The following is a 57,224-nucleotide window of genomic DNA, read 5'->3' on the forward strand; positions in this document are numbered from 1 at the left end:
AACTGCTCGGCTATCACGAGCGGTGCATGATTAGGAAGCATGATCCCGCCGGAACCAACCCGGATGGAAGATGTTCCCCCGGCTACATGCCCGATTACAACAGAAGTGGCAGAGCTGGCGATCCCTGTCATATTATGATGCTCTGCAAGCCAATAGCGCGTATAGCCCCATTTTTCGGCATGCTGTGCGAGGTTGAGTGTATTCTTTAATGAAACAGCTGCTGTACTGCCTTCGTTGATAGGTGAAAGATCAAGTACAGAATATTTAATATCGCTTAACCTTTTATTCTCGGACATATTGTCACTTCTTTCTTCTGGAATGGCGGCTGTGCAGTTCATCAGCTCATGTCTATTTTATCAGCAGTAATTAGTCTCTCAAAATATTATGATTTAAACCGGAAAAAACCTCCCGTCCAAGCTTTTATTGCATTGTGGCATTTGAGGGGAAAAGGCTGCCTTAAAAAGTGAAATGAAAAGGGGATTTCTTGCCGCAGGCAGCTGCAAAGGTTATTCTTAATGAAAATATAATTGTAAAGGATGATGAAAGTGAAACGGGTGCTGCCGCCAGGGCAATTTGAAACAGAAAAATGGCCGGTTCTCCACCAGGGCGATGTTTACGAATTTGATGAAGCTTCTTGGGATTTCAGGCTCTTTGGAGAGGTAGAAGAGGAGGTTTCCCTGTCATATGCTGAAATGATGATGCTGCCAAAAACGGTGTCCAGCATTGATATGCATTGTGTGACTACCTGGTCCAAGTTTGGGACAGAGTTTGAAGGGATCGCTTTAAGGGACCTGCTGAAGCTTGTCAATATCAGGGAGGATGTTAAATATATAAAGATATACGGGTATTATAATGGGGACCGTTTTGGCTACTCTGCAAACCTGCCACTGGCGGACCTTCTCGGCGATGACGCCCTGTTTGTATACAGGTGGAAGGATGAAAACCATGAATGGCAGGAAATATCCCCTAAACATGGCTACCCCCTCCGATTCATTCCACCAGCCTCTTTTTATTTATGGAAAGGCTCAAAATGGGTATCCGGCATCCGTTTTATGAATGAGGATGAAGAAGGATTCTGGGAGGAGCTTGGCTACTCCATGACAGCCGATCCGTTTAAGGAGGAGCGGTACCGGTGAAAGATCTTAAATACTCATCTTTTGTAGGGGAAAATTGGAAAATAAACCTTGGTATACCTGGGGCGGCCGGTATCAGAAACTGGAGTTGATTTTCCTATGTTGCAGGTTATAAAGCCTATCTGATTAATAGACGGAAGAATTCCGCTTAATTAGTCATTTTAATAAAAAACATCACAAATAGATGGAGAAATTCCACTTATTGACTTGGAAAATGTAAAAATGTGATTATTTACTTGTCATAACCGGAAAATCTCCCCTTATTTTCCCAAAAAAGAGCACTATTCTTTATATAGCCGGAAAATCTCCTCTTATTTATTGCATGGTTCCTCAAATCACAATGTAGCAGAAAGAGAGCCTGCATTTAGCGCTCGGCGAAGCATTTCATGAATGAAGGGTGGGGGGCACTGAAGGACTTCCTCCCGACCCGGCGTTAGTAACCCGATGTTCTTTTGTCAATGTATCCTTCATACCGTGAACACTGTTAAGAGTTCATCAGGCAGCTGCTTGTATTGAGAATTTTCGTCTATCAAATAGGGGATGCCTCTTCTGTATGGCAGTGTTATTTCGACTATTTCATTTACCACAAAATGAGGTGTTATCTGTATTTATTAATACATCAATAAACGAATGACAGCATGCGCTATGCCAGAAATACCAGCTGCGAAGTTATTTATTGATAAGCTGAAATTTAGTTGAATAGTTAAAAAATATAGAAAAATCCATAAAAATAATTGTCAAAGCAGTCTCTGTTATATTACAATTCCCATAAGGGCGTGTGCATTATAATGAATATTTATGTTCCCGCATAAATGCCTCATATAATATCCCCGCGCCGCAGGAGGGCAATATGTATCAGGACAGCACAGTGTATATTATTGGAGACAGCAAGACTTCCTCCAATAATCCGATCATGCAGAAATACAATGGTTTTTTTATTGCACTCGTCATTGACAGGGACACACATAAGATTGAAGATGCAGAATGCTCTTCAACAATCGGGCTGACATCCCTGTTTGTTAAATCATTGTTTGCAGGGAAATCCATGCTTGAGGAAGAAGGCATCCTGTCTGAAATAGAAAAGCGGTATTTCGGTTCTTCCCAGAAAGCGCTGATGGTTGCTTTTAAGAATGCCAGCATAAAGTACAAACAAATTAGTGGAATAAATTTAAATGTATAGCTGCTTTTTCTGCTGAACCCAGATAAAATCCAGCTGTTAGAGACTCTCTCTGGCAGCTGGATTTTTTTGATAGCCTTATTTCCAGGAATGACGCTATTGAAATATAGTAATTTATCCACTATAATAGTAAGAAAATTCAAAATATTAGAAAGTGTGGAGAGTCTATGAAAATATATCTATCGGTCGATATGGAAGGCATAACCGGGCTGTCTGATTATACCCATGTTGATTCTTCCAGGCACAATTATGAGAGAAGCCGGATCATTATGACAGACGAAGCTAATTTTATTGTTTCAGAAGCTTTTGACCGGGGCGCTTCTGAGGTGCTGGTGAATGACAGCCATTCAAAAATGAATAATCTTCTTGTTGAGAGGATGCACCCGGAAACCCAGCTGATCACAGGGGACGTGAAGCCTTACAGCATGGTCCAGGGATTGAATTCTGAATTCTCAGGCGCTATATTCGCGGGCTATCATGCAAGGGCATCCATGGAAGGTGTTATGTCTCATACAATGATATTCGGTGTCCGGAATATGTACATAAATGATACAGCAGTCGGGGAACTGGGATTTAACGCATATGTGGCAGGCCATTTTGGCGTCCCGGTGATTATGGTTGCAGGCGATGACCGGGCGGCCAGGGAGGCTGAAGAGCTTATTCCGAATGTCACGACAGCTGTTGTAAAACAGACCATTTCCCGTTCGGCTGTAAAAACCCTTACCCCGGCTAAGGCCGGGATGCTTTTGAAAGAAAAAACCGCCGATGCTATTGAGAACAGGGAAAAGGTTAAGCCGCTTGTCCCGCCGGATGCCCCTCTCCTGAGGATTGAATTTGCAAACTACGGCCAGGCAGAATGGGCAGGACTTATGCCTGGTACGGAAATAGAAAAAGGAACGACAACCGTCCGGTTCCAGGCAAAAAACATCCTGGAAGCTTACCAGGCTATGCTGGTCATGACCGAGCTGGCCATGAGAACGGCTTTTTGTTAGGAAGTGGCCGGGATGAATAGTTATATACTCAAAAGACTTTTATCGATGCTTGTTACACTATGGCTGATCATCACGCTTACCTTTTTCCTGATGCACAGCATCCCTGGTTCCCCATTCAACGAAGAAAGGGCGACGAGCGAAGCTGTCCAGAAGAACCTGGAGGCCTATTATCATCTGGATGAACCGCTTCCTGTCCAATATGCGACTTACCTGAAGTCACTTGTAACGCTTGATTTCGGGCCTTCTATCAAAAAGTCATCACAGACAGTCAATGACATGCTGAGCCGGGGCTTCCCGGTGTCATTTGAACTTGGGATGTGGACATTGCTCCTGGCAGTTTTTTCGGGGATTGTGCTTGGCATCATCGCAGCACTCAGGCATAACGGGTTCATTGACTATTTGGCGATGACCATTGCTGTGCTCGGCATATCAGTTCCCAACTTTGTTCTGGCAACGCTTTTGATCCAGCAGGTTGCTGTCAATTGGGACCTGCTTCCCGCAGCTACATGGACCAGCTGGAGGCATATGATCCTGCCGACACTGGCTCTTGCAACCGGCCCGATGGCAATCATTGCAAGGCTGACAAGGGCAAGCATGCTCGAGGTGCTGACCCAGGATTATATCAGGACGGCGAAGGCAAAGGGGCTGACCCCGGTAAAAATCGTATTCAAACATGCACTGAGAAACGCATTGCTCCCTGTTGTCACTGTGCTTGGCACCATGGCGGCGAGCATATTGACGGGCACCTTTGTCATCGAGAAGATTTTTGCCATACCGGGGATGGGCAAGTATTTTATTGAAAGCATCGGAAACCGGGACTATCCCGTCATTATGGGGACGACCGTTTTTTACAGCGCTGTACTTATCTTCATGCTGTTTTTGGTAGATTTTGCCTATGGTGTGCTGGATCCCCGCATTAAGCTGAGTAAAAGGGAGGGACGATAATGGAATTGCGAAAACAGCAGGAGCGCAGCGTTTCTCCGGAAATTCCTGATGAGTGGTTTACACCCCGATCAAAAGAGGAGGGGGAAGCAGAGGCGGTAGTCAGGCCAAGCCTTTCCTACTGGCAGGATTCGTGGAGGCGGCTGTCGCGCAACAAGCTGGCAATGGCCGGACTCGTATTTCTCATCTTTCTGCTCTTTATGGCTATTTTTGGGCCGGTCATTTCACCGCATTCGGTTGAAAGCTCCAAGCTGACCGATCAGAATCTCCCGCCATCCTCCAGCCACTGGTTCGGCACGGATGAATTGGGGCGGGATGTGTTCACAAGAACCTGGTATGGTGCCAGGGTCTCACTGTTCGTAGCGGTGATTGCGGCGCTCCTGGACTTTATGATCGGTGTCATCTACGGAGGCATTGCCGGCTATAAAGGAGGCAGGGCCGATAACCTGATGATGAGGATCATTGAAGTCCTGTACGGCCTGCCATATCTGCTGGTTGTCATCCTGCTCGCAGTCGTTATGGGCCCAGGCCTGACGACCATCATTGTAGCCTTGTCAGTTACAGGCTGGATAGGAATGGCCCGGATTGTCAGGGGCCAGGTTATGCAAATCAAAAATTATGAATTTATACTGGCATCCAAGACCTTTGGAACAAAGACATCGAGGATCATCAGGAAGAATCTCCTGCCGAATACGATGGGCCCGATCATCGTTCAGCTGACGCTGACTGTGCCTTCGGCCATATTTGCAGAAGCATTCTTGAGCTTTCTTGGCCTGGGAATCCAGGCGCCGTTTGCCAGCTGGGGAGTAATGGCCAATGACGGGCTGTCTACTATCCTTTCCGGCCATTGGTGGAGGCTGTTCTTTCCTGCCTTTTTCATCTCAATGACGATGTTTGCTTTTAATGTTCTTGGGGACGGCCTGCAGGATGCACTGGATCCAAAGCTGAGGAGGTAAGCCATGATGGAAAAAGTGTTGGAAATTAAAAATTTGCATGTATCCTTTTCCACCTATGGCGGAGAAGTAAAAGCAGTCCGCGGTGTGGAATTTGATTTATACAAAGGGGAGACCCTGGCTATAGTCGGCGAATCGGGAAGCGGCAAAAGCGTCACTTCCCAGAGCATTATGAAGCTGATCCCTTCCCCGCCTGGAAGAATCGCAGAGGGGTCAATCCTGTTCAATGGCCAGGATCTGACCCGGCTGAAAGAGGCAGAGATGCGGAAGATACGGGGATCGGACATATCCATGATCTTTCAGGATCCCATGACGGCGCTTAATCCGACGATTACTGTAGGGGAACAGATCATTGAAGGAATCCGCCAGCATCAGTCTGTATCCAAAGACCAGGCTAAAAAAAAGGCCCTGGAAATGCTTAAGCTGGTGGGGATTCCCAGTCCTGAATCAAGGCTCAGGCAATACCCGCACCAATTCAGCGGCGGCATGAGGCAGAGAATCGTCATTGCGATGGCTCTTGTCTGCGAGCCGGAAATTTTAATTGCGGATGAGCCGACGACCGCCCTGGATGTAACCATTCAGGCACAGATACTTGATTTGTTTAAGGAAATCCAGCAAAAGACAGGTGTCTCCATTATATTGATCACACATGACCTTGGTGTGGTAGCACAGGTAGCTGACCGTGTCGCAGTCATGTATGCCGGGAAAATCGTTGAGGCAGGCACAAGGAGGGAGATCTTCTATAGTCCTCAGCATCCTTATACAAAGGGGCTGCTGAACTCGGTGCCCCGGCTTGATTCTGAGGAAGGGGAGCTTGTGCCGATACCGGGTTCGCCCCCTGATTTGTTTGCTCCGCCGCAGGGCTGTCCTTTTGCAGCGAGATGTGATTATGCAATGGAAGTTTGTGAAAAAGTCTATCCGTTTGAAAGTCGTTTGAGCAGTGAGCATTATGTGGACTGCTGGCTGCAGGATGAGCGTGCTAAAAAACTGCTGACACGTGTAAGATAGCGCCGCCCGCATTCCGGCGGGGCCGGAAGGAAGGCGGAATTATCCAGATGCAGGTTCTCAAGGATCTGCATTGATAGATGAAAATAGAATGAGGGGGAGAAAAATGAAAAAGTTTTTCATGTTGTTTTTGGCAATGTCGCTTGTATTCGTCATGGCAGCCTGTACAGCCAATTCGGATACAGGAAGCGAACCTTCAGATGAGGGCAAGGATAGCGGGGATAGCGAAAGTGAAAAGGTGCTTTACTTAAATAACGGTGTAGAACCAACATCCTTTGACCCTCCAATCGGCTTTGATGCCGTTTCCTGGAACTCACTGAATAATATCATGGAAGGTCTGACAAGGCTCGGCAAGGAGCATGAAGCTGAACCTGCCGCGGCAGAGAAATGGGATGTTTCAGAAGATGGCAAAACATACACATTCCATATTCGCGATAATGCAAAATGGTCTAACGGGGATGATGTGACAGCAGGTGATTTTGTTTATGCCTGGAAACGCCTGCTTGATCCGGATACAGGTTCTCCGGCGGCCTTCCTTGGCTATTTCATTGAGGGCGGGGAAGCCTTTAACACAGGAGAAGGCTCGGCAGAAGAAGTGAAAGTAAAAGCCGTTGATGATAAAACATTCGAAGTGACTCTGACAAGCCCGCAGGCTTACTTTTTAAACATCATTGCCAATCCCGCATTTTTCCCGGTAAATGAAAAGACAGCGACGGAAAATCCGGAATGGTTTGCAGAAGCTGACACGTTTGTCGGGAATGGCCCGTTCAAGCTGACTGAATGGGAGCATGACACAAATATGGTCATGGAGAAAAATGAAGAGTATTGGGATGCAGAAAATGTAAAACTTGATAAAGTGCACTGGGCGATGGTGAATGACACGAACACCGAGTACCAGATGTATCAAAAAGGGGAGCTGGATACTTCAGATGTACCGGCAGACCTGAGCGAGCAGCTCTTTGAAGAAGGCAAGGTCCAGGTCGAAGACCAGGCCGGCCAATATTTCTACCGCTTTAATGTGAATAAAGAGCCATTCCAGAATGTGAACATCAGGAAAGCTTTCGCCATGGCGGTGGACCAGGAGCAGATCGTTGAATTTGTGACCAAGAACCAGGAGCAGCCGGCCTATGGATTTGTTCCTCCGGGATTTAAGGATCCTTCCGGAAATGATTTCCGCGAGGTGAACGGTGACCTTGTTAAAACGGATGCCGAGCAGGCAAAAGAGCTGCTGAAGAAGGGAATGGAAGAGGAAGGGTACAGCGAGCTGCCCGAGGTGACTTTGACATACAGCACAAATGATGTGCATAAAAAGATTGCCGAAGCCCTTCAGCAGATGCTTAAAGAAAACCTTGGAGTCGATGTGAAGCTTGCAAATATGGAAGCGAATGTATTTGCGACTGAACAGAAGGCGCTGAATCTGCAGCTGTCCAGAAGCTCTTTCCTTGCTGATTATGCCGATCCGATCAACTTCCTGGAGAACTTCCAGACCGGCCACTCAATGAACCGGACTGGCTGGAGCAATGCCGAGTTCGATAAGCTGATCCAAGGTGCGAAAAATGAAGCCGATGAAGCGAAACGCTATGACATGATGTACGAAGCAGAAAAAATCCTTTATAACGAGTCGCCTATTTTCTCACTGCATTTCTATAACCAGGTTTACCTGCAAAATGAAGCTGTGTCAGGTATCGTCCGCCACCCAGTCGGATATCTGGAATTAAAATGGGCTGACAAAGAATAGCATTGAAAAGGGGTGTTCTGCTGAACATCCCTTTTTACTGGCAAACTGCAGCGCATACGGAAAGGGGCATATGATATGAAAATAAAGCCGGGACTTTTGAAAAAAGGGGATGCTGTCGGTGTAGTATCACCGGCCAGCCCGCCTGACGTCCAAAGCCTTGATAGGGGCATTGATTTTCTTAAGGAGCTGGGATTGGAAGTCCGTGAAGGAAAATCTGTCAGGAATATAAATGGCTACCTGGCTGGCTCAGACAAAGAGAGGCTCGCGGATTTGCATGATATGTTTGAAGACAAGGAGATCAAAGCGGTCATTTGTGCAGGCGGTGGATACGGAACTGCCAGGATTGCAGCTGACCTGGACTATGGCCTTATTAAGGCCAACCCTAAAATATTCTGGGGCTACAGTGATATCACCTTCCTTCATACGAGCATAAGGCAGAAAACCGGGCTTATCACCTTTCACGGTCCGATGCTTGCTTCCGATATCGGAAAGGCGGACGCCCACCCATTGTCCAAACAATATTTCAGCCAGCTTTTCCAGCCCGCGGATTCTTTATACACTGAAGAGCTTTCGCCTCTGTCAGCAGTGGTGGAAGGAAGGGCAGAAGGTCCCCTGACTGGAGGCAATCTCTGCTTGATCGCGAGTACGCTGGGAACTTCTTTTGAGATTGATGTGAAAGGGAAGCTTCTGCTCATCGAGGATATTAATGAAGAACCGCGCTCAGTTGACCGGATGCTGAATCAGCTGCTGATGGCAGGTAAATTATCTGAAGCAGCCGGCGTAGTCGTGGGGGACTTTAACAAATGTGAACCGCAGCGCGACCTAAGCCTATCCCTTGATGAAGTTCTTGATCACTATTTGATTAAAGCGGGCAGGCCAGCCATGAAAGGATTTAAAATAGGCCATTGCTCCCCGCACTTCTCTGTTCCGCTCGGAGCGGATGCAGTGCTCGATACAACGGAAAAACAATTGTATGTCGAAAGCGGCGTACGCTAAAGAGGTGCACAGATGAAAATTGAGCGAATTGAAACCTTCAGGGTTGCCATCCCGTTAATCAAGCCGTTTAAGACTGCCTTAAGGACTGTGACTACAGCGGAATCTGTAGTCATAAAAATCGTATGCGACAACGGCATTGAAGGCTGGGGGGAAGCTCCTCCGACAGTCGTCATCACCGGGGACAGCCTGATGAGCATTGAATCGGCCATCCAACATGTGTTCAAGCCTTATCTTGTCGGCAAAAGCCTTCTGAACTATGAAACTATTTTCCAGGCAATAAAGACATTGATGGTTGGAAATTCAAGTGCTAAAGCTGCGGTGGATATGGCTTTATATGACTGCCTTTCCAAGCACTGCAGGCTTCCGCTGTATCAATTCCTTGGCGGTGCAAAAAATGAAATCGAGACTGACTATACAGTGAGCGTGAACAATCCTGAAGAAATGGGCGATGATGCTGCTTCTTATATAGATCAGGGATTTAATGTGCTGAAGGTTAAGGTAGGCAAAGATGATATCATGACAGACATCAGCCGAATAAAGGAAATCAGAAGGCGTGTCGGCAATAAGGTAAAAATCAGGCTTGATGCGAATCAGGGATGGCAGGCAAAGGATGCGGTGAGGGCCATCAGGAAAATGGAGGACAGCCTCCTGGACATTGAGCTGGTCGAACAGCCGGTTCCCGCTGATGACATCGAAGGGCTCAAACAAGTGACAGATTCCGTTGAAACACTCATTATGGCTGACGAAAGTGTGTTCACTCCGAAGCAGGCGCTCCAGGTGCTCTCTACGAGGAGTGCGGATCTGATCAATATAAAATTAATGAAGGCCGGGGGGATTTTCCAGGCTCAGGCCATCAACCAGCTGGCTGAAACCTGCGGTGTTGAATGCATGGTAGGAAGCATGATTGAAACAAAGATAGGCATCAGTGCTGCGGCTCATTTTGCTGCGAGCAAAAAAAATATCACCCGATTTGATTTTGATGCTCCTCTAATGCTGGCCAAAGATTTGGTCGAGGGCGGAATCAGCTACAATGGAAGGAAAATCACTTTCCCTGATGCAGCAGGGCTTGGCATCAGGCAAGTTTACTCAGAAGGAGGAATTTCAAGTGGGAATTCAGCATAAGTGGCTTGTCAATGTACCAGTGGCAACAATTTGGACCTCCCCTGAATCGGCCAGGGAAATCGATGGAAAAGCGGTTTCCGGCGGGCCGGACATGGAGGGGTGGCTGGCTGGCCTGACATACGAAACCAGGCTTGCACTTTGCAATGAAAACAGGATCCAAACCCAAGCACTGTTTGGCCAGGAGGTGATCCTGCTGGAAGAAGAGGGACCTTGGGCGAGTGTTATAATCCTTAGCCAGCCTTCAGGAAAAAATGAAAGAGGCTATCCTGGCTGGATGCCAAAAAGCCAGCTGATGAAACTGAACGAATGGAATATCAAAAAAGGCCCAGTTGCAGCCATCAGCTCGAAAAAAGCTGTATTGTATTCAGAGGAAGAGAAGCCTTTAATGGAATTAAGCTTTGAAACTGTTCTCCCTGCGGTTGAGAAATCTGATGAATGGCTTAAAGTAAGAATCCCTGAAGGGTACGGACTTCTTCGGCAGGAGGATGTAATTCTTCATCCTTCTTTGGAAGGGAGGCAGAAGGGGAATGGAGGGGGAATTGTATCCGAAGGGGAACGCTTCCTCGGCTTGCCTTACCTGTGGGGAGGCATGAGCAGCTGGGGATTTGACTGCTCAGGATTCAGCTATACGATGTGCAAGGCAAACGGCTATATCATTCCAAGGGATGCGCATGATCAGGCAAGGCACGGAACTGAAGTGGATTTGGCTGAAATCCAGCCTGGCGACCTGCTGTTTTTTGCCTACCAGGAAGGAAAGGGCAGCATTCACCATGTGGGAATCTTCTATGGAGACGGCAAGCTGCTCCATTCGCCAAATACAGGGAAAACAATCGAAATTATCCCGCTTAAAGACACCATCTATGAAAAGGAACTATGTGCAGCACGCCGTTATTGGCAGGAGGGAGAAGGTTGATCATGCCGGACAGCATACTTGAGGTAAAGAATCTTAAAAAACATTTTGCGCTGGGAAAAGGTGAGATATTAAAAGCTGTAGACGGCATCTCATTTAATATAAAAAAGGGAGAAACCCTCGGGATTGTCGGTGAATCAGGCTGCGGCAAATCGACTGCCGGCAGGACGATCATCGGGCTTTATGACAGCACAGAAGGGGAAGTCATCTTTAATGGGAGAAATGTCCACAGCATGACAAACAGAGAGCGCTTCTCTTTTCACAAGCAGATGCAGATGATTTTTCAGGATCCCTATGCTTCACTTAATCCCAGGTCGACAGTAAGTGAGATCATTGCGGAGCCGATGGAAGTGCATGGCTTGTTTCGCAATAAACAGGAGCGGATGGAGAAAATCTATCAGCTTCTGGAGGATGTTGGACTGAATAGAGAGCATGCCGGACGATATCCGCATGAATTCAGCGGGGGACAAAGACAAAGGATAGGAATTGCGAGGGCTCTTGCCCTGGAGCCTGAATTCATTATAGCGGATGAACCGATATCAGCACTGGATGTTTCGGTCCAGGCCCAGGTGGTGAACCTCCTCAAAAAGCTGCAGAAAGAAAAAGGGCTGACATACTTATTCATCGCCCATGACCTGTCCATGGTCAAGCAGATAAGCGACCGGATCGGCGTCATGTATCTGGGGCATATGATGGAGCTCACAACCAGTAAGGAATTATACCGGAACCCGCTTCATCCTTATACACGGGCTTTGCTTTCAGCCATTCCGATCCCTGATCCGGATGTTGAGGATCAGAGGGAAAGAATCATCCTGCAGGGCGAGCTGCCAAGCCCTATTGATCCCCCAAGCGGCTGTGTATTCCGGACAAGATGCCCTCACAGCATGGATATTTGTGCAGAAAAAACGCCTGTCTGGCAGGAGGCGGAGAAATCAAGGTTTGTCGCCTGCCACTTATACGATCCCAATCTGACCGGAAATCATGACAGTTCACAGGCAGCAGCTTCTAAATGACCGGGCTGCTCTCTGATAATATCAATCATCTTGAACAAAGGCTGGCTGAAATCCTCAGACAATGTCCGGGGAATGCCAGTCTGGCTGTTGAATATGGCGAGGAAGCAATTAATATGAACAGCGGGCGAAAATATCCTGCAGCAAGCCTAATCAAAATCCCGATCATGATGGAAGCTTTCTTTCAGGCAGAGGAGGGCGGCCTGGACCTCAATGAGCTGGTATATACTGGCGGGATTGAAAAGGCCGGCGGGGCAGGGATCATTCAATCTCTTTCTGCAGCAGCCTCCTTAAGCATCCTGGACTGTATAACATTGATGATTATCGTCTCTGACAATTCAGCAGCCAATCTGCTGATAAAATTGCTGGGCAAGAAAAATATTAATGATAGAATGCATGGACTAGGGCTCCAAACGACTGTACTGGGCAGAAAAATGATGGACTTTGAAGCAGCAGCAAAAGGTATAGAAAATTTCACCACTGCAGCAGATATGGTTAAATGCCTGAGAGCAATAAAAGAAGGCAGATTGTTTTCCGAGAAGAATCGCAGCTTGATGCTCGATATAATGGAATCGCAGCAGTTCAGAGAAAAGCTTCCGGCCATTGCATGCAAAGAGCTGAAAATTGCCAATAAAACCGGGGAACTTCCTGGGATTGAGCATGATTGCGCCATCTTCACTTCTGGCCAGGATGCTCTATATGCTGCCGTCCTGATCGATGGCATCTCAAGCCCGGAAGAAGGAAACCGCACAATAAGGCTGATTGGAAGCCGGTTATCCGATTTTCTGTGCCTTCCGGAAGAAGAAAGGAGTTGAAACAATGGGAGATTTTAAGAATTATAATGAGTTCTGGCCATTTTACCTTTCGCAGCACAGCAAAAAGTCAACAAGGACTTGGCATTTCATAGGCACAACTTTTGTGTATATCTGTATTGCTCTTGCCATCATTTATTTGAATTTCTGGTTCATTATCCTTGCGCCGGTCATTGCCTATGGGTTTGCCTGGTTCTCCCATTTCTTTATTGAAGGAAACAAGCCTGCAACTTTTGGACATCCATTCTGGTCGCTTCGGGCAGATTTCCAAATGTATTTTTATATTTTAACTGGTCGGCTTTCAAGAGAAATCGACAATCTGCCTGAACAATATTCAGCAGAAAAATAGACTGTCAGAAAAGCATCCCCAATTGTGAGGATGCTTCTTTTCATTCTAATTCAGCCGCATACTGGTCTTTGACACTATAGAGGAGGGATAGTAATATAATCATAGGGATATAGTAATATTTTCCTGATAATAGACTAGGACAGGTGGACATCATTGTGAATAGCTATATAATTTCTGCAGCCGCCATGGTGCTGCTTGCGTTTATCTTTTTCTCTTCCGTTTTCCTGGGGAGCAGATATATCTATCAAAAACAAAAATATACTCAGACATTGCTTCTTCCGATTTCCAGCTCCTTTTATGTGTGGCTTCAGCTGATGACCCTTTTAAGCATTTACGGATTTATTGAACCAGCAGATGCATTTACACTGCAAAGCCTGGCCATTTTCCTTTGCCAGCTCGCTGTTTATATGGTTCTTTTTCAATTTGCGGGAGTAAAAGATGACAAGGAAATGTCGCTTAAGAATCTCGTGCTGTGTGTTTTTTTTGTTGCATTAACAATCGGCATAGATGTTTATTTTGTCAGAAAAATAAATCCTTCGTTAGTTGTCAGCACTGAGCACATACTCATTGCCAGCTTATTCTTCATTATTTCATTGTTCTTATGCTTCAGGTTCGTCCAGCAGATTTATATTGATAAAGTATTCAATAAGAAAAAGGTGCCTTTCTGGTTCCTTTCCTTTGGAGCTCTCCTGGTAGCTTATACATTTGTGGGGAGCACCATCGAGATCATCAGGAGTTTGAACAGCAGCGGGGGTAACAGCTTATTCTTTACAGAAGTGCTGTCCATCCTGCTCCTTCTCGGTGTGACAACGGTTTATGGGGAAAAACAGTATAACCGGAAAGAACAGGAATTGGTTGAAAGCAACAGACACCTCAATCACCTTGCCTACCATGATACATTGACGGGACTTCCGAACAGGAGGAAGGTCATGCAGTCGATTGAGGAGTGGATGGCAGAGGGTATCCAGTTTGCGGTTGTTTTTATCGATCTGGACCATTTCAAGCATGTCAATGATCTTCTCGGCCATAATATCGGGGATGAGCTGCTTAAAGAAATTGCCTCCAGGCTGGAAGAGAATTCCGGCAGCGATGATATTGTGGGCAGGCTTGGAGGCGATGAATTTATCATTTTGAAGCCAGTTAAGGAAAATCTGCAGCTTGACCATTTTTCAACAGAACTGATTGAAAAGGTTGTAGAGCCAGTCCGGATTCTTGAACATGAGATCGTTATTACAACGAGCATCGGGATTGCTTTATTTCCAACGCATGGGAAAGATGTGAATGACATCATGAAAAAGGCGGATATAGCTATGTACAACTCCAAGGATAAAGGGAGGAATACATACTTTATCTTTACGCTTGAACTTGACGAGAGCATCATCCGCAAGATGACGTTAAAGGAAGATTTGAAGCATGCACTGGTGCGGAATGAACTGGAGGTGCATTTTCAGCCGAAAATCAGAGTATCTGATCAATCAGTGAATGGATTTGAAGCGCTTCTGAGATGGAAGCATCCTTCAATAGGCTTTATCCCCCCGGCTGAATTTATTCCGATAGCAGAGGAATCAGGCTCGATATCTGAAATAGGAAGCTGGGTCCTGCGGCAGGCCTGCAGAGAAATCTCTGCTATTAACGAAAAATATGGCAGGCAGTATATTATTTCTGTGAATTTCTCGATCAAGCAGCTCCTTCAAAAGGATATTGTGGAAATAGTTTCGGGCATCTTAGGTGAAACCGGCCTGGATCCTAAGTTTCTTGAACTTGAAATAACAGAAAGGGTGGCCATGAATGATGCCTATTCAGCAGGAGATGCTTTTATGCAGCTGCTTGACCTTGGGCTGATGCTGAGCGTCGACGATTTTGGAACAGGATATAATTCGCTGAGCAATCTGCAGGGGCTGCAGATCCAGCGGCTTAAAATAGACAAAACCTTTATACAGCAAATGGAAAGTGATGAGCATAATAAAGCTTTGGTAGCTTCCATTGTGTCGATGGGCAAGCATCTTGGCATGCAAATCACTGCTGAGGGCGTTGAAACCCCGGAGCAGCTGTCATTCCTGATGGAAATTGGGTGTGATGAGGCGCAGGGCTTCTACTTCTCTAAGCCAAAGCCGATTGAGCAGATTATGAATACAATCAATGCCGGCAGCAAAGTGATAGCCGGAAAGGAGCAGTCATGAATATTCTATGGGATTTTGACGGTACTCTTTTTGATACATATCCAGCATATACCCGCATCTTGAAAGAAGTGTTGGGAGAAAAAGCAGAATATGAAGAGATTTTCTCCCAATTAAAGATTTCCTTTACCAATGCCTTCGGTCATTATAACCTGGAGGAAGAGCAGATTGCCTATGTAAGAAAAATGGCAAGAAGTCTGAAGCCGCACGATCTGCAGCCATTTCCGGGAGTGAAGGATGTGCTGAAAAGGGCCGGGTGCAATGTCATCATGACCCATAAAGAAAGGGAGGATGTGCTGGCCATCCTGGAGCATCATAATATGTCCTCTTTATTTGCCGATATGGTCGCCGGTGATGATGGATACCCAAGGAAGCCGCATAAAGCCTCTTATGAATATCTGCATGGCAAAAAGAGCATTGATCTGGCCATCGGGGACAGGGAACTCGATATTCTGCCTGCGAAGGAGCTCGGCATCAGGACCTGCCTTTTCCAGAATAGTACACCTGGCGCGGATTATTATTTGTCACGGTATGAAGATTTTGACACAGTTATCGGTTGGGAAAAATTTAAATAAAAATGAAAGAAGGCAGCGTGGCTGCCTTCTTTCTGTTTCAATAATTATAATTCAAGTGTTTCAAAAGAGCTTTCTTTGCTGTTCATTACTCTGACGTCTGTCGGCTGTATTTCGAGGACGATATAATTCGGGTCATTCGGTCCGTCAAACCATGGCTTTAAATGGTCATTCCATACTTTTTCCTTAAGATCTTCAGAAGCATTGACAGAGGCTCTTCCTTCGATTTCAAGGTACTCATCTCCCAGCCCCTCGCCATCGTAGCCGATAAGTATATGAACATTCGGATTCTCTTCAATTTCTTCTGTTTTATCGGTCTCTTTGCTTGTTGCAGTATAAAGCTTCAGCTCATCGTTGAAAAATGTCATATAGCGTGTATGCGGCTTATTGTTTTTTACGGTCGCAAGCGTTCCTATTTTATTATCTTCCAAAATTTTAAGCACTTTATCTTTCACATCATTATTAGTCATAAGAATCCCCTCCTATTTTGTCTTTATCAATCGTTTCGAAGTCTGCATTATACTTTTCTTCACTGGAGGAATTATCTTTCGTGTTCCTCCCCATCTTCTCCTCGTGCTGCTCCTGCTTCAGGTCCTCGAGAGGAATGGTATCGACATTCTGTTCTTCCTTGAATTTATCGTAAATGCTTTCTTTGTCGGTTTTGAACTGCTCAGGGTTGTCCATGTTTTGCTGTTCGTACTTACCGTCTTTTTCGCCTGCCATGCGAAATCACCTCTTATTCGAGATTATTTTTGGTTCTTTTCTGTTTTGGAGCCTTCCCGCTGCGGTTCGATATCTTTGTTGTGTTCTTTTTTCTTTTCCTGTTCAATTGAGTCATTGTCCTGGTGTTTATTTGTTTCAGCCATGAATATAACCTCCTTGATGATTGTGTAATAGTACATTACCCTTTTTCAGAAGTGAAAAACCGGGAGGGGAATTTCAATGTGCGGCCGGCGGGAGGGAGGGCTTCAATTATGTAAGTTTGTCAGTGGTTCTCCTGCAAACAAAAACAGCAATAAAAAAGGCCCGCTGCATATGCAGCGGGCCTTTCAATATACGTCCCAGAAGAGATTCGAACTCCCGACCTACAGTTTAGGAAACTGTTGCTCTATCCTGCTGAGCTACTGGGACAACGTTATTTATTATATAACCTTTTTACCTGCTGGTCAATAATGATCTAAAAAAAATCCTATTTTTTTTTGAGAGGATTTTTCTGCATGAATTTTCCTTGCAGTGGGACAATAGTGGATATTTCTTAAGTGAGTTGGTGAAGAGATGTTCAAGGGCGGCAGCAAAAGGGAAGAGCTCCTCCGGTTTTTAAAGGAGAAGGCGGGCCATGCATCAGATACAGCCGTTCAGGAGCTAAAAGGGGCTAATATCTCTGTCTATCTATTTTATATAAAAAGTATTTGCGATACCGACAAGATCCAGGAGCAGCTGGTAAAGCCCTTTTTCCAGCTGCATGATGAAGCGGGATATAAAAAATATATCTGTTCCCTGTCCGGCATCAGTGAGCTTGGGGACAGAGGGCAGGCTCTGAAGGATTTGATGAGGGGCTCGGCGATCCTCCTGTTCAAGGACACTTTCTATGTTCTGCAGCTAAAGAAATATATAAGCCAGGGAGTCAAGGATGCAACTGTTGAAACAACCATCCAGGGACCCCAGACTGCATTGAGCGAAGACCTTGGAACAAATCTTAACATCATCCGCCACCGCTATCATAAGACAAGCTTAACGGTGGAAGAAAACGAAATAGGTTCTGTTTCGGGGCTGGGCCTTCTGCTCCTCTATGACAAGGAAAAGATTGAGGAAGACATCCTACAAGGGATAAAAAAGAAAATAGAAAGCATCAAAGCTTCACAGAAAATCGTCCAGTCAGCAGGAGAAATCCATAGAATGCTGACGCCGCGGAAGAAAACGCTCTTTCCTGTGTTCATGATTACTGAGAGGACGGATCGCATAGCCCTTAATCTTGCACAGGGAAAAGTAGTCATCCTTATTGAAGGATCTCCTTTCGGCCTGATACTTCCGGCAGTTTTCTTTGACTTTATGAGCTCTATGGAAGATCTGTACCAGCCCTATTGGGTTTCAAGGTTTTTGATAACTCTGCGGTATCTTGGCCTGTTTATCAGTCTGCTGCTTCCTGGCCTTTATGTGGCCATTACTTCTTATAATCCTGAAGTCTTCCAGGTCCAGCTTGCACTGGGAATCGCGGGAAGCCGGTCATCAGTCCCTTATCCCTCCTATCTGGAGGTGCTGTTCATGCTGATTATGATGGAGCTTCTGACAGAAGCATCCATCAGGCTGCCTAAATCGATCGGATCGACAGCCACGACGGTTGGAGGATTGATTCTGGGGCAGGCTGCCACAGAAGCGGGTCTGGTATCGAACATCATGATTATCATCGTCTCAGCTGTGGCTATCTCCAATTTTGTGATTCCAATCAATGAAATGAGCTTCTCGATGAGGGTAATGAAATATGTCATCCTTCTTCTCGCAGCCATGACCGGTATGATTGGCCTGGTTATAGGCCTGATGGGCCTGCTTATATTCCTTGTACGATTGGACAGCTTCGGAAAGCCGTATTTGAAAATGTTTTTTGGCGAAGGCAGTAAACAGTAGAAGCGAGGAGGTTCGAATGACAAGCCGTTATTTTTATTATTTAATCCTGCTGAATATGCTTGCCAATATCATCGTATTTGTACCAAAGCTGCTCATTGAAGAACGTACCGGCGGAGCCGTGATGTCTATGATGGCTGCTTTGCCTCTTGGGGTGCTCGGAGCTTATTTTTTTGCAAGGGCGATGAGCAGTTTCGAAGGAAAAAGCCTGCCTCAGATCTTGAAGGACTCTTTCGTCCCAGGATGGGCCGGAAAGCCTCTCATTCTTTATCTGGCCTTTATTTGGATGGCATCCGGCTTTATTACTCTTTATGCCTTTACAGATATTACGGAAAGATTCATCAATCCTGATATGGAAAACTGGCAGATAGCAGTTTTTTTTCTCCTATTTATTGTATGGGCGGCCTCTTCGAAACCCGAGAAGGTGCTGTACCTCCTGGAAATTATACTAATCCTTAATGGGCCGCTTGCTGTGCTGCTTCTTGTCAAAATTTATCTGAGCGGTTCCCTGAGCTGGCTGGACATTAAAGAGGCAGCCACCCATTTGTGGGAAATGCCGACATGGAAGTCAGTTTCTGCTGCAACTTATGTCTTTTCCGGATACACAAATTTAGTCATTTTCAATATAGTGCTGAAGGGGAAGGCTAAGCCCCGCTTCTTTTTGCTGGTCCTGCCGGCAGGCGCAGCAGTCCTTGCTACAACGTATTTCGTGCCAATTGGAACTTTTGGCTTTGAAGGGGTAGGCGATCTTGAGTATCCCTGGCTGTCGAGTGCGGATGCGGTCAGAATGGAGCTTGCATTTGTTGAACGGGCCTTCTATATTTTTATCCTCATCTATATAGGGATCTCGCTGATGAATGTTGTGGTTCACTGGCATGTAGCACAGTCACTGATCAGAAGTGCCGTTCCGCTTCGAGCTGAAAATAAAAATACGAAAACTGCATCATTTAAAAGAAACATTCCGCTGCTGCTGTTTGCCGTGCTGTTTTTTATCGGAGAATTTATTGTCAATGAAGAAATCATGTCTATCTTTACTGTTTGGTGGATGAACATTCGCATGCCGGGCGAGTACATAATGGTCGTCCTGTTAGTATTGCTTTCTTGGAGGAGAAATAAATGAAGAAAAGGCTGCTGCCGGCTGTTGCCGTTCTTATACTATTTTTGGGCGGGTGCGGGTTCAAGGATATTGACAACCGCTTTTTTGTTGTGACAATGGGGATCGACCGGCCGGAAGATGATGGTGATCTTATTAAGGTATCATTGAAGCTTGCCATACCCACTGCCGACACCAGGTCTGATGACAGCCGATTTGTCGTTGTCACCGAAACCTCGGAAACTATTTCAGAAGCAATCAGGATTATTAAATCGAGGGTAGACAAGGAACTTGATTTCGGGCATTTGAAGGTTATCCTGCTTGGGGACAGTTTGACGGGTGAGAGCGTCAAACGGGAAATGGACTGGTTCTACAGAAGGAGGGACATCCAGAAAATTGCCTGGATTGCGATCGGCAAGCCGACTGCCGAAGAGGTGATGAAAATAAAGCCTCCTTCCGAGAGGCTCGCATCCAATACACTTTTTCTTTCCTTTGATCTGCAGGGCTCTGAGTCGCCCTATACCATATCCAAATATCTGTTCCAGTTTTACAGGGAAAGCAAGAGCAAGGGGATCAGTCCGGTGCTCCCTGTTGTAAAAGTGAAAAACGGCCTCCTGGAAATCAATCAGGCCGATATATTCAAGGATCATAAACGCGCACTAAGGCTTTCAAAGAACGAGACAAAAACCTTCAATGCCCTCAAGCACGAATTTGAAAAACAGCAGATCACTGTTAAAGAACAAGATAAATTTTTCGTCGTTTCCATAGACAATTATAAGTCTGATATTAAAATCGCTGAAAATAGCAAAGGTGCTGCTGTAGAAGTTGGCATCTCTGTCCAGGGAACGATAGAAGAGTCAAGAAGCGATCTATCAAAGAAGGAGCTTGAGGTTTATAATCAGCTGCTTGAGAAGGAGATAGAAAGGATTGTAAAAGACTTGCTGAAAAAATTCCAGTATAACTCACTCGATCCTATGGGGTTTGGACTGGCTTACAGAGCAAGCCATTTTGAAAAGGAAGAGTGGGAAAGATGGAATGCAATTTACCCTGATATTGACATAAAAGTAAAAGCCGATTCTAAGATTATGGGTACGGGGATAATTGAATAGTTTGGCATGTCCGCCCGCAAGTAAAGGGGCAAAGGCAGCAGTCGCTTTTTAAAAGTTTGGTAAACTTCTTAAGCTGAGGATAAGAAACGGTTAAGAGAGGTAAAAAAACTGAAAATCCTATTTTATTTCTTTTCTGATTTTGTAAGATAAGCTTGTAACCGGTTCATTAAAAATGAGGAGGAGTAAAAGATGAAAAAATGGATTTTGATGCTGTTTGCAGCCCTTTCTTTATCAATGGCAGTTACAGGATGCAGCGGTACAGAAGATGAAGATAGTGATACCGGCACAGATACAGAGCAGAATGAAGATACCGGAACAGAAACGGATGAAGAAGGCACAGAAGAGGAATCTGAATAAGTTTGAGCAGGCTGCCCCGCGGAGGCAGCTTTTATTTTGCCAAGATGAATTCCATGAAGTCCTTTTGGAGACGATATTCTATTATGCAGGCATTTTAAAAGGAGTGGTATCATGGGAAGCAAGCCGGCAATTTCATCTTCTGAATTAGGTACTTTATGGATGACATATCAGCAAAAAACGATGCTGATCCATATGCTGCCATATTTTATTAGAAAGGCTGAGGATCCGGAAGGGAAGGAGCTGCTGCAGTCTTTATTGGTTCAGATAGTGCCATATAAAGAAAGAATTGAACGTATTCTTGAGGAAGACGGGGCAGTCATCCCTAGAGGTTTTACCTCCCAGGATGTCAATCCCGATGCCCCGGTTCTGTATCAGCCTTATTTTGATATCCATTTTCTGAGGCTGATGAAGGAAATCAGCATGGGGCTCCATACGCTCCATCTCAGCATGGCGTACAGAGAAGATATTATTACCTTATACAGGAACCTTTCGCAGATTACACAGGAGTTTTATCAGCACTTTACGCAGTTCCTGCTCAAGAAAGGCCTGCTGCCGCGCCCGCCTTCCGTTACGATGCCCAAAGAAGTTGAAATGGCCGAGGGGACTGGATATATGAAGGGAAATGATCTATTTGGCAACAAACGATCCCTCAACACAGTTGAAGTCGCGCATCTGTATCATGCCATTGAAAGCAATGTGACAGGGATGCAGATGATCACCGGGTTTGCTCAGACTGCAAAGAAGCAGGAAGTGAGGGATTACCTGAACAGAGGAAAAGACCTTTCCCAGAAAATCATTGTTGAATTTGGGCAGAAGCTGACAGATAGCGATATACAGGTGCCAACTACTTCTGCCGGATACCCAACCACTTCGACTGAAGGCCCTTTCTCTGATAAGCTCATGCTTTATTGCATCAGTCTTTTGTGCAGTTTTGGACTTGGAAGCAATGCAATTGGAACTGCTTTCAGTCTTCGCAATGACCTGCCTTTGAAAATGGCAGCCCTGGCCAAGGATATCTATGCATACGGACATGATGGAGGAAGGATCATGGCCAAGAATGGATGGATGGAAGAACCGCCGCAGATGGAAGACCGCAATACTTTAATTTGAAAGAAAACAGCCCCCTGCAAAAGGGCTGTTTTTTTATTTTATAAAATTTAATTGGATGCGGTTTCATAAAGGCTTGAACGGGGGTATAGTAGCTTGGGCTTTAATGAAAAAACTGGAAGGGTGAGGTTCAGGCAGGGATCAAAGAAGGGTCTTAAAAATCTTTATCACTTCAAAAACATGACGGGAATGGTGAAAGAATGCAGACTGGGGATTTATTGATCATTGGAGGCAACGAGGAGAAGTGCAATGAAGTAGAGATTCTGAAGAAATTTGTGGAGATTTCGGCTGCAAGGACAGGCCCGATCGGGGTCTTGCCCACAGCATCCCGGATCCCTGATGAAGTGAGCCGTGAATATATAGAGGTTTTGAACAGGCTTGGAGCTGACGAAGTGATCAGCCTTGATATCTCTTCGCGGGCTGAGGCGGATTCGGAGGAATTTGCCCGGAGAGTAGAGAGCCTTGCCGCTGTTTTTATCACCGGCGGCGACCAGGGGAGGCTGGCAGATCTGATTCTTGGTTCACAGGTATATGAAGCCCTACATAACAGCTGGAAAAATGGCATGCCTATTGCAGGGACGAGTGCAGGCGCCTCCATCATGGGCAGAGTTATGATCGTGTCGTCCCATACGAAAGCGGCAGACGATGTCCTGCAGGTAGAATTGGGAGAAGGCTTCGGTTTTCTCCAAAACCTTGTCATAGACCAGCACTTCTCCCAAAGGGCCAGGTTTGGAAGGCTGCTTGGAGCCATTGCGGAAAATACAGACTTAATGGGGATAGGCATTGATGAAAATACGGCTATCCTGGTCAGAAATGGACAGTTTGAAGTATTCGGTGAGCATCAGGTGTTTGTATTTGATGGAAAGGAAGGGGAATTCGTCAATTCCGCTGTTTCCAGCAATGGAAGCGAGGAACTGACATTGTCCGACTTTAAGCTGCATACTTTAACCGGCGGATACAGATTTGACTTGGACGGTAGAAAACTACTTATTAAAGGGGAAGAGGGGCAAAGATGAAAGTAAAGCGTATACGATATTTGAAGGGTCCAAATTATTTCAGCTATAAACCGATGATGTGGGTCGAAATAGACCTGGAAGAGCTGGAATTCCAGCCCACAAATGAGCTCCCCTTGTTCGCTGACAGTCTGCTGGAGGCCATTCCGTCAATCGGGGAGCATACCTGCTCAAGGGGCTACAAAGGCGCTTTTGCAGAGCGCCTTCGCGAGGGGACATGGATGGGCCATGTATTGGAGCATATAGCCCTTGAACTGCAGTCCCTGGCAGGCATCGAAGTGAAGTATGGAAAAACGGTCACAAGCGGGAAAAAGGGCATCTATTTTATCGCCTTTGAATATAAAGAGCCGGAATCAGCTTTATACGCCTTTCAGTCAGCAAAAGAGATTGCTGAAAAAATCCTCAGGGGCGAGAAAGGCTTTTCGGTAAAACCCTATATTGATAAGATTGCCGACTTATATTATAAGAATAAGCTTGGTCCGAGCACAGAGTCGATTTATCTGGCTGCAGCCGCACGTAATATCCCCGTTGAACGTGTGGGGAAAGACAGCTTTCTAAGGCTTGGGACAGGCTCTAAACAGAAATATGTGCAGGCAACCATTACGAGCCAGACCTCTTATTTGGCAGTCGAGGCCTCCTGTGATAAGGAAATGACCAAGGAAATGCTGCGGGGCAGCGGCATTCCAGTACCAGAAGGAGAAGTGGCCGAAACATTGGAAGGGATAACGGAAGCTGCAGTGAGGGTCGGGTTCCCGCTTGTCATCAAGCCCCTTCATGGAAGACAGGGCCAGGGTGTTGCAACAGGCATCAGCAGCTGGGAAGAGCTGAATGCACTGCAGAAGTGCCTCAAGGAGGAGGATAAGCCATACATTGTAGAAAGGCATTATGAAGGAAGCGACTACCGCCTCTTTGTAGTAGACAACCAATTGCGGGCTGCAAGTTTAAGAGTGCCTCCTTTTATCATTGGCAACGGAACAGATACGATTCAGGAGCTGATAGAAAAAGAGAATGAAAATCCTCTGAGAGGAAACGGCCATGAGAAGCCTATGACAAAAATTCCAATGGCTGATTCGCTGGACTGCTTCCTTGAAAAAATGGAGCTGAATAAGAGCTATGTACTTGAAAAAGGCAGGGTTCTGCCGGTAGCAGGAAACGCAAATCTTTCTACCGGAGGACAGGCGATCGATGTTACCGATGAGGTCCATCCTTCAGTCAGGAAGATGGCTGAGGCGGCTGCAGCATCCATTGGCCTTGATGTCGCCGGTGTGGATATCATATCAAAGGATATTGCGAAGCCATTGGATCCGCGTGATACCTGTGTACTGGAGGTCAATGCAGCCCCTGGAATACGGATGCATCTTTACCCTGGGAAAGGAAAGAGCAGAAACGCCGGTGCTGACATTGTTGATTATTTGTTCTCCAGCAGGGAAGAGGCGGCTATCCCGGTAATTGCTGTAACAGGAACTAACGGCAAAACCACAACCTCCCGGCTGGTCAAGCATTTCCTCGAGAAGGAAGGGACGACTGTCGGCCTTACCAGCTCAGATGGCGTCTATGTCGGGGATCAATGCATCGATACAGGGGACTGCTCAGGACCGATTTCGGCAAGGAAGATATTAAGCCATCCAAAAGTCGATATAGCGGTGCTTGAGTCTGCCAGGGGAGGAATCCTCAGAGAAGGTCTTGCCTTCCGCCATTGTGACGTAGGGATTGTCACCAATGTTTCTGAAGATCACCTCGGACTTGACGGAATTGAAGATTTCACCCAGCTCGCCAAATTGAAGAGGCTCATACCGGAAGTGGTGATTGAAGGGGGCTATTGCATCCTGAATGCCGATGATCCGGAGACACTGAAAATGGCTGCATATACGAAGGGTAAAGTCATTTATACATCATTGGATGAGGAAAGCGAGGGTTCCCGAAGGGCTCTTGAGAAGGGCGAGCCTCTTTGGTATCTGGACAGCATAGGACAGATTGTGTATGCGGAAGCAGGCATCAAAGCGAAATTCCTGCCTGCTGCAGATGTACCTATAACCATCAATGGAAGGGCGAGGCACAATATAGCCAATCTGCTGCAGGCTTTGGCCGCGGCGGCTGCGCAGGGAGTAAGTCTTGAAACACTTAAGGAGAAGGCCTTATCCTTTATGCCCGACTCCACGAATTCCCGGGGCAGGTTCAATTCCTTCCTGGTTCAGGGGCGGGAAATCATCATTGATTATGCCCATAATGCTGCAGGGCTGTCTGCTGTTTTTGGTACGGCAGATTATATGAAAAATAAGAGGCTGATTACCATCCTTTCAGCTCCGGGAGACAGGTCTGATTCAGATATTGCCAGGATGGCAGAAATTACAGCAGGTTATTCCGATTTGATCATTATAAAGGAAGATAAAGACCTGCGGGGAAGACTGCCTCTTGAAACAGCATCGCTTTTGAAAGCTGCAGCTTCCACGGTCATGGACAGCCAGTCACTGTTCATTTGCCCGGATGAACTGGAGTCTTATCAGAAAGCCTGGTCTTTATCCCATGAAGGAGATACACTCCTGTTTTTATACGAAGACTTTGAGGTTGCGTCCTCCTTTATTGAAGATCTTAAGAAGCATGAACAAGCCCTGCAGGGTGACTGATAGGACACATGGCCTGCCATCTTAATGATGGCGGGCTTTTCTGCATAAAGCGGGCAAAACTCAGGGGCATTTTAATGAGCCCACTGCCATAAGGTATAGGAAAGCCGTACTTGGAAAGGAGTTTTCTATGATACAGCTGCCCGTTTTTCCAGGCCTGTCCGCTGAAATGCTGCCAGAAACCCAAAGGGCTATATGGCGGGCATTGGATAGAAGCCCGGAAACATTTTATTTTCCTAATGCCGGTGAGCTCTTGTTTGAGCTGGAAACAAGGGAAAAAATCCTGTTCTACTCCAGGAAGCTGAGTGAAAGCGGCGCTGTTTTTGCCGCCTTTCAAGATTCTTTCTTCAATCCGGCATATTGGATCAAAACAAGGGCGGGATATGCCTTGAGGCCGGACGTTCGGCCTTCTGACGCTGTCAATGATGTTTTTTCCAATGGCAGCAAATATGCTTTTGAATGTTCAACGGCCATCGTGCTTATCTTATACAAGGCAGTGCTTGAATCTATTTCTGTTCGCTACTTTAACCAGCTGTTCCAAAATTTGCTCGTGTGGGACTGGAATTATGACAGGGATCTGGGCATCATTACAAAAATAGGATCGTACTTCATTCCTGGTGACATTGTCTATTTTTATAATCCCGATTTCCGGCATCCGGTCTGGACGGGCGAAAATGCGGTTTATCTTGGCGATGATACTTATTTTGGGCATGGAATAGGCATCATGTCAGAGCAGGAAATGGTTGCTGCACTCAATACACTCAGGAAAACGAATGCCACCCAGTCAGCATTCCTTATCTCCCAGCATAGCAGGATCAATTTCCGTTATTTATTTCAATTTGCTAAAAGGATCCAGGGCTTTTAGGAAGTCAGCTTGTCCAAAAGCCAGGCTTCGCTGCTGTGCGCCACTCAATCCAGGAGCTCGATAAAATCTGTTACAATGCCATCGGCAGGAAGCCCCAATGCTTTTCCTGCTTCTTTTTCTGTCCTGATGGTCCATATAATGGCTTTCATCCCTTTTTGATGTATCCGGTCCAGAAGCTTTCTGCTCGCGATAGTATGCTTTGGATTTAAATAGCTGGCATACTTTGCAATCTGCTCAAGCTCTCTTCCAGTCATCCTTTTCGTCTTGTAATTCAGAAGGATACCGACCGGGATGGAAGGGAGCAGGCTATGGATTTTTTCCATTGAGCTTCTGTCAAAAGATTGGATGATGATCCGGGTTTCAGGGCCCTTGTCCAGCTTCCGGCTTTTTAGCTCTTCTGCAATCTGTTCTTCTATTCCTGGGTAAAGGGCCGGCTTCTTCAGCTCGATCAGGAGCCCGGCCTTATCGGCATATTTGTCCAGCATTTCAGTGAATGAAGGGATAACTTCCCCCGCAAATTCCTTTGAATGCCAGCTGCCTGCATCCAGGCTCCTAAGCTCTTTCCATGTAAGGGCTGAGACTTTTCCCTTGCCGTCTGTCGTCCGATCGACAGTAGGATCATGAATGACGGCAAGCTCTCCGTCCTTTGTTCGCTGGACATCAAATTCAAGAAAATCGGCTCCCGATTGAAGCGCATAGTCAAATGATGAAAAGGTATTTTCCGGCCTGGAGCCTGCAGCTCCACGGTGTCCGATTTTAAGCTTTGATGGCAGGCTGCCATGTGCCTCCTGTACTTTTCGAAGGGCTCTCAGCCTGGCCAAAAGCGGGTTTAATGCATTCCGGTAGCTGCCCAAGCATTTCATCTCCTTTTACTGATGGTTTTTAACATCCTGTTTTCTTTTACCCTGGCAATCTATCATAAAGAAGCGCCTCCGGTTTCGGCAAATGAAACTCAATCCCAATCTTCATATATAATCCTGCCGCCCGTCAAATCTATTTCGTTTCGTTCACCTCTATAGTAAAGCTTTCCATTTTCTTTGATCAGCAGCTTTTCATAAGTGTAAATATTCTTTCCTGCAGGCAATTCTATGACTACCTTTTGGCCCAGATCCTTTTCCGGTGATTCTATCTTAATGAGACTGGTGGAATAGCAGAAAATTAGAAGAACTGCTGCAGCCGTCATAATTATGAGGAAGAGAATCTTCCATATGATAGTCCGCCTGCTGGTATATCTGTCTGATCTCATGGTATTTGCAACCTCCGCTAAAATAAAATGCATGCAAAGCAAATAAAAAGAACCTAAGAAAAGTCTTTACTAGCGTATGCAGCAGCGGGAGGGCCGATGACAAAAAGAGGCTGTTTGCCATGCGGCCGGCTGATGAACGACCTTTAGGCCAGATTGACTATTCTGCCTCTGTTTTGCACCAGGCACAGCTATAGGCATGGAATCAATTTTGGTAGATTAGTCTATTTCTGTTTTAGCTGATAGTATGATATGGTAGGTAACGGAGCCGGATTACATATATCTTTAAATGAATCCAATCAGATTAGCCGGAGGAAGAAATATGATTTGGGAAACTGTAGATGGAATTAATATATGGAAACTTAGCAGGTATTTTAAGAAGCTTTCTGCTTCTAAGCTGACGCTGGAAGAAAAAGTTATGAATGATGTTCTGGTTGTTACACTGCCGCTGAAAAAAACAGATGAACCTACTTCTGCTGAAACCAGGAAGCAGATTGAAGAGGCTGTCCTGCATTCGGATGGATTTGAAACATTGAAAGTCGCACTCCTGGAAAACTGCAGGCCGTCTTACAAAGAACTGACGACGAAATATGGGGTCAGAAGATGGCTGGAAATTCCTGTAGAAGAAAACGTTATATATAAATTTTCGTTTGAAAATATAAAAGAAAGCAGCCAGCATAGTTCTTACCAGCTAGCTAAGGGCAGCGGCACATCTGAGCTTGCTGCCAGATAGCATGGGGAACCATGCTTTTTTTTATGGATAATTTTGTGAAAATTGAAACTTTTATTCTGCCCGTTCGTAAATAATACAGAAGCTTCCAGATGGATAGTCAGAGGGGAGGAAAAGCAAAGCACCATAAATGTACTAAGATTTATAGTCCGCTAAAAGCCTCGTGGGCGAAGCGGGAGGGAGGTTTGATATTTATATGGAAATCTTCGGGTTGCCGATCCAGACTCTATACTTGTACATTCTTTGTTTTTCAGGTGGAATAATAGTCTTATATATTTTGTTCGGGGATGTTCTGGAGGGAGCCGGTGAATTCAGCCCTTTCCTGAACCCCATATTGATTTTTGCTTTTTTGACAATTTTTTCGGCAGCCGGCTTCCTGATGGAATATACAACCGGGATGGGCAGCGTCCTGATCATGGCCATTTCGGCGGCGATTGCTTTCGTTCTGGATATCTTTTTATATCTTTTTGTACTGATCCCTTTATCCAATGCAGAAGAATCGCTGGTCTATACAGACGAATCCTTAAGAGGCAGGGTTGGGAAGGTTATAATCCCGATCCCTGATAACGGTTTCGGCGAGGTGCTGATTGAAAGTGTCAGCGGGAGGATCGCCAAGTCAGCCCAGAGCTTTAAGGGCGGGCCGATTGAAGAAGGCCAGGAAGTACTTATTATAGAAGTTAATGAAAATGTCCTTCAGGTTGTCAGACATGAAGGATTATAAACAGGAGGGAACAGAATGGCAATGGTTTGGGTGGTAGTTGGTGTCGCAGCTTTTCTATTGATTGCTCTGCTGGGTGTATTTGTTACTAAATATAAGACGGCCGGACCTGACGAGGCTCTGATCGTCACGGGCAGCTATCTTGGAAACAAGCGGGTCCATGTGGATGAGTCCGGCAATAAAATCAAGATCATCAGGGGAGGCGGGACATTCGTCCTTCCGGTATTTCAGCAGGCAGAGCCATTGAGCCTGCTTTCAAGCAAGCTTGAGGTTTCAACGCCTGAGGTATACACCGAACAAGGGGTGCCAGTGATGGCCGATGGCACAGCTATCATTAAAATAGGCGGCTCCATCAGCGAGATTGCCACTGCAGCGGAACAGTTCCTCGGAAAATCAAAGGAAGACAGGGAGAACGAGGCAAAAGAAGTGCTCGAAGGCCACCTCCGTTCCATCCTTGGTTCAATGACCGTCGAAGAAATTTACAAAAACAGAGATAAATTCTCGCAGGAGGTTCAAAGAGTAGCCTCCCAGGACCTGGCAAAGATGGGCCTCGTGATCGTTTCATTGACCATCAAGGATGTAAGGGACAAAAACGGCTACCTGGATTCTCTGGGCAAGCCGAGAATTGCTCAGGTTAAAAGGGATGCGGATATTGCAACAGCTGAAGCTGATAAAGAAACGAGGATCAAAAAGGCAGAAGCTGATAAAGATGCGAAAAAGGCAGAGCTTGAGAGGGCAACCGAGATAGCGGAGGCCGAAAAGGAAAATAAGATGAAAATGGCAGATTACCGCAGGGATCAGGATATCGCCAAGGCCCGTGCCGACCAGGCTTATGATCTGGAAACAGCCAGGGCCAAACAGGAAGTTACTGAGCATGAAATGCAAATCAGGATTATCGAAAGGCAAAAACAGATCGAGCTGGAGGAAAAAGAAATCCTGAGGCGGGAGAAGCAATACGATTCTGAGGTTAAAAAGAAGGCGGATGCAGACCGTTATGCAGTTGAGCAGGCTGCAGAAGCCGAGAAGCGGAAGCAGATCACAGCTGCTGATGCCAATCAGTACCGGATCGAGTCTCAAGCAAAGGCAGAAGCAGAGCGGGTCAGGGTAGATGGAATCGCCAAGGCGGATGCCTTAAGGGCCCAAGGGGAATCTGAAGCAGAAATTATCCGCCTGAAAGGTCTGGCGGAAGGGGAAGCCAAGCGCAAGATTGCTGAAGCATTTGAGCAATTCGGCGAAGCTGCTGTACTCGACATGGTCCTCAAAATGCTTCCTGAATATGCAAAACAGGTTGCGAGCCCATTGGCCAATATTGATAAAATCACGGTCGTCGATACAGGCAGCGATGGAAAAAGCAGCGGTGCCAACAGGGTCGCAGGCTATGCAACAAATCTAATGAGCACCATGCAGGAAACGCTGAAAGCTTCTTCAGGCATCGATGTGAAAGAACTGCTCGAAAACCTTTCAGGCAAGCATAATGTACGCTAGAGCCTTGATGAACTCACATATGAGCTGAAGGAGGCGGCCCAGAAGAAAGAAGGGGAAAAGGGGACGATCAGCTCAACATAAGTTTCAGGCGCAGGAAAAATGATTCCTGCGCCTTTCTTTTAGCTTTTTCCCAATCAGGCCGGTTTTGGTGTCCAAAGCTGCCAGTTTTTTATTTTTGAAGAGTTTCTCCCTCCCTGTTCGTTTGCCTCTGAGGAAATGACCTAAAAATTGTGCGTTTGTCTATTCGCACAATAGCTCATTGCTGAATAGGATATATTGAATCAACTAAAGGAGGTTTTACAAATGTCAGACGGATGCGGATACGGCGGAGGTTTTGCCCTGCTGGTAGTATTGTTCATTTTATTGATTATCATTGGTGCTTCTTGGGGTTACGGAGGCGGCTACGGCTACTAATTGGTATTGAATAAAGAATAAAGGAGGAGATCTTCCAATGGCATACGGATACGGATACGGCGGCTATGGCGGCTGCGGCTACGGAGGCGGCTACGGCTATGGCGGCGGGTTTGCGCTGATTGTTGTACTATTCATCCTTCTGATCATCGTTGGTGCAGCCTGCTTTAAATGGTAATAGATTGAAAGGAGGGAGACAGGGCATCCTGTCTCTCTTTTTGTGTACCGGGTTCTGGGCTGGTTCTCTCCGCATTTAAGTGTTTTATACTCCTGTCCAGGGGGAATGTAAACAAAAACAGTAAATGGAGGAGAGAATGATGGAGCATCAGACTGAAAACAGAGCATACACGCTTGATGAGATCCACGGCCTTTTGGAAAGCGGGCTTCAGCGGGAGCTTAATCCAAAGGAAAACAGCATCGTATCAAAATGGATTGCTTCTTTTGATAAAGAGGATAGGATCACTGTACTGAATATGTTTAAAGAGCTGCTGAATAAGCATAAACGGATAGATTGAATGAGAAGCCTTCATAAGAGAAGGCTTTTTTCTATGTACAGAAAAGGAATCCTCCGGGCCGGGAATCGGGAAACTTGGCGGAAGAGCCACATGCCAATGATTTAATGACAAATCTTGATTGGCTCTTAAAGAACCTCTATAATCAGGAGTATAAATGAATTTCCTATAAGTGGAATCAAAGCCCGTATTTCCCCTATCCTTTATCATAAGCTTTGCCGGCTGCCGCTGTTATCGATTTTTACCCTGGAAGTCCTATGATCGTTATTGCTTCCAGCGTTTGAGTGAGGGAAGGCTGTCCGGAAGGCTGGCTTATTTCGGCATTAATCAGGAGGAATCAAAGAATATATGTCTATGAAGCAATCAATTAACACTGCCGGGAAAAAATCTTTAGGAAAAGATTTTTATATTGTAGGAATTGGCGCGTCTGCCGGGGGACTCGATGCAATTGAACAGTTCTTTTCGAAAGTACCTGCCGATTCCGGTATGGCGTATATAGTTGTTCAGCATTTATCCTCCAAATATAAAAGCTTTATGCCGGAACTTTTGGCAAAAAAGACGAAAATGAAAATATTGCGGATCAAGGATGGGATGCAGGTCCAGCCTGACACCATATACCTGAACCCGCCGGATTCCTATACATCCATTGAAAACGATGCATTCAAGGTGAGCGGATACGAAAAAGACAAACAGCTGCATTTTCCGATAGATGCCTTTCTGAAATCCCTTGCTGCCAGCAAAAAGGACAAGGCTGTTTCCATTATCTTCTCAGGAAAAGGAAACGACGGAACAGCTGGAGTCAAAGCAATTAAAGATAATGGCGGAACGGTTATAGTCCAGGATGGACAGTCAGCTAAATTTAATGATATGCCGGAAAGTGCAATTCTTTCAGGCTATGCAGATTATATTGAGGCCCCTTCCAACATGCCCTCTATTCTCAGTTCCTTCTATGAAAGTGTCTTGCCCCGCTACAGCCAGGAAACCTTAGAGAAAATTTTTGTATTGATTAAAAAGAATACTGGATTGGACTTTTCATGCTATAAAAAAAACAGCATTATTAGAAGAATTGAACGGCGTATCCTTCAGCTTGAATCCAAGTACCAGAGCGTTGAACAATATCTTGATTATCTGCAGGCAAACAGCGGAGAGGTTGAAAATCTTCAAAAAGACCTGCTGATCGGTGTTACCCACTTTTTCAGGGACGCGGAAGCTTTCAAGATCATTGAGGATGTGATCGTGCCGGAAGCCGTCCACCGGAAGGCGGCTGCAAAGGAGGAGCTCAGAATCTGGATCGCCGGCTGTTCCACAGGGCAGGAAGCTTACTCCTATGCAATTCTGTTTGACCGCTATGTGCAGAAGATGGGCTTGGACCTTAACTTCAGAATCTTTGCAACAGATATAAATAAAGATGCAATAGAGTTTGCCAGGCGGGGGATTTATCCCGGCCATCAGACTGAAGGCATCCCAAAGGAACTGCTGAAAAATTATTTTGTGAAAAAAGGAGACAGCTGGGAAATCATCAAGCGTATCCGCAGCCATGTCGTTTTTGCCCCGCATAATCTGATAAAGGACTCTCCTTTTGTCAATATGGATTTAATCAGCTGCAGGAACGTCATGATATACTTCCAGCCGGACCTGCAGCGAAAGCTGTTGTCACTCTTTAATTTTGCTTTAACAGAAAAGGGCACGCTTGTCCTGGGACACAGCGAAACAACAGGGAAGATGTCCCATTTCTTCCGTCCTGTCAACGGAAAATGGAATATCTATAAAAATGCGATTTCTGAGAACTGGATGGTACAGTCAGAAGGGAGAGTATCACATATGCCGGTTTCAGCAGATCAAGCTGAGAATAGGAGCATTGCTGCAGATTCACTCTCTGCACGCAAGAGGGCGGCTATCCATCAGACGCTTATGGATAATTATGTGCTCCCGTGCATCGTCCTGAATGAAGTCAATGAGGTGATATTCACGTCCCGCCGGGCGAATAAGTATCTGAATTTCCTGAATGAATCCTCGAGCAAAAGCATCTACAAAATGGTCCCTGTCCATCTGTCTGTCATGATTGGTACAGCGCTGAAGAAGTTAGATGGTGAGCAAAATGAGGTGTGTTATAAAAACGTCCATTTTGACGTAGATGGCGAGAACCGGTACTTTGATCTGATCGTAAAGAAATTTGCAGCCAACGAATCGCTTGCTATCATCCTTTTTGATGAAGACCAGAATACAAAGGAAAAGAAAACGATGCCTCTTTACTTCGATCCGCACAGCACAGTGGCCGAGAGGATAGCAGACCTGGAGCAGGAGCTGTATTATACTCAGCAGACGCTCCAGACAACCATTGAGGAGCTTGAAACATCCAATGAAGAACTTCAGTCTGCCAATGAAGAGCTTATTGCCGCGAATGAAGAAATGCAGAGCGCCAATGAAGAAATGCATTCGATCAACGAAGAGCTCGTGAATGTAAACAATGAGTATGAACAGAAGATCAAAGAAGTGACCGCGCTTGCAGATGATATGGACAATCTGCTCATCAGCACAAACATAGCAGCGGTATTTCTGGATGCTCAGCTGAATATCCGACTTTTTACACCGGAAGCCAAAAAGGTCATCAATGTCATCGATATGGATGTCGGAAGGCCGTTCTTCCACATCTCTCATAATTTTGAACAGGCATCACTTGTGGAGGATGCTGAAAGAGTCCTCAAATCATTTGGTAAAATTGAGAAAGAGCTCATGTCCAAGGATCATAGATGGTATCTGATGCAGGCATTCCCATACCGTACAAGTGAGAATGTGATGGACGGGGTTGTCTTTACCTTCAATGATATTACTGAAATAAAGCGATTCAACCAGAAGCTGAAACTGACCTCCAATGCTCTTGATCAGAGCCCATCCCGGATTTTGATCATTGATAAATCAGGCAATATTGAATATCACAATAAAGAATTTGCCGAGCATGAAGGAAAACCTGACAGCTTTGTGGGAAGGAACATTAAAGAACTTTACAGAGATCAAATGAATACAGCTGATTTTAAAGAAATTGAAGATGCCATAATTGCAAAGGAAGTATGGAAAGGCAGCATGTCCTATCCGCTGGATGGCGGAATAGCCAGGTGGGAGAATGTCTGCTTTTTGCCGATCGAGGATCAGTACGGAGATGTCAGCAGCTATCTTGGCATCATAGAAGATATTACAGTCCATAAGGCATCCGAGGCTATGCTGCAGAAATCAGAAATGCTGTCTGCAGTAGGGCAGCTTGCAGCCGGGATTGTCCATGAGATCCGCAATCCGCTGACATCCCTGAAAGGGTTTTTGCAGCTGATGATGCAGACTGGCAGTTATAATAAGGAGTACACTGAAGTCATGATGTCTGAATTCGGCAGGCTGGAAGCCATCATTGACGAGTTCCTTGTCCTTGCAAAGCCTAAAGCAGCTGTTTATGACCTGGTCAATGTTTCCAAAGTCATCCAGGATGTTTGTGTGCTTCTTGATACACAGGCCATTATGCAGAATATCAGCATCACAGCAGTACATCAGGATGCATTGCCAAAGATCAGGGGAAATGAAAAAGAGCTGAAGCAAGTTTTCATCAATATGGTGAAAAACGCGATTGAAGCGATGGACAACGGAGGGACGATCCTGATTGAGACGGGGATGGAAGGAAAAAATCTTCTCGTCAAAATATCCGATCAGGGAAAAGGGATACCGGAGAAGCAGCTTAATAAAATGGGAGAGCCGTTTTATACTACAAAGGAAAAAGGGACCGGCCTGGGTGTCATGGTCAGCTTCAGGATCATTGAAAACCACAAAGGCACTCTTAATTATGCAAGTATTGAAGGGAAGGGGACAACAGCAGAAATCCGTATTCCCTGCATTCAATAAAGGCAGGCTCTCAGTCTATTAAAGAGTCTGCCGCTGACATGATATTGAATAGGTTTTTCTGGATCCGTTCCAAATACTCCGCTTTTCCATGCTCGATGGCGAGGGGCTGAAGGATATTCATCAAATCGATTGATTCAGAAGCTGAATGGCTTATGCTTTTCAGCTTCTTTTTATTATTAATTGCCTTTAGTTTTTCATGTGCATTGCTGCTTACTTCAAAAAGGAGGGGATTATTCAGGCCCAGCGGCTTCAATTCTGCCGGCTGCAGGGATGAGAGCCTGTTTCGGAGCATGGCCAAATGATGCTGAACCTCCAGGAGATTTGAAGAAATGGGGGCGCAGCATACATAGATGAGCTTTTTTTCAGGGATGCGTGAATAATAGATATTAAAAAGTTCAACTGCATTTCCAGATGTGCGCAAATTAATTTCAATCATTTCTCCACTATTCTTCTCAGGAATGCTGAATACTTTTTCAAGACTATCCTGGTCAGCAAGCTGGATAAAGCTGATGCAATAGGGAAATCTGATTTCGGCAGCTTCAGAAGCGAACACGATCTTCAGGTCAGTGTCCAATATAAAAAAAGGGATTGGCAGCAAATTCAAATCTGTTTTCATGTAAAGTGCCTCCTTTTTGATAAAATGACAGCCTGCAGAACCTGCAGGCTGATAATAGTATTTGTCCGATTATATGGCAATCTCTTTCGATTGGCTTAAAATCCAGGGCTCAAGATCATCCAATTTTTTAATAAGAACGGTTTCTTTGCTGCAGAAGGGTGTAAAATCATAGCGATTGATCAGTCTGCTGCCTACCAGGATCTTTGGGTGGAAAGAAAGCTGTTCAAGCTCTTCTACATATTTCTTCAATAAAGGAAGATGGTGGGTCAGTGACAATGAGATGCCGATAACATCCGGCTTCCATTTTTCCGCACTGTTCAAGGCATATTCCAATGGAAGGCTGGCACCGAGATTTTTTACCTCCCAGCCATTTTCTTTGAATATGGAAGCTGTCATCTTGAGCCCGAGATAATGCTGCTCGCCTTCCGGACAAAAGAGGAGGGCTTTTCTTCCCTGTGCTGCTTTCTGGCCTTTTTCAAAAGAGTACTTGGTTAGAATGTAATCACATATTCCAGTCGCAAGATGTTCGTCCGCCACAGTTATAAGATCCTTTTGCCAGAGCTCCCCGATATAATGCATGCTCTCGCTAAGCAAACTTTCATATATATAGCAGGATTGATAGTCTTTATAATCATATTCCTGGATAATGGCCCAGCTTCCATAAATATCGCCTTTCAACAGGTAACTGGCAAGCTCCTTGGCTGCTGCTGAATACAATGGTATCAACTCCTGTTAAATTTTATAGTAATTGATGCTCCCAAAAACATTTTCTTATTGATAGTATACTATATAAGAGAGTAGAAATCGCATCCCAGAATAAATTATTGAGGAGGCTGCCCTTATGGAAAAATATGATAAAGATAAAATTGTAAAAAAACTCTTTGACCGCTTTTATGAAGAGTTCCCATCCCTTGAGAGATTCGGGGAATCAGGAAAAAAGAGGACAGAAGAAGATATTTACTATCACTTTCAATACCTGGAAACTGCCTATAAACTGGACAGCATACAAATTTTCACGGATTACAGCAAGTGGCTCCAGGATATACTCACTTCCCGGGGGCTGGATTCTTTTTATCTGGTATTAAATTTCAAATGGCTTATCGAAGAGATGACAGAGACAGATGCTGAGGAAAAGGACTTTTATATTGAAGCTCTTGAAGAAGGCATAAAGGTCCTTGAAGCTTTGGAAGCCGAGGGAAGCCAGACTTAAGTCACCATGCAGGAACAAAAGCGCAAGTGCCTTGATCACCCTTAGGGAACGCAAACTAAGAACGCCAAGTTCCTTAACAACAAGAAAGCCCGCCGGTTTCCCGGCGGGCTTCTTTTGCGGCCTGATTATTTAGCATTGATATTCAGCTTGCCTGCAGCCGTCTGCCTTACTTCATTCCCAAAATCATCTGTGACTTTGACTTCGATATCTGCGCCAGGGGCTTTGACATTTTTCGTTGCTGTATAATAGCCTTCATAGTGGCCCTCAGACGTTTCCATCATCGGAAGCTCAACAGCATTTGTCAGGTGTCCGCCTGTATTTGTCAGCGGCATTCTGATAGAGAACACAGCTTTCAGCCCAGGTTCACTGTCAAATTCGATCTTGACGCTCTCGCCGGATTTCAGATCTTTATTTTCTTCCGGCAGCAGATTCTCAATGACAGGAGCTGTATATTTCGCATAGACAGTCACTTTTTTGTTTATCTTATTTTTTGCTTTATCCTGGGCGATGACAGTAATCGTATTTTCTCCTTCGTTCAATAAGATCCTCAATGAATAGGCACCGTCCTGTACAGGAGCTTTTTTCCCGTTGACCTTCACCCAGTCAAGATTATCATCTGCAACTGTACCATTTACAGTAATGGTTTCTTTATTCGTTTTTAAATCATCAGCAGGCGATGTGATTGACAGCTCGGGTTTCTCTGTATCCACAATGACTGTTACAGGGGCGGAAAAGTCAGTCGAACCGCTGTCAGTGGCGGCTTTGGCAGTCAGGATATTCTCTCCCTCGTTCAATTCAGCTTCTGCAGTGAATTTCCCGGAGTCATCTGCTGTAGTTTCCGCGGCTTTTTCCCCATTGATGAACAGGTGAACTGTTGTAGAAGGAGCCGAAGTTCCTTCAATCACGGTTTTCTTCTGTTTTGTAATAGTCCCGTCTGCAGGCGATGTGATAACAGGGGCATTTACTTCGTAGTCCACTGCTGCCCGTATCATATAATTGCCTTCTTCTGCCGGAACTGGTGACCAGGCACCGCCGACCAGCTGCCAGCTCCGCCCGGCGTTCGGCCCGTCTTCATCTGTAGCAAGGCCAGGGGTATTTGGATTAGGAGCTGATTGGATATAGACCATATAAAAATCGCCATTGACCATGATGCCTTTGTCCCTTAAATCAACACGGGTCCATTCGCCGTTTCTTAATGCAGAGGCTTCAAATGGCCCGGCAAGTTTTTTTCCGGGGGCACCGTCAGGTCCGCTTGCATCATAGACAGCAACCTGGAATTCCGTTCCTCCAGGCACCGGCCATTCTGTGTCCCAGAAGCGGAAATTGCCGCCCGTAACCATTGCGCTGTTCTGGCCATTTTCCAGTGACATTTTCACAGCCCAGCCGTTTCCGGCATCATAAAATGCTCTTGCATTTTCTGCTGTTCCGTCGTCATAGCCGATCTCACCAGGATAGCCGATGAATGGCCTCAGCTGGATATTTTGTTCGGCACTCGAACTGCCTTCGATTGTTATTTCAACTTCTTCGCTATAGTATGATGGAGCCACAACCTTTAAGGTGTATGTTCCTTCATAGGCTGTTAGCGAATATTGTCCATTCTCATCCGCGTAGACTGGTTCAACAGCCGCATCCTCGATTAGCATAATCATTGCTCCCGATACAGGCTCGCCCGTCAATTCGTTTGTGATAATTCCTGTAACGCTCCCTTCCGGAATTTCTTCCAGTACAAAGTCTGCTGAAGTCTCTCCGTCTTCAGGGATATTGACGCTTTGTGACTCTGACCGGAACCCGTAAGCCTCTGCCTGCACCGTATAAGTGCCGGATGCGTGGGTCATTTCATAGGAACCATCCTGCGGATTTGTAAAGACTGAACGTCCTGTTTCCAATACGGTGACTTCCGCATTTACAGGAAGTAATGCAGGGGATGGGGCAGAACCATTTTCCTGCTCTTTTTTCCCTTGCTCTTTTTCAGGAACAATTTTGGCAGGGTCGATTTGCTTTTTAGCCGACACTGCCGGCCCGGATGGTCCGGCTGTACCATTTTTTCCAAGCTGGCCTTTTTTGGATGGTGCATTCGGTGTATCAGATAGGGACACATCATCCAAATACCAGCCTAGTTTTTGGACTGAACTGTCAGTTGTAACATTGAAGGCAATATAGATGCGCTGGCCGGCATATTCGCTCAGATCGACTTCACCGTCAATCCAGCCGGCTGTATTGCCGTTGACCCTTAGTTTTTGGATCCAATTCTCCATATCTGTTGAAACAAAAACATGTCCATAATCATAGCGGTTCTCCAGCTCATGCCATTGTTTGAATTGCAGATAGGCACTGCCTTCGCCCAGATCTACGGGCGGCATGAGGAGCGTCATGTTTGCGGAGTTGGCATAGTTTCCTCCAAGCGCGGTTGCATAGACTTTCTCACCGGATGCCGCATTTCCCGGGCCGGAAGCCGGCGCGCCCCATTCCCAGCTGTCATTTGTTCCATATGAAGTCCATCCTGCAGGCCGGGACTCAAAATCCTGGCTGTATCCAGTACTTATGCCCGGGATGACATTTACTTCAAATGTATCAGATTCGGCGCTGTTGCCGCCGAAATCAACTGCCTTCCACTTGTAGGACAGGATAGGTTCCCGGATGTCCTCTCCAGGGATGACTGCCTCATAGGTGCCAACAGTAAAGCTGCCAGAAACCCTTTCAGCTCCAACAGCCGCGGTTCTTCCGTCAGCCTTCACATACTCAAGAACGACATTTGTCACACTGATGTTATCAGAAACCTCTGCGCGGACAGCGAGATTCATACCGGCATATGTTTCAGTCTGTGCATCATGTGAAATGGACGGCGCTTCACTGTCATCTCCTTCTTTAGAAACCTGGCCCTTTAGTATGCCCAAGCCGGAAACGACAGAAGAGATGGCATCGAAGACATTGACAAGTCCATGGCCATAGCCGTTATTCGGTACATTCGGGAATGTGGAATCTGTAAGCGGTACAGCTGTTGCTGACAGAATTTCTTCAATTTCATCCACTGTCAGGCTAGAATCGGCCTGCCTCAGTAAAGCTGCAGCCGCAGCTACGTGCGGGCCTGCCATGGATGTTCCGTTCCAGCCTCCTTCATAACCTGAACCAGGAACCGATGAACGGATATTCACCCCCGGCGCTGCAATATCTGGCTTGATTTCTTCATATGGCGATGGCCCTTGAAGAGAGAAAGAGCCAAGCCGGTTATTGATGTCTGTTGCCCCGGTAGTATAGGACTCTGGATAATTGCCTGGAGAGGCGACTGAACCAGGTCCCCCTGGATTGGTCAACGTTGTATTTCCTGCTGAAAATTCCGGGAAGATTTCGGCAGCGCGCCATGACTGGACCATCGGACGGTACCATTCATCAAGGCCTGGGCCGCCGCCCCAGCTGTTATTTACAACATCCGGAGCCTGTTCAGGGTGTGGAGTGCCATTGGCATCCTTAGGAGCAAGAATCCATTCCCCTGCCGCCAGAAGATCGACATCAGACCCCCCGCTCGGACTGAAAGCTTTTACAGCAATAAATTTGGCCCCTGGTGCAACGCCGATCTGGTTTGCACCGCCAGGATCTGAGCCGACCATGGTGCCGGTCACATGGGTGCCATGGCCGTCGTCATCATAAGGGGAGGATTGTCCTCCTACTGCATCAAACCAGTTGTAAGTATGTGAAGGCTGATCAGGGTTTGCAGGATCATAGCCGCGGTATTTTTCCTTTAGCGCGGGATGGTTCCACTGGACGCCTGTATCAATCGAGGCGACAACAGTCCCGGTCCCGTCTATGCCCATGTCCCAGGCGGCTGGGGCGCCGACCCTGTCTATGTTCCATTCAATGGAGCTGGTTTTATTATCTGCCGTTTTTTCCATCTGGATAGAAGGCTTGGCGGCTTCTTTTACAGGCTTATGAAGCTGTCTTGTCTCGTTAGGAAGGATTTTGTCTACTTCAGGAAAGCTTGCGAGCTTTTCCATGACATCTTTAGTGGCTGTGACGGCAATGCTGTTCACAATATAGAAGGATTGGCTATCTTTCGCTTTGCCGGCATTTTCCTGCTGCTCGATATATTTGAGTACTCCGGCCTGTGTTTCGGCTGCGACGGCTCTTAGAGAGGAAACTACTGCAGATCTTTTCATGAATTTTGCCTTGGAGGAAGTTGCTTTATCGGCTGAAGCTTTTTTTGCTGCTTCTTGAGCAGCTTTTTTTGTGTCTGCCTGCTGTTTCATTTTGATGAGGAAGGTGACCTTGTCTTTTCCATCAAATTGATCAAGGAGCCTGCCCGATATTTTGTTTTTTGAAGACTCGGGGGAAGCTTTCTTCATCGATATATGTGGAGACTTGCCGGCACCCGCCTGCGCCTGATAAGGACTAAGCAGCGGAATGATCAAAAGTGCCGTTAGCATGAGATAAAGCCAGCGAAATTGCTTCTTGTTCTTCATGAACCATTTCCTCCTCTTTTCTATTCATTTTTCAATACAGAAGCTTACAGCCTCCTTTCCTATAAATTTTCCAGTTATGGATCTTCCTGCTGTGACTCTTACTGTAGCGGAAATAATAGAGCCAGGTTGTCGAATAATGATGGAAAAAGTACCCTCAATAATGAAATCATTCCATCTTCCCAGCAAATAACTTGCCGAAATGACAGTTAATAGGTCTTAGTCATTTCTTGCTGCAGTGTGAGAACAGGCAATTATATCCAAATAGCGTGAAAAAGGGATGCGGATGAAGAAAAAATAAGAGAATCAGATTATAAGAGGCAGGTTTGCCAAAAGTTTTAAAAAGAAGCCCCGGCTAATTAGAAAGTGAGATTTAAAGAGAGGAAGGGAGGAATATAGTTGAATTTGTAGAAAAAATAAGAAAAGCTGCCTGAGGCCAGGATGACATTTTACGAAACCTTACAGAATCTGAAAAAGTTGCAGACATATTGCACCATTTTATAAAAATATTTGAAATTGATCCTTTTTCTCTACTTTTGCTGTGGAAGGCAGGAGGATAGATGCATGGAGGGCAATGTTCTCCAAAAAAAATAAAAAATTGTGAATGGAAGCTGTTTCCTTTTCTGCTGACAATCGTCTAACTATGTGCAAGAGGGGGCGCCTACAATGAATAAAGTTTCTGCAGAAACGTTTGAGAGCATTTATTACGAATACAGTGACAAAATCTACGGATATATCTTCATGTATGTCAACAATAAAGAAATAGCTGAAGATCTGACACAGGATACCTTTATAAAAGCTTATAAGCACTGGCATCAATTCAATGGCGAGTCCCATATTTTTACCTGGCTTGTCAGGATTTCAAGAAATGTAGCCATTGATTATATCCGGAAGAGAAACCGCTTTAAATTCTTTTCCATTGAAAAATATCAATTTGATTCTGGTCATGACACACCAGTCGAAATAATGGTCAAAGGGGAAAAAACAGCCAGGCTTTATGATGCCATCCATTCTCTGAAGCTGAGCTACCAGGAAGTCCTTATCCTCCGGAAAATCAAGGAATTTTCAATCAAGGAAACGGCACAGATCCTGGGCTGGAATGAAAACAAAGTGAAAATAACCACATCCAGGGCGATGGCTGCCCTGAAAAAAGAAATGGAAAAAAGGGGGGATACCCTTGAAGGAGTTATTTGAAGACACAATATTGTTTGAAAAGCTTGATGATATTCCCCGTTCCAAAATGCAAAAGGACCGATCCTTCAAAAAGATTATGGAAGCTGCAGAACCCGGGAGGCCTGAAAAAAAACAGGTCAGGCCATTTTTTGGCATTAAGGGACCGCTTTTGACCGCAGCAACTGTTTTTATTGCCGCTATCTATTTTTACTCCCAATTCAGCATCCCGGATGCAGACAGCACCTTCGCTGAATTGAAAGAGCTGCCGATAGCGGATATTATTACATCAGAAACGGATTCAGAATACAGCTACATTACCAATGGCGTCAATATAGAGCTTAATGAATCCAGTTATGCCGATAATCCTTTCATGAAAGCAATGATCAGGTCGATGCTGAAAGATTCGGCTCCCACCAATTATTCCCCGGCAGAAAAGCCAGCGTATGACATCCTGATCAGGTACAAAGGCGGAGAGGTGATCCAGCTGAAGGTATGGAATGTTAATGATGTCATTTACTTCAGGGAGGAGGGCGGAAAAGAATTTTTTAAGGCACCTGAAAAGCCATCGGGCAGCATCCTCAAAACCCTGAAAAAAGAAGGGTTCAGCTGGAAGAGAGCCGGATGATGAAAAAAATAGGAACCGCAGAAGAGGCCGGAAGAAGGAGGCCTCTTCTTTAATAACGATAGGAATAGGCGCAAGGGAAGATAATGCCCATGCGCCTTTTTTTGTTTCCGTATGGCGTAAGTCAATACGGCAACACCCGGACTGATACGGGAATCCATTTTAGATAAAAATATTTAGACAATTTTCGATCTTTTTTTTAAGAATCAGGTTTAGAAGCAGGAGAAGCGGGTAGTTTTACAGTAAATTCCTTCTCGGAGTTCAGCACCGTTATGGATCCTTTGCGCAAAGGCAGCTGGGTGTTATTTAGAGAGAAAAAAATCAGACAAATCTAGGGGGATACATATGAAAAAGGGAATAGCTTTATTAATTTCTGTCTTTCTGCTTCTTGGCGTCCTTGCCGGATGCTCAGGCGGAGAATCTGCCCAGGCAGAAAAAACGAAGGATGGAAAAGTAGTCATTGATTTCTGGACATTCTGGGGATCAGAAACAAGAAGGCCAATCATCGAAAAAATTATAGACGATTACAATGCGTCACAGGATAAGGTTTTTGTTAAGCATACATATTTGCCTTGGGGAGATATCTGGACAAAGAACCTTGCTTCAGTAGCTGCCGGGAACCCGGCTGATGTCATCATCAATGATATCAATACTGTCGGTCAGCGGGCGGAAGCAAAACAGGTTGAAGATTTAAGCGAATATATGGATGAAGGCTTCAAAGATCAGTTTTATCCTCATCTTTGGGACACAGTCCTTTATGAAGACAAGCCTTATGCAGTTCCATTCAATACTGATACAAGACTTCTATTCTATAATAAAACAGCTTTTAAAGAAGCCGGCCTTGATCCGAATAAGCCGCCTTCTACCTGGGCTGAGCTTGAAGAATATGCCGAAAAGCTTGATGTGAAAAACGGAAAAACCTATGACAGGGTCGGTTTCTATCCGCTTTGGGGAAGCATCGGGGCAGGCAGCTGGATGACCAGTGCAGATGGAGGGAAAAACTTCATCGATAATGGTGAATTGAATATCAATACGCCTAAAAAAGTGGAAGCACTGGAATGGGTTCTCAAGTGGCAGGACCGCCTTGGGGAATCCAATGTTCAGGCGCTGAAAGCCGAATTCGGAAGTGAGCAGTCCAATCCATTCATTGCCGGAAAAGTGGCCATGTGGGTGGATGTAGGAACTTTTTATACCCAGATCAGGGACTATGGGAAGGATATGGATTTTGGAGTAGCTCCAATCCCGGCTTATGAAGAAGGTGCTGAAAACTGGAGTGATGGTGGAGGTTTTGTTGCCGAGGTGCCAAAAGGCTCCAGCAATCCGGAAGAAGCAATGGACTTCATTAAGTATCTGACAGGACCTGAAGCTCAGAAATATTGGGCTATGGAGAACTTTGACAATGTCGCCAGCATTGAAGGTGCTGAGGCGGCAGCAGAAGAGCTTGAAGGAAAAGATAAAGAGGTCTATGAAGCTACCATCAAAAATCTTGAAGATACTCAGCTTTTCCCGATCCCTGTTGAATATCCTGATTATTTGAGCAGGGTCAACCCGCAGATCGACAATGCCCTTCTTGGGAAGCAGTCGCCTGAAGAGGCACTTGAGAAAGCGGAAAGTGATGTTGAAAAACTAAAGAGAAAATAAATATTTTTGAAGAAGAGAAGGAATCTCCTTCTCTTCTTCGAATGCAATCATTTCAGGGAAAGGGTGAAGGGGTATGAAATCGTATGATTCTACAATTGCTCAAAACGAAGCGAACAGCATGGGCAAAGAGAAGGCTAACACTGAGCCGAAGCGGCTTTCTCGGAGAGCGAAAGATAATTTATTCGGCTATCTATTCATCAGTCCCTGGATCATCGGTTTTCTGGGACTGACTCTTGGACCGCTCTTATTTTCATTATTTGCAAGTTTTACAGATTATAATATAACTTCAAGAATGAATTTCATCGGCCTGGAAAACTTTAAAAGGATGTTTACGATTGATGATCTTTTCAAGACATCGCTTTGGAATACAATCTATTATGTATTATTTTCCGTGCCCCTGACCACGGCTGGCGCTATCCTGCTGGCTGTTCTGCTGAATCAGAGGGTAAAAGGGATGAAATTTTTCAGGACAGTGTACTACCTGCCTGCCATTCTTTCTGGTGTCGCTGTCTATTTTCTATGGATGCAGCTGTTAAGCCCTTCGACAGGCCTTGTCAACACTTTCCTTGCCTGGTTTGGCATAGAAGGTCCGGCATGGCTGTTTGATCCTGAATGGACAAAACCCGCCCTGCTGCTGATGAAGATGTGGAGCGTCGGCGGAGGCATGCTCCTGTATCTTGCCAGCCTGCAGGGTGTCTCTTCCCAGATGTATGAAGCAGCAGACCTGGATGGGGCAAGTTCGTTCCAAAAGTTTTTCCATATCACTCTGCCAATGATTTCACCGATCATCTTTTTTGATGTCATTACCAGCACCATTGGATCATTTCAAATCTTCCAGGAAGCTTATGTGATGACCGAGAACGGAGACGGAGGACCGGGGAATTCCCTTCTGTTCTACAACCTTCACATGTGGAACAATGCGTTTGAAATCTTTGATATGGGCTATGCCTCAGCGATGGCTTGGCTGCTGTTCCTGATCGTCATGGTACTGACAGTCATCAATCTGACACTCGGAAAAAAATGGGTACACTATGAAGGAGGAGACAATAAATGAAGCAGGCAGCTGCTGAAGCACCAAGGTTCTATGAGACAAAAAAATTCAGGCAGCGGACAAAGCATATCTTTGTTGCTTTCCTGCTTCTGGCCGGAAGCGTGCTGATCTTATCGCCGCTATGGTGGATGATTTCAACTTCCCTGAAATCGCCGCAGGAAATCGCCCAATACCCGCCAACCTTCATTCCGAACGAATTCCATTTCTCAAATTATCTGGAGGCATGGCAGACAGCGCCATTTACAAGATGGGCGTTAAATACCTTATTTATTGCCCTTGCCGGCATGATCGGGAGCGTGCTTGTTAATTCTCTCGTTGCCTATGCATTCGCAAAAATTCGTTTCAAAGGCAGAAATGCTCTTTTCGTCATTGTATTATCTACCATGCTGATACCAGGTTTTGTCACTATGGTTCCGCAATATATCCTGTTTTCTAAGCTGGGCTGGATCAACACATATCTTCCTTTGATCGTTCCTGCCTTCCTGGGAAGTGCATTTTTTATCTTCCTGTTGAGGCAGTTCATGATGGGCATACCGAATGAATTGATTGAAGCAGCAGTTCTTGACGGTGCGAGCCATCTGCAGATCTGGTGGAATATCATGCTCCCGCTTACCAAACCCGCACTTATTACAGTCGCGCTGTTCTCCTTCAATGGTGCATGGAATGACCTTTTAGGCCCGCTGCTGTATATAAATGACGAAAGCCTGTATACCTTGCAGATCGGACTGCAGACATTCAAAGGAACAGTATCCACCCAGTGGCACTACCTGATGGCCATGTCAGTAACCGTCCTGCTGCCGGTCGTCCTCTTATTTTTCTTCTTCCAAAAGCACTTCATCGAAGGCTCCAATATTGCTTCGGGGAGTAAGGGGTAAGAAAAGCGGAGGCATTTGCTTCCGTATCCTACGAAAATGAAAGATGCACAAATAGAAAGAAGGCATGGCTTCCCAGTCATGCCTTCTTTCTATTCAGCCAATTTCTATTAAGCTGGTGCCGGACAGGTGGTTTTCCAAACGCCTTTTACACAAACTTTATCCTTCGGAACATAGCAATCAATGATAGTTTTGCCGGCGCAAAGCAGCCTGCCGACTGAATATTGTGAGCCGGACGAACAATAGCTGCCAATCAAATTGACACATGGGAGGGAAACGCTCCCATTTGTATAACTTGTACATTGCCAGCAAAGATAGTTGCTTCCATTCACAGCATCTTCAGCTGCTGGATTTTCTCTTTGCAGCTCCGCTGAGCTGACCATGCTTTCTGCTTTTTCCTCTGTCTGCACAGCAAGCTCTGCGTATAGATCTGTTTCAGACACATCAATTGCAGTGGTTGTACCGGTGGAGAGCTCCTCAAGATAGATAGCTTTATCTTTAAGAATACTGCTATAGTCGAGAATATAAGCCTGCATATCATCATTGATGCTGTCATATGCAAAGGTAAGGATGGAGGAGAAGCTGACAGTGGCTGCACCGCCTGCGGCCAGTGAAGCTTCTTCCTTATATTTAATCTCATACTGGACAATCCAGCCATATTGCTGATTATTTTCGTCTTTAAGCGGATTCAGGATATAAGGGTCATTTGAGAGAAAGTCATCTTTAAAGTCCTTATACTCGTCTGTTTTCTTAACCAGCTTAAGAAATTGTTTTTCTGAGGGAATCAGGCTGGCAGTTTTCGGCTGGGCAAAAGCAGAGGTGGAAAAGGAAAACAGGATGATAAGCAGGATCAGGCCATATCTTTTCATTGAGCAGTCCTCCAATAAGCTTTTCTTTTACTGTACCTTATATTTCCATCTGGAGATATGGGGAAAATTCATTAAGGGGAAAATGGTTCAATACTACTAAAGAGATAAAATGTGTCTTTTTCATCAATGTTCCTGTTCCAAAAAATATTAAAAAGCACCCTGCTTAAAAAACAGAGTGCTTCTCAAATACTGTAAAAATCCCTGGTATTAGTCAGCAGGAGCTTATAAACCTCCGGCAATGCCAGTTCTTTGATTTCAGCAATTTTGGCTGCTGAACGATGGATCATTCCTGGTGAAGTCATTTGTTTATGGAAAGGCCCTTCGAACAGCCAGGGGCCGTCTGTTTCAGCCATCACCTGTCCATTTGGGTAGGCCTCTACTAGTGATTGAATCTCCCCTTCGTACAATACATCAGGAGTCACTGAGATGAAATAGCCATTTGCGGCCATTCGTTCAGCCACAAGAGCTGAGCCTTTGAACCAATGAAAATGGGCTTTTTCGATAGAATATTTTTCAAGCAGGCTGCAGACTGCGTCCGCATCCTCATAAATGCTATGGAGGATGATGGGGAGCTGCCATTCCTTGGCTTTCCGGACAAATAGCTCCAGTAATTCCAGATACGGTTCCAGACCTGGGAAGGAAGCTCCCTGCTCTTGTCTTCTATAGTATGGAAGGCCGACCTCTCCTATGGCTATCATGTTTTCTTTATTATCCTCCATCCAGCTTATCAGATCTGCAAGTTCTGCTTCAGGAGGCAGGGCCTGTTCCGGATGGTACCCAAAAGCCGGCTTTACCTTTGAAAACCTCTCTGCAAGAAGCAGGTTCTTTTTGCAGGAGCTGAGATCCCAAGAGACAGTTACAAGTGAATCGAGCTCCGGTATGCTGCAAATATCAGCAATATCCTGATCAGCATAGCGGTCCAGGTGGATGTGGCTGTCAATAATCTTGTTCATCCTTTGTCCCCCTTTGGCCGCAGTGAATGATGGACCTTTCTTTTCCATTCCAGAAATTCCTCTTCCAGAAACAGTCCTTCTCTCCTTGGCCGGGAGAATGGCACAGTAAATTCTGCTGCTGTATGGGCCGGCTTTTCTGATAAGACGATGATGCGATCTGACAGAAAAAGAGCTTCTTCTATATTATGAGTGATAAAGATGATCGCTGGCCGCTGCTCCTCCCATATTGACAGGAGCCATTTCTGCATATCAAGCCTCGTCAGTTCGTCCAGTGCTGAAAATGGTTCATCCAGGCAAAGCAGCTCCTGTGGGCTGAGAAGTGCTCTTATGAAGGAAGCGCGCTGCTTCATCCCGCCGGATAACTCATGCGGATAGGCATGTACATATTGCCCGAGTCCTGCTTTATGTATCATCTCCATGGCTTTTTCCTTATCTGTTCTGCCTGTCAGTTCCTGTCCCAGAAGGACATTTTGCAGAACTGTCCTCCATGGAAGCAGGGAAGGGGTCTGAGGCATATAACTCATGAATCCCTTTTGGCCATTGATCGATTGGCCGTTCATCTGGATGCTCCCTTTATCGGGAAGAAGCAGACCGCCAATCAAATTGAAAATAGTGCTTTTTCCGCTTCCCGAAGGCCCGAGAAGAGAGACGAATTCCCCTTCATTGACTTCCAGGCTTAAGTTACTGAGGACAGTCTGTTCTCCAAAAGACTTTGATATATTTTTCAGCTGCAGGAGGCTCATTTTATCTGCTCCTTTTTATTCCATTTTAAAAGCAGGCTCTCTGCCAAAAGGATTGCTCCGAAGAAAATCAGGCTTAGTATCATAATGGCAAATATGGCTACAAAAACACGGTCTGTCCGGAAGGAGGAGGAGGCGAGAGTCATAAAAACGCCTATCCCTTTTTCCGAACCTAGCCATTCTGAGATGACAGCGCCCATAACACTGTAGGTGGCCGAGATTTTCAGCCCTGAAAATAGCGAGGGCAGGGAGCCGGGCCATTCCAGCTTCCAGAACAGCTGCCTTTTGGTGGCTCCTGACATGGCCATATAATGCTTAAGCTCGGCTGGAACCTGCCTGAAACCGTCCAAAGCTGCCACAGTGATTGGAAAAAAACAGACAAGAATAATGACAATAAATTTCGGCAGCAGCCCAAACCCGAACCAGATGACAAGGAGAGGGGCAAGGACGATGACAGGGACATTCTGGGATAGTATCAGCAGCGGGTAAACAGATTCCCTTACAGCCGGCAGACGGTGAAGGATGATGGCCGCGGTGAGCCCGAAAACAGTCCCCAGTGCAAAGCCGGCCAGTGATAATAGCACCGTTGACGCCAGGTGGCCGGAAAAACGGGCCCAGCTTTCCACAGATTCAGCCATGATGTCAGAGGGCGGCGGCAGGAGCCAGGCAGGGACTTCTGCCAGCCTTACTGCTGCTTCCCAGAGAATGAACAAAAGGAGGAGAACCGTTGCCGGCTTCCATCCTTTTACAGCCACTTTCTTCATTTGTATTTATCCGTCAGGTCATCCATCGTGATCCCATCAGGCTGAAACAGAATTTTGACTTGAGAAATCACATTTTTGCTTCCCATTGCAATCATTCTTTCATTCATTCTTGCGATGATCTGGAATAGCTCTTCAAGCTCGCCTTCCATCGTTGTCTCCAGCGGATGGACCTCGTATTTCACTCCGGATTCTGCAATGATTTTAATCGCTTCATCTACATATGGAATAACATCTTCCCCGTTTTTTGTTTTAGGTATAATCTGAATGCTGATCAGTGTACTGGCCATTATGGTTCCTCCTATTCTGGCAAAAATTCATTGGTAAAAGCTTTTTCAGCGTCCAGCTCGCTGTCCAGCAGTTTATTTTCATACATCCATTGGGCATAGTTTTCCCAAACCTCTATACTCTGTTCTCCCCATTGTTCTGCATCATCCTGATATTTTGGAGACAGCCATTCCTGGCTTTTCTTGACCAGCTCGGCGTCTAAATCAGGTGCAGCCTCAAGCAGGATATCAGCAGCTTCTTCCGGATTCTTGATTGCAAACTGATAGCCCTGTGATGCTGCTTTTACAAAGGCTCTGACAGTATCAGGACTATTTTTGATCATTTTCTCATTTGTAGCCAGAACAGGTGTATAATAATCGAGTTTATCGGAATAGTCGGTAAGGTAGACCATATTCAGATCTTCTCCGCGAAGCTCCGCCTCGACGCCAGTCCACCCATAATAAATCCAGGCAAAATCGATATCCCTTTTAACAGCTGTAAAGAAATCGGCATCCCCCATGTTAACAAAGGAAACATCAGAGACATCTGCATTTTCCTGCTTCATTAATGAGGCGATAACAGATTCCTCAACAGGCGATCCCCAGCCTCCATATTTTTTCCCGGCAAAATCCTTTGGCGAGTCGATATTTTTAGATGCTGGAGAAGCAAAGCCGGACGTATTATGCTGTATGACAGCGGCTACTGACACAAGAGGGACACCCTGGACCCTGGCCTGTGTAATGCTTTCCTGATAGCTGACGCCAAAGTCAGCCTTTCCGGAAGCAACCAGCTGATCTGCTCCAGCGTCACCAGGCATAATGATTTCTGCATCAAGGCCTTCCTCTTCAAAAAATCCCTTCGCTTTGGCAGCGTAAAGTCCGGTGTGATTAGTGTTTGGTGTCCAGTCAAGGACGACAGTAATCTTTTCAAGTTTTTCCCCTTTATCAGCCTGATCTTCTTCCTGCCCTGACTGTCCTCCGGTGCAGCCGGCAAGCAGCCAGACGGCACACAATGCGCTGAGCCATTTCTTCATGATCAATCCTCCATGCTGTTTCTGATATTATTCCAAAAAGACCGCCGGATAATGGGCATAAAATTTATCAAGGCAACCGCGGGCAGATGTGCTGTTCCTTTCCCGATGCACACAAAAAAGCGCACGGATTTCAGAACCCGTGCGCAATAAAAAACATTCATCCGATTAAGAATATGTTTCCTACGCTGGCATCTCTCCAGATCAGGTTCAAAGGGTCCTTTATCGTAAAAATAAAGTCTCAACCGCACCCGGTTCCCCCACAATTCTCTCCTATTTACAGCCGCATAAAGCAGCCGGTCCGTTCAGAGTTCCCGTTCACCGGGAATCATGGTCCATTATAACAGATATTCTCTTCAATGGCATTGAAACAGCTTTCTTCCGGAAAATTCGGAGTTATCCCTATATATCCCTCTGCTGCCATGGAAAGAATTAAGTTTGGAACTGAATCTTCATCTGTGATAGGGTTAGGAATGTTGAAAAAAGAAAGAATGGAGGAGAAGCTATGAAATATCTTGCCTTAATGATAGCTGCATTCATGCTGATCTCATTCCAGCTTGTCCAAAATCCCGGAAAAAAAGCATTTGCCAAGACGATTGATAATGTCGATATATATACTGTAAAAGAAGAAGATACCCTTTCGAAGCTCAGCAGGCAATTTGGTGTGGCTGAGAAGGAAATACAGAAGGCGAATTATAAAAAAGATGATAAGATTTCGGCTGGAGATAAGCTCATCATTCCGTCTGCCCCAAAGAAAAAGAAGCGAAAGACAGAACAAAAGGTCAGCTTATCTACTAAAGAAAAGGATCTTTTGGCAAGGCTTGTGCATGCGGAGGCCAAAGGTGAGCCGCATGCCGGAAAAGTCGCTGTGGCTGAAGTGGTTCTTAATAGAATGAAGGATGAAAAGTTTCCGGATACAGTCAAAGAAGTAATATACGAAGACAGGCAATTTGAGCCTGTGGACAATGGGATGATCAACAAGCCGGCAGGTAAGGATTCACAGAAAGCTGTCCAGGAAGCCCTGACAGAAGAAAGAAAAGACGGTGAGTCCCTCTTTTTCTTCAACCCTGACCAGACTAACAGCAAATGGCTGCGCACCAGGGCCGTTACAAAAGAAATCGGCAACCACCGGTTTGCTAAATAAGAAAAAGAAAAAACTCTTGTTGCTATACAAGAGTTTTTTTGCTGTTTTCTTCCATTTCTATGATATTGTCCGGCTGTGTCTCTTTCCAAAGCTTAAATCTTTCAAGCTCATTAGTGATCTGTTTGATGATGAAGCCGATGATTGCGGCATCATCCAATATGCCGATTCCGGCAAGAAAGTCGGGGACAAGATCCAAAGGAGATACAAAATAGAGAATGCCCGCAATGACGGTAACGGCTGTTTTTGCAGAAATGTCCCTATACTGTCCCTTCGAGTAGGCTTTAATGAGTTCAAACAGCAGCTGCAGCTTATCCCATACATCAGACAGGGCATTTTTCCTGGAATCGGCTTTTTTGCTTGCTTTAGAAAGCAGCCCGCTTGTTTTGCCCGGATCATTTAAGTATTTGGCAGCGCGGCTCTCATATTTTTTATATTCCTTTTCATAATCTTCCTTTTTGAAAATCTTCATTTATAACATCCTTCCGGTTAAAAGATTCTTTTTACTCTTTTATCCCATTTTCGGATGGTTGAACCCCGGAAAAGTTTATAATAGAGAAAAAAGCGAGGTGTCCATATGCTTTTACAGTGGCTTAAAGAGTCAAGTTATACGGTCATATTGACCGGTGCAGGCATGTCAACAGAAAGTGGGCTGCCCGATTTCCGGTCTGCAGGCAGCGGATTAACGAATACGATGGATTATGGGAGAATTGCCAGTACAGAAGCTCTCAACCATCATGTGAATGAATTCATTGAATTTTATCGCAGCAGAGTCATGGGCCTGAAGGAATGCAAGCCCCATGCCGGGCATTATATACTCGCAGATTGGGAAGGAAGGGGCATCATCCAAAGCATCATTACCCAGAATGTGGATGGATTCCACCAGGCTGCAGGAAGCAGAAATGTTGCTGAACTGCATGGTACACTGCAGCAGGTCCATTGCCAGGGATGCGGGAAAACATTTCCGAATGATGAATACATAAATGAGCATTTCCAGTGCAGTCACTGCGGGGGAATTTTGCGGCCGTCCGTCGTCTTATTTGGGGAAATGCTGCCAGAGGAAGCGATTGACTTTGCAGCAGCTGAAACTGAGAAGGCGGAACTTTTCATTGTCCTTGGCTCATCGCTCTCTGTCACTCCTGCCAATCAGTTCCCGCTGATTGCAAAGCAGAATGGTGCAAAACTGGCTATAGTCAATATGGAGCCTACTGATTTTGATCTTTATGCTGACGAAGTCATTAACGGAGAAAAAGCTGGAGAACTGCTGAAAGAGCTTGATGCAGAGATAGGAAAGACATGAGCCTTCCATTAATGGAGGGCTTTTTTTATGGAATGTTTTATTAGTATAATAAATGATTGACTACCATGTATATACAAGATATAATGAAAACGTAAACATCATGTATATACAAGTTTTGGAGTTGATACTTTTATGCTGGCCATCCAGCAAAGGATAATTTTGCAAGAAGGGCAGATAATATAATTTATATGAGCTCCCGGCCAGCATTTTTTTGCTTGCTATTGAAAACGGTAACAGGAGGAGAACAGCATGAGCAATTACAGAGAAGCTGCCGAGCGGATTGTAGAATCAGTTGGCGGAAAAGAAAATATTTCAGCAGCTACGCACTGCGTAACCCGGCTGCGTTTTGCCTTGAAGGATGAGAGCAAAGTTGATAAAGAGGCATTGGAAAATATAGATACGGTTAAAGGATCATTCTCAACTAACGGCCAATTTCAGGTGGTCATCGGCCAAGGGATTGTTGATAAGGTATACAGGGAAATGGCAGCGGCTACAGGAATCGGTGAAGTGTCGAAAGAAGAAGTGAAAGCAGCTGCTTCTGAAAAAATGAATCCGCTTCAAAGAGCCATTAAAACGCTGGCCGACATTTTCATTCCTATTCTTCCGGCAATTGTTACTGCCGGCCTGCTGATGGGAATCAACAATATTATGACAGCGCCTGATATATTTTATACAGGCAAATCATTCATAGATGTCCATCCAGGATGGGCTGATATGGCTAATATCATTAATATGATAGCCAATACAGCGTTTGTATTCTTGCCGGGGCTGATTGGTTGGAGTGCTGTCAATCGTTTCGGCGGAAGCCCGCTTCTTGGCATGGTGCTCGGTCTGATGCTTGTTCACCCCGACTTGCTTAATGCATGGGGGTATGGTTCTACTGATGAAGTTCCTGTATGGAACCTGTTTGGCCTGGAAATAGAGAAAGTCGGATATCAGGGACAGGTGCTGCCGGTGCTGGTGGCGTCCTATGTTTTGGCAAGGATTGAGATATTCTTAAGGAAGAGGATCCCTGATTCAATCCAGCTGCTGACGGTCGCGCCGATTGCACTGCTGATCACTGGCTTCTTGTCTTTCATTGCGATCGGGCCTGTTACTTTTACAATCGGGGGCTGGATCACTGACGGTGTTGTATCAATTTTTGATGCGGTTCCTGCTCTCGGAGGATTGATTTACGGCGGCCTTTATGCACCGCTTGTCATCACAGGCATGCACCATACATTCCTTGCAGTAGATCTGCAGCTGATCGGGTCAATCGGCGGAACATTCCTCTGGCCGATGGTTGCATTATCAAATATTGCCCAGGGTTCAGCATCACTTGCAATGTTCTTCTTAAATAAAAACGAAAAAGTAAAAGGGCTTGCTGCAACTTCTTCACTTTCAGCTTTCCTTGGTGTTACAGAGCCTGCTATGTTCGGTGTGAACCTGCGCTTCAAATATCCGTTCATTGCTGCAGTAATCGGCTCTGCCATTGGCGGCATGTTCATCACCATTAAAGGGGTCATTGCTCCATCGATCGGAGTCGGCGGGCTGCCAGCCTTCTTCTCAATCTTATCCGAAAATTGGGGATCCTTCTTTATCGGGATGGCGATCGTGCTAGTTGTGCCATTTGTGCTGACATTCCTTTTCGGCAGATTCAAAAAAGCTGAATGATTATTCTGGTACCATGGATAAGAGCATATCCATGGTATCGCTATTTACATAATGTACTGAGAAATAATGGGAGGTAAAAAAATGAGAGGTCAATGGTGGAAAGACAGCACTGTATACCAGATATATCCGAGGAGCTTTATGGACAGCAATGGCGATGGCATAGGCGATCTGCAAGGCATTATATCAAAGCTGGATTATCTCAAAACATTAGGGATAGACGTCATCTGGCTGTCGCCTGTTTATAAATCTCCCAATGATGACAACGGCTATGATATCAGTGATTATAAAGATATTATGGACGAGTTCGGAACAATGGAAGATTGGGAAGAGCTGCTTGACAAGATGCACAGCCGCGGCATGAAGCTGATCATGGACCTTGTCGTCAACCACAGCTCTGATGAGCATGCCTGGTTCATTGAAGCAAAGAAATCCAAAGACAATCCTTACAGGGATTACTATATTTGGCGCAAAGGGAACAACGGTCAGGAACCAAACAATTGGGGGTCTAACTTCGGGGGCTCAGCCTGGGAGTTTGACGAAAACTCCGGGGAATATTTTCTTCATTTGTTCTCAAAGAAACAGCCTGACTTGAATTGGGAGAATCCGGCCCTGAGGCAGGAAGTATATGATATGATGCAGTGGTGGCTCGATAAAGGGATTGATGGCTTCAGGATGGATGTGATTAATTTCATCTCAAAGGAGGATGGCCTCCCGGATGATGAAGTGAAACCAGGAAAGAAATATGCATCAGGAAGCAAGTATTACCGGAATGGCCCGAAAATCCATGAATATCTCCAGGAAATGAACGATAAAGTCCTTTCACATTATGATGTGATGACTGTCGGGGAAATGCCCGGGGTCAAGCCTGAAATGGCGCGTGAATATACAGGGGAAGACAGAAATGAACTGAATATGGTATTCCAATTTGAGCATGTAAGCCTCGACAATGGACCGGGGGGAAAGTGGGATCTTAAGCCGCTTGACCTTTCAGATCTGAAGAAAAGCCTGACAAAATGGCAGACCGAGCTTGAGGAAACGGGCTGGAATTCTTTATATTTCAATAACCATGACCAGCCGAGATCTGTATCAAGATTCGGCAATGATGGGGAATACCGCAAAGAATCAGCGAAAATGCTGGCCACCCTGCTGCATATGATGAAGGGCACCCCGTATGTGTATCAGGGCGAAGAAATCGGGATGACAAATGTTGAATTTCCGGGT

The 57,224-nt window shown here is 45.6% G+C and carries 57 protein-coding genes, 1 tRNA gene and 1 riboswitch (2 of these 59 cut by a window edge); of the genes, 41 read left to right on the forward strand and 17 right to left on the reverse strand.

The window, feature by feature from the left end:
* On the reverse strand, positions 1-296 hold the beginning of the coding sequence (locus LCM00_RS08775; RefSeq protein ID WP_224900289.1) for an LLM class flavin-dependent oxidoreductase. 724 nt of this gene lie to the left of the window's left edge; the window shows 296 of its 1,020 coding nt (coding positions 1-296); the start codon lies at positions 294-296; the stop codon falls past the left edge of the window.
* Positions 297-545: 249 nt separating this feature from the next.
* On the opposite strand from LCM00_RS08775, the gene LCM00_RS08780 reads away from it, so the two are divergent.
* The 15 genes from LCM00_RS08780 to LCM00_RS08850 all read left to right on the forward strand — a co-directional run bounded on the left by LCM00_RS08780 (position 546) and on the right by LCM00_RS08850 (position 15,891).
* On the forward strand, positions 546-1,136 hold the full coding sequence (locus LCM00_RS08780; RefSeq protein WP_224900618.1) for a molybdopterin-dependent oxidoreductase: 591 nt from the start codon (positions 546-548) through the stop codon (positions 1,134-1,136).
* A gap of 847 nt (positions 1,137-1,983) precedes the next feature.
* Positions 1,984-2,313, forward strand: a complete 330-nt coding sequence (locus tag LCM00_RS08785) for a DUF3870 domain-containing protein (protein ID WP_224900292.1) — start codon at positions 1,984-1,986, stop codon at positions 2,311-2,313.
* Between the two features lie 164 nt (positions 2,314-2,477).
* Complete coding sequence (locus LCM00_RS08790) at positions 2,478-3,302, forward strand: M55 family metallopeptidase (RefSeq protein WP_224900295.1); 825 nt, start codon at positions 2,478-2,480, stop codon at positions 3,300-3,302.
* 12 nt (positions 3,303-3,314) lie between these two features.
* Positions 3,315-4,247, forward strand: a complete 933-nt coding sequence (locus LCM00_RS08795; RefSeq protein ID WP_148975870.1) for an ABC transporter permease — start codon at positions 3,315-3,317, stop codon at positions 4,245-4,247.
* Positions 4,247-5,200, forward strand: a complete 954-nt coding sequence (locus LCM00_RS08800) for an ABC transporter permease (protein WP_224900298.1) — start codon at positions 4,247-4,249, stop codon at positions 5,198-5,200. Before LCM00_RS08795 ends, LCM00_RS08800 begins: the two co-directional genes overlap by 1 nt.
* A 6-nt stretch (positions 5,201-5,206) precedes the next feature.
* Complete coding sequence (locus LCM00_RS08805; protein ID WP_224900301.1) at positions 5,207-6,205, forward strand: ABC transporter ATP-binding protein; 999 nt, start codon at positions 5,207-5,209, stop codon at positions 6,203-6,205.
* Between the two features lie 103 nt (positions 6,206-6,308).
* On the forward strand, positions 6,309-7,940 hold the full coding sequence (locus LCM00_RS08810; RefSeq protein WP_224900304.1) for a peptide ABC transporter substrate-binding protein: 1,632 nt from the start codon (positions 6,309-6,311) through the stop codon (positions 7,938-7,940).
* Between the two features lie 75 nt (positions 7,941-8,015).
* Complete coding sequence (locus tag LCM00_RS08815) at positions 8,016-8,936, forward strand: S66 peptidase family protein (RefSeq protein WP_224900307.1); 921 nt, start codon at positions 8,016-8,018, stop codon at positions 8,934-8,936.
* A 12-nt stretch (positions 8,937-8,948) separates the two neighbouring features.
* Positions 8,949-10,058 (forward strand): mandelate racemase/muconate lactonizing enzyme family protein, encoded by a 1,110-nt coding sequence (locus LCM00_RS08820; protein ID WP_224900311.1) that lies wholly within the window; start codon positions 8,949-8,951, stop codon positions 10,056-10,058.
* Positions 10,042-10,971: a C40 family peptidase gene (locus tag LCM00_RS08825; protein ID WP_224900313.1), complete on the forward strand. Its 930-nt coding sequence runs from the start codon at positions 10,042-10,044 to the stop codon at positions 10,969-10,971. The genes LCM00_RS08820 and LCM00_RS08825 overlap by 17 nt, the downstream gene beginning before the upstream one ends.
* Before the next feature lie 2 nt (positions 10,972-10,973).
* Entirely contained in the window at positions 10,974-11,981 is a 1,008-nt protein-coding gene (locus LCM00_RS08830) for an ABC transporter ATP-binding protein (protein WP_224900621.1), read from the forward strand.
* Positions 11,978-12,793 (forward strand): serine hydrolase, encoded by an 816-nt coding sequence (locus LCM00_RS08835; RefSeq protein WP_224900317.1) that lies wholly within the window; start codon positions 11,978-11,980, stop codon positions 12,791-12,793. The genes LCM00_RS08830 and LCM00_RS08835 overlap by 4 nt, the downstream gene beginning before the upstream one ends.
* A gap of 4 nt (positions 12,794-12,797) precedes the next feature.
* Complete coding sequence (locus LCM00_RS08840; protein WP_224900320.1) at positions 12,798-13,139, forward strand: DUF962 domain-containing protein; 342 nt, start codon at positions 12,798-12,800, stop codon at positions 13,137-13,139.
* Positions 13,140-13,294: 155 nt separating this feature from the next.
* A complete protein-coding gene (locus tag LCM00_RS08845) occupies positions 13,295-15,319 on the forward strand; it encodes a putative bifunctional diguanylate cyclase/phosphodiesterase (protein WP_224900323.1) in 2,025 nt (674 codons plus the stop codon).
* Positions 15,316-15,891 (forward strand): HAD hydrolase-like protein, encoded by a 576-nt coding sequence (locus tag LCM00_RS08850; protein ID WP_224900326.1) that lies wholly within the window; start codon positions 15,316-15,318, stop codon positions 15,889-15,891. The genes LCM00_RS08845 and LCM00_RS08850 overlap by 4 nt, the downstream gene beginning before the upstream one ends.
* A gap of 44 nt (positions 15,892-15,935) precedes the next feature.
* On the opposite strand, the gene LCM00_RS08855 is transcribed toward LCM00_RS08850, so the two are convergent.
* The 4 genes from LCM00_RS08855 to LCM00_RS08870 all read right to left on the reverse strand — a co-directional run bounded on the left by LCM00_RS08855 (position 15,936) and on the right by LCM00_RS08870 (position 17,019).
* Positions 15,936-16,358: a pyridoxamine 5'-phosphate oxidase family protein gene (locus LCM00_RS08855; RefSeq protein ID WP_224900329.1), complete on the reverse strand. Its 423-nt coding sequence runs from the start codon at positions 16,356-16,358 to the stop codon at positions 15,936-15,938.
* On the reverse strand, positions 16,351-16,611 hold the full coding sequence (locus LCM00_RS08860; RefSeq protein WP_224900332.1) for a hypothetical protein: 261 nt from the start codon (positions 16,609-16,611) through the stop codon (positions 16,351-16,353). Before LCM00_RS08860 ends, LCM00_RS08855 begins: the two co-directional genes overlap by 8 nt.
* A 23-nt stretch (positions 16,612-16,634) precedes the next feature.
* Complete coding sequence (locus LCM00_RS08865; RefSeq protein ID WP_022543627.1) at positions 16,635-16,754, reverse strand: hypothetical protein; 120 nt, start codon at positions 16,752-16,754, stop codon at positions 16,635-16,637.
* 191 nt (positions 16,755-16,945) lie between these two features.
* Positions 16,946-17,019 (reverse strand) — tRNA-Arg (locus LCM00_RS08870).
* A 144-nt stretch (positions 17,020-17,163) separates the two neighbouring features.
* Here LCM00_RS08870 and LCM00_RS08875 point away from each other — a divergent pair.
* The 8 genes from LCM00_RS08875 (at position 17,164) to LCM00_RS08910 (ending at position 26,672) form a co-directional block, all read left to right on the forward strand.
* Positions 17,164-18,510, forward strand: a complete 1,347-nt coding sequence (locus tag LCM00_RS08875; RefSeq protein ID WP_224900335.1) for a spore germination protein — start codon at positions 17,164-17,166, stop codon at positions 18,508-18,510.
* Between the two features lie 16 nt (positions 18,511-18,526).
* Positions 18,527-19,627, forward strand: a complete 1,101-nt coding sequence (locus LCM00_RS08880) for a spore germination protein (protein ID WP_224900338.1) — start codon at positions 18,527-18,529, stop codon at positions 19,625-19,627.
* Positions 19,624-20,709, forward strand: coding sequence for a Ger(x)C family spore germination protein (locus tag LCM00_RS08885; RefSeq protein ID WP_224900341.1), 1,086 nt, complete (start codon positions 19,624-19,626; stop codon positions 20,707-20,709). The genes LCM00_RS08880 and LCM00_RS08885 overlap by 4 nt, the downstream gene beginning before the upstream one ends.
* 189 nt (positions 20,710-20,898) lie before the next feature.
* Positions 20,899-21,066, forward strand: coding sequence for a hypothetical protein (locus tag LCM00_RS08890; protein WP_224900344.1), 168 nt, complete (start codon positions 20,899-20,901; stop codon positions 21,064-21,066).
* Positions 21,067-21,177: 111 nt separating this feature from the next.
* The gene (locus LCM00_RS08895; RefSeq protein ID WP_224900347.1) at positions 21,178-22,176 is read left to right on the forward strand and encodes a DUF3231 family protein; all 999 of its coding nucleotides are present in this window, start codon (positions 21,178-21,180) and stop codon (positions 22,174-22,176) included.
* Between the two features lie 197 nt (positions 22,177-22,373).
* On the forward strand, positions 22,374-23,189 hold the full coding sequence (locus LCM00_RS08900) for a cyanophycinase (RefSeq protein ID WP_224900350.1): 816 nt from the start codon (positions 22,374-22,376) through the stop codon (positions 23,187-23,189).
* Positions 23,186-25,810 (forward strand): cyanophycin synthetase, encoded by a 2,625-nt coding sequence (gene cphA, locus LCM00_RS08905; protein WP_224900352.1) that lies wholly within the window; start codon positions 23,186-23,188, stop codon positions 25,808-25,810. Before LCM00_RS08900 ends, cphA begins: the two co-directional genes overlap by 4 nt.
* Positions 25,811-25,976: 166 nt before the next feature.
* Positions 25,977-26,672: a protein-glutamine gamma-glutamyltransferase gene (locus LCM00_RS08910; protein ID WP_224900354.1), complete on the forward strand. Its 696-nt coding sequence runs from the start codon at positions 25,977-25,979 to the stop codon at positions 26,670-26,672.
* A 44-nt stretch (positions 26,673-26,716) separates the two neighbouring features.
* Here LCM00_RS08910 and LCM00_RS08915 read toward each other — a convergent pair whose 3' ends face one another.
* The gene (locus tag LCM00_RS08915; RefSeq protein ID WP_224900356.1) at positions 26,717-27,535 is read right to left on the reverse strand and encodes a glycerophosphodiester phosphodiesterase; all 819 of its coding nucleotides are present in this window, start codon (positions 27,533-27,535) and stop codon (positions 26,717-26,719) included.
* Between the two features lie 89 nt (positions 27,536-27,624).
* Positions 27,625-27,918 (reverse strand): hypothetical protein, encoded by a 294-nt coding sequence (locus LCM00_RS08920; protein ID WP_224900358.1) that lies wholly within the window; start codon positions 27,916-27,918, stop codon positions 27,625-27,627.
* Positions 27,919-28,237: 319 nt separating this feature from the next.
* Here LCM00_RS08920 and LCM00_RS08925 point away from each other — a divergent pair, with 319 nt between their 5' ends.
* The 7 genes from LCM00_RS08925 (at position 28,238) to LCM00_RS08955 (ending at position 35,653) form a co-directional block, all read left to right on the forward strand.
* Positions 28,238-28,648, forward strand: coding sequence for a hypothetical protein (locus LCM00_RS08925; protein ID WP_224900360.1), 411 nt, complete (start codon positions 28,238-28,240; stop codon positions 28,646-28,648).
* A gap of 193 nt (positions 28,649-28,841) precedes the next feature.
* Positions 28,842-29,366 (forward strand): NfeD family protein, encoded by a 525-nt coding sequence (locus LCM00_RS08930; protein ID WP_224900362.1) that lies wholly within the window; start codon positions 28,842-28,844, stop codon positions 29,364-29,366.
* Positions 29,367-29,381: 15 nt separating this feature from the next.
* The gene (locus tag LCM00_RS08935) at positions 29,382-30,848 is read left to right on the forward strand and encodes a flotillin family protein (RefSeq protein WP_224900366.1); all 1,467 of its coding nucleotides are present in this window, start codon (positions 29,382-29,384) and stop codon (positions 30,846-30,848) included.
* Between the two features lie 303 nt (positions 30,849-31,151).
* Positions 31,152-31,262: a YjcZ family sporulation protein gene (locus LCM00_RS08940; RefSeq protein ID WP_224900370.1), complete on the forward strand. Its 111-nt coding sequence runs from the start codon at positions 31,152-31,154 to the stop codon at positions 31,260-31,262.
* A 37-nt stretch (positions 31,263-31,299) separates the two neighbouring features.
* Positions 31,300-31,437, forward strand: a complete 138-nt coding sequence (locus LCM00_RS08945; protein WP_224900373.1) for a YjcZ family sporulation protein — start codon at positions 31,300-31,302, stop codon at positions 31,435-31,437.
* A gap of 139 nt (positions 31,438-31,576) precedes the next feature.
* Positions 31,577-31,774, forward strand: coding sequence for a hypothetical protein (locus LCM00_RS08950; protein ID WP_224900376.1), 198 nt, complete (start codon positions 31,577-31,579; stop codon positions 31,772-31,774).
* Positions 31,775-32,119: 345 nt separating this feature from the next.
* The gene (locus tag LCM00_RS08955; protein WP_224900380.1) at positions 32,120-35,653 is read left to right on the forward strand and encodes a CheR family methyltransferase; all 3,534 of its coding nucleotides are present in this window, start codon (positions 32,120-32,122) and stop codon (positions 35,651-35,653) included.
* A 10-nt stretch (positions 35,654-35,663) separates the two neighbouring features.
* Here LCM00_RS08955 and LCM00_RS08960 read toward each other — a convergent pair whose 3' ends face one another.
* Together LCM00_RS08960 and LCM00_RS08965 are read right to left on the reverse strand one after the other, a co-directional pair.
* Positions 35,664-36,269 carry a hypothetical protein gene (locus LCM00_RS08960; protein WP_224900384.1) on the reverse strand — a complete coding sequence of 202 codons (606 nt, stop codon included), beginning with the start codon at positions 36,267-36,269 and terminating at the stop codon, positions 35,664-35,666.
* A 69-nt stretch (positions 36,270-36,338) separates the two neighbouring features.
* A complete protein-coding gene (locus LCM00_RS08965; protein ID WP_224900387.1) occupies positions 36,339-36,986 on the reverse strand; it encodes a cobalamin B12-binding domain-containing protein in 648 nt (215 codons plus the stop codon).
* A gap of 124 nt (positions 36,987-37,110) precedes the next feature.
* Here LCM00_RS08965 and LCM00_RS08970 point away from each other — a divergent pair, with 124 nt between their 5' ends.
* Positions 37,111-37,479 carry a hypothetical protein gene (locus tag LCM00_RS08970; protein WP_224900392.1) on the forward strand — a complete coding sequence of 123 codons (369 nt, stop codon included), beginning with the start codon at positions 37,111-37,113 and terminating at the stop codon, positions 37,477-37,479.
* A gap of 125 nt (positions 37,480-37,604) precedes the next feature.
* On the opposite strand, the gene LCM00_RS08975 is transcribed toward LCM00_RS08970, so the two are convergent.
* Positions 37,605-41,933: a S8 family peptidase gene (locus LCM00_RS08975; RefSeq protein ID WP_224900394.1), complete on the reverse strand. Its 4,329-nt coding sequence runs from the start codon at positions 41,931-41,933 to the stop codon at positions 37,605-37,607.
* Positions 41,934-42,596: 663 nt separating this feature from the next.
* On the opposite strand from LCM00_RS08975, the gene LCM00_RS08980 reads away from it, so the two are divergent.
* The 5 genes from LCM00_RS08980 (at position 42,597) to LCM00_RS09000 (ending at position 47,292) form a co-directional block, all read left to right on the forward strand.
* Complete coding sequence (locus LCM00_RS08980; protein ID WP_224900396.1) at positions 42,597-43,124, forward strand: RNA polymerase sigma factor; 528 nt, start codon at positions 42,597-42,599, stop codon at positions 43,122-43,124.
* Complete coding sequence (locus tag LCM00_RS08985; RefSeq protein WP_224900398.1) at positions 43,108-43,728, forward strand: hypothetical protein; 621 nt, start codon at positions 43,108-43,110, stop codon at positions 43,726-43,728. Before LCM00_RS08980 ends, LCM00_RS08985 begins: the two co-directional genes overlap by 17 nt.
* 342 nt (positions 43,729-44,070) lie before the next feature.
* Positions 44,071-45,366, forward strand: coding sequence for an ABC transporter substrate-binding protein (locus LCM00_RS08990; RefSeq protein ID WP_224900400.1), 1,296 nt, complete (start codon positions 44,071-44,073; stop codon positions 45,364-45,366).
* A 118-nt stretch (positions 45,367-45,484) separates the two neighbouring features.
* Positions 45,485-46,420, forward strand: a complete 936-nt coding sequence (locus tag LCM00_RS08995; protein ID WP_224900624.1) for a carbohydrate ABC transporter permease — start codon at positions 45,485-45,487, stop codon at positions 46,418-46,420.
* Positions 46,417-47,292 (forward strand): carbohydrate ABC transporter permease, encoded by an 876-nt coding sequence (locus tag LCM00_RS09000; RefSeq protein ID WP_224900403.1) that lies wholly within the window; start codon positions 46,417-46,419, stop codon positions 47,290-47,292. Before LCM00_RS08995 ends, LCM00_RS09000 begins: the two co-directional genes overlap by 4 nt.
* A gap of 107 nt (positions 47,293-47,399) precedes the next feature.
* Here LCM00_RS09000 and LCM00_RS09005 read toward each other — a convergent pair whose 3' ends face one another.
* The 6 genes from LCM00_RS09005 to LCM00_RS09030 form a co-directional block, all read right to left on the reverse strand.
* Positions 47,400-48,158: a hypothetical protein gene (locus LCM00_RS09005; protein WP_224900405.1), complete on the reverse strand. Its 759-nt coding sequence runs from the start codon at positions 48,156-48,158 to the stop codon at positions 47,400-47,402.
* 182 nt (positions 48,159-48,340) lie between these two features.
* Positions 48,341-49,111, reverse strand: a complete 771-nt coding sequence (locus LCM00_RS09010; RefSeq protein ID WP_224900408.1) for a TatD family hydrolase — start codon at positions 49,109-49,111, stop codon at positions 48,341-48,343.
* A complete protein-coding gene (locus LCM00_RS09015) occupies positions 49,108-49,854 on the reverse strand; it encodes an ABC transporter ATP-binding protein (protein WP_224900411.1) in 747 nt (248 codons plus the stop codon). Before LCM00_RS09015 ends, LCM00_RS09010 begins: the two co-directional genes overlap by 4 nt.
* On the reverse strand, positions 49,851-50,615 hold the full coding sequence (locus LCM00_RS09020; protein ID WP_148950182.1) for an ABC transporter permease: 765 nt from the start codon (positions 50,613-50,615) through the stop codon (positions 49,851-49,853). Before LCM00_RS09020 ends, LCM00_RS09015 begins: the two co-directional genes overlap by 4 nt.
* Positions 50,612-50,902 carry a thiamine-binding protein gene (locus tag LCM00_RS09025; RefSeq protein ID WP_129611861.1) on the reverse strand — a complete coding sequence of 97 codons (291 nt, stop codon included), beginning with the start codon at positions 50,900-50,902 and terminating at the stop codon, positions 50,612-50,614. Before LCM00_RS09025 ends, LCM00_RS09020 begins: the two co-directional genes overlap by 4 nt.
* Positions 50,903-50,913: 11 nt before the next feature.
* A complete protein-coding gene (locus LCM00_RS09030) occupies positions 50,914-51,912 on the reverse strand; it encodes an ABC transporter substrate-binding protein (protein ID WP_224900414.1) in 999 nt (332 codons plus the stop codon).
* A gap of 160 nt (positions 51,913-52,072) precedes the next feature.
* Positions 52,073-52,181, reverse strand: a riboswitch (TPP riboswitch).
* Positions 52,182-52,268: 87 nt separating this feature from the next.
* Between LCM00_RS09030 and LCM00_RS09035 the strand changes: the two genes are divergently transcribed.
* A complete protein-coding gene (locus tag LCM00_RS09035) occupies positions 52,269-52,418 on the forward strand; it encodes a hypothetical protein (RefSeq protein WP_224900417.1) in 150 nt (49 codons plus the stop codon).
* Positions 52,415-53,053, forward strand: coding sequence for a cell wall hydrolase (locus LCM00_RS09040; protein WP_224900422.1), 639 nt, complete (start codon positions 52,415-52,417; stop codon positions 53,051-53,053). The genes LCM00_RS09035 and LCM00_RS09040 overlap by 4 nt, the downstream gene beginning before the upstream one ends.
* Before the next feature lie 22 nt (positions 53,054-53,075).
* On the opposite strand, the gene LCM00_RS09045 is transcribed toward LCM00_RS09040, so the two are convergent.
* Positions 53,076-53,522 carry a YkvA family protein gene (locus tag LCM00_RS09045; protein ID WP_224900425.1) on the reverse strand — a complete coding sequence of 149 codons (447 nt, stop codon included), beginning with the start codon at positions 53,520-53,522 and terminating at the stop codon, positions 53,076-53,078.
* 105 nt (positions 53,523-53,627) lie between these two features.
* On the opposite strand from LCM00_RS09045, the gene LCM00_RS09050 reads away from it, so the two are divergent.
* From LCM00_RS09050 to LCM00_RS09060, 3 genes are all read left to right on the forward strand, one after another.
* Positions 53,628-54,350, forward strand: a complete 723-nt coding sequence (locus LCM00_RS09050; protein ID WP_224900428.1) for an NAD-dependent deacylase — start codon at positions 53,628-53,630, stop codon at positions 54,348-54,350.
* Positions 54,351-54,599: 249 nt separating this feature from the next.
* A complete protein-coding gene (gene treP, locus LCM00_RS09055) occupies positions 54,600-56,003 on the forward strand; it encodes a PTS system trehalose-specific EIIBC component (RefSeq protein ID WP_224900431.1) in 1,404 nt (467 codons plus the stop codon).
* A gap of 81 nt (positions 56,004-56,084) precedes the next feature.
* Positions 56,085-57,224: the 5' portion of a glycoside hydrolase family 13 protein gene (locus LCM00_RS09060; RefSeq protein ID WP_224900436.1), read on the forward strand. It continues 543 nt past the right edge of the window; 1,140 of the gene's 1,683 nt are visible here — the first part of the coding sequence; the start codon lies at positions 56,085-56,087; its stop codon lies beyond the right edge, outside the window.

Origin of the sequence: Bacillus infantis (genome assembly GCF_020171945.1) — a bacterium.
GTDB lineage: Bacteria > Bacillota > Bacilli > Bacillales > Cytobacillaceae > Bacillus_AB > Bacillus_AB infantis_A.

Bases quoted from the DNA above. Each gene is read 5' to 3' on its own strand.
- LCM00_RS08995 (WP_224900624.1), top strand. From the start codon at position 45,485: ATGGGCAAAGAGAAGGCTAACACTGAGCCGAAGCGGCTTTCTCGGAGA.
- LCM00_RS08950 (WP_224900376.1), top strand. From the start codon at position 31,577: ATGGAGCATCAGACTGAAAACAGAGCATACACGCTTGATGAGATCCAC.
- cphA (WP_224900352.1), top strand. From the start codon at position 23,186: ATGAAAGTAAAGCGTATACGATATTTGAAGGGTCCAAATTATTTCAGC.
- LCM00_RS09005 (WP_224900405.1), bottom strand. From the start codon at position 48,158: ATGAAAAGATATGGCCTGATCCTGCTTATCATCCTGTTTTCCTTTTCC.
- LCM00_RS08850 (WP_224900326.1), top strand. From the start codon at position 15,316: ATGAATATTCTATGGGATTTTGACGGTACTCTTTTTGATACATATCCA.
- LCM00_RS08865 (WP_022543627.1), bottom strand. From the start codon at position 16,754: ATGGCTGAAACAAATAAACACCAGGACAATGACTCAATTGAACAGGAA.
- LCM00_RS08925 (WP_224900360.1), top strand. From the start codon at position 28,238: ATGATTTGGGAAACTGTAGATGGAATTAATATATGGAAACTTAGCAGG.
- LCM00_RS08970 (WP_224900392.1), top strand. From the start codon at position 37,111: ATGGAAAAATATGATAAAGATAAAATTGTAAAAAAACTCTTTGACCGC.
- LCM00_RS09025 (WP_129611861.1), bottom strand. From the start codon at position 50,902: ATGGCCAGTACACTGATCAGCATTCAGATTATACCTAAAACAAAAAAC.
- LCM00_RS08830 (WP_224900621.1), top strand. From the start codon at position 10,974: ATGCCGGACAGCATACTTGAGGTAAAGAATCTTAAAAAACATTTTGCG.
- LCM00_RS08910 (WP_224900354.1), top strand. From the start codon at position 25,977: ATGCTGCCAGAAACCCAAAGGGCTATATGGCGGGCATTGGATAGAAGC.
- LCM00_RS08880 (WP_224900338.1), top strand. From the start codon at position 18,527: ATGACAAGCCGTTATTTTTATTATTTAATCCTGCTGAATATGCTTGCC.
- LCM00_RS08790 (WP_224900295.1), top strand. From the start codon at position 2,478: ATGAAAATATATCTATCGGTCGATATGGAAGGCATAACCGGGCTGTCT.
- LCM00_RS08805 (WP_224900301.1), top strand. From the start codon at position 5,207: ATGGAAAAAGTGTTGGAAATTAAAAATTTGCATGTATCCTTTTCCACC.
- LCM00_RS08990 (WP_224900400.1), top strand. From the start codon at position 44,071: ATGAAAAAGGGAATAGCTTTATTAATTTCTGTCTTTCTGCTTCTTGGC.
- LCM00_RS08820 (WP_224900311.1), top strand. From the start codon at position 8,949: ATGAAAATTGAGCGAATTGAAACCTTCAGGGTTGCCATCCCGTTAATC.
- LCM00_RS09010 (WP_224900408.1), bottom strand. From the start codon at position 49,111: ATGAACAAGATTATTGACAGCCACATCCACCTGGACCGCTATGCTGAT.
- LCM00_RS08980 (WP_224900396.1), top strand. From the start codon at position 42,597: ATGAATAAAGTTTCTGCAGAAACGTTTGAGAGCATTTATTACGAATAC.
- LCM00_RS09020 (WP_148950182.1), bottom strand. From the start codon at position 50,615: ATGAAGAAAGTGGCTGTAAAAGGATGGAAGCCGGCAACGGTTCTCCTC.
- LCM00_RS08890 (WP_224900344.1), top strand. From the start codon at position 20,899: ATGAAAAAATGGATTTTGATGCTGTTTGCAGCCCTTTCTTTATCAATG.
- LCM00_RS09035 (WP_224900417.1), top strand. From the start codon at position 52,269: ATGGCATTGAAACAGCTTTCTTCCGGAAAATTCGGAGTTATCCCTATA.
- LCM00_RS08885 (WP_224900341.1), top strand. From the start codon at position 19,624: ATGAAGAAAAGGCTGCTGCCGGCTGTTGCCGTTCTTATACTATTTTTG.
- LCM00_RS09040 (WP_224900422.1), top strand. From the start codon at position 52,415: ATGAAATATCTTGCCTTAATGATAGCTGCATTCATGCTGATCTCATTC.
- LCM00_RS08840 (WP_224900320.1), top strand. From the start codon at position 12,798: ATGGGAGATTTTAAGAATTATAATGAGTTCTGGCCATTTTACCTTTCG.
- LCM00_RS09030 (WP_224900414.1), bottom strand. From the start codon at position 51,912: ATGAAGAAATGGCTCAGCGCATTGTGTGCCGTCTGGCTGCTTGCCGGC.
- LCM00_RS08920 (WP_224900358.1), bottom strand. From the start codon at position 27,918: ATGAGATCAGACAGATATACCAGCAGGCGGACTATCATATGGAAGATT.
- LCM00_RS08815 (WP_224900307.1), top strand. From the start codon at position 8,016: ATGAAAATAAAGCCGGGACTTTTGAAAAAAGGGGATGCTGTCGGTGTA.
- LCM00_RS08945 (WP_224900373.1), top strand. From the start codon at position 31,300: ATGGCATACGGATACGGATACGGCGGCTATGGCGGCTGCGGCTACGGA.
- LCM00_RS08960 (WP_224900384.1), bottom strand. From the start codon at position 36,269: ATGAAAACAGATTTGAATTTGCTGCCAATCCCTTTTTTTATATTGGAC.
- LCM00_RS08800 (WP_224900298.1), top strand. From the start codon at position 4,247: ATGGAATTGCGAAAACAGCAGGAGCGCAGCGTTTCTCCGGAAATTCCT.
- LCM00_RS08855 (WP_224900329.1), bottom strand. From the start codon at position 16,358: ATGACTAATAATGATGTGAAAGATAAAGTGCTTAAAATTTTGGAAGAT.
- LCM00_RS08975 (WP_224900394.1), bottom strand. From the start codon at position 41,933: ATGAAGAACAAGAAGCAATTTCGCTGGCTTTATCTCATGCTAACGGCA.
- LCM00_RS08835 (WP_224900317.1), top strand. From the start codon at position 11,978: ATGACCGGGCTGCTCTCTGATAATATCAATCATCTTGAACAAAGGCTG.
- LCM00_RS08860 (WP_224900332.1), bottom strand. From the start codon at position 16,611: ATGGCAGGCGAAAAAGACGGTAAGTACGAACAGCAAAACATGGACAAC.
- LCM00_RS08930 (WP_224900362.1), top strand. From the start codon at position 28,842: ATGGAAATCTTCGGGTTGCCGATCCAGACTCTATACTTGTACATTCTT.
- LCM00_RS08915 (WP_224900356.1), bottom strand. From the start codon at position 27,535: ATGAAATGCTTGGGCAGCTACCGGAATGCATTAAACCCGCTTTTGGCC.
- LCM00_RS08935 (WP_224900366.1), top strand. From the start codon at position 29,382: ATGGCAATGGTTTGGGTGGTAGTTGGTGTCGCAGCTTTTCTATTGATT.
- treP (WP_224900431.1), top strand. From the start codon at position 54,600: ATGAGCAATTACAGAGAAGCTGCCGAGCGGATTGTAGAATCAGTTGGC.
- LCM00_RS08895 (WP_224900347.1), top strand. From the start codon at position 21,178: ATGGGAAGCAAGCCGGCAATTTCATCTTCTGAATTAGGTACTTTATGG.
- LCM00_RS08795 (WP_148975870.1), top strand. From the start codon at position 3,315: ATGAATAGTTATATACTCAAAAGACTTTTATCGATGCTTGTTACACTA.
- LCM00_RS08900 (WP_224900350.1), top strand. From the start codon at position 22,374: ATGCAGACTGGGGATTTATTGATCATTGGAGGCAACGAGGAGAAGTGC.
- LCM00_RS08875 (WP_224900335.1), top strand. From the start codon at position 17,164: ATGTTCAAGGGCGGCAGCAAAAGGGAAGAGCTCCTCCGGTTTTTAAAG.
- LCM00_RS08810 (WP_224900304.1), top strand. From the start codon at position 6,309: ATGAAAAAGTTTTTCATGTTGTTTTTGGCAATGTCGCTTGTATTCGTC.
- LCM00_RS08955 (WP_224900380.1), top strand. From the start codon at position 32,120: ATGTCTATGAAGCAATCAATTAACACTGCCGGGAAAAAATCTTTAGGA.
- LCM00_RS09050 (WP_224900428.1), top strand. From the start codon at position 53,628: ATGCTTTTACAGTGGCTTAAAGAGTCAAGTTATACGGTCATATTGACC.
- LCM00_RS09045 (WP_224900425.1), bottom strand. From the start codon at position 53,522: ATGAAGATTTTCAAAAAGGAAGATTATGAAAAGGAATATAAAAAATAT.
- LCM00_RS08940 (WP_224900370.1), top strand. From the start codon at position 31,152: ATGTCAGACGGATGCGGATACGGCGGAGGTTTTGCCCTGCTGGTAGTA.
- LCM00_RS09015 (WP_224900411.1), bottom strand. From the start codon at position 49,854: ATGAGCCTCCTGCAGCTGAAAAATATATCAAAGTCTTTTGGAGAACAG.
- LCM00_RS08785 (WP_224900292.1), top strand. From the start codon at position 1,984: ATGTATCAGGACAGCACAGTGTATATTATTGGAGACAGCAAGACTTCC.
- LCM00_RS09000 (WP_224900403.1), top strand. From the start codon at position 46,417: ATGAAGCAGGCAGCTGCTGAAGCACCAAGGTTCTATGAGACAAAAAAA.